This window comes from Microvirga sp. M2, from assembly GCF_047497095.1.
Classification (GTDB): Bacteria; Pseudomonadota; Alphaproteobacteria; order Rhizobiales; family Beijerinckiaceae; genus Microvirga.
On the sequence record NZ_CP134063.1, the window covers coordinates 3,135,372 to 3,191,904 of the forward strand.

The following is a 56,533-nucleotide window of genomic DNA, read 5'->3' on the forward strand; positions in this document are numbered from 1 at the left end:
TACATTCCCCAAGCTGCTCGCGCGGAATGCGCGCATTCGTCCTCAACGGACCGCGTTCCGCCACAAGGATCTCGGCATCTGGCAATCCTGGACCTGGGCCGAGGTTCACGGCATCGTCCGCGCCTACGCTTCCGGTCTTCAGGCGCTCGGCCTCCGGCGGGGCGGCAAGATCGCCGTCATCGGCTATAACCGCCCTCACCTCTACTGGACCATCGCGGCCGCCCAGTGGCTCGGCGCGATTCCGATCCCGGTCTACGCGGATTCCGTCGCCGACGAGATGGCCTATGTGCTCGCTCACGCGGAGGTGACCCATGCGGCGGTGCAGGACCAGGAGCAGGTCGACAAGCTTCTCGCGGTCTCGGACCAGCTGCCGTGCCTGGAGCGCGTGCTCTACGACGAGGAAAAGGGCCTGCGCGACTACGACCACGGCCGCTTGCATGCGATCGCATCCGTGATCGAGGAAGGCCGGGCGCGGCTCGACGATGCGGGTGAAGCGGCGAAGCTCGAGGATGCGCTGCAGGAAGGCAAGGGTTCGGACCTCGCCATCATTCTCTACACCTCCGGCACCACCGGCCGCCCGAAGGGCGTGATGCTTACCTCCGACGCGGTCATCGCTGCGGCCCGGATCGGCTGCGAGTTCGACCGTCTCGACGAGACCGACGAGATCCTGGCCTATCTGCCGATCGCCTGGGTGGGCGACCACATCTTCTCCTACGCGCAGGCTTTCCTGGCGGGACTGTGCGTGAACTGCCCCGAGGGCCCCGAGACCGTGGCCGAGGACCGGCGCGAGGTCGGCGCCACCTACATCTTCGCTCCGCCGCGCGTGTTCGAGAGCATCCTCACGCTCACCATGGTGCGCATCGAGGATGCAGGCGCACTCAAGCGGCGCATGTTCCACTTCTTCATCAGGCACGCCGACAAGGTGGGCGAGCGCATTCTCAACAAGGAACCCGGCGTGAGCGCGTGGGACCGCCTGCTCTGGCGGATCGGCGACGTGCTCGTCTACGCCCCCCTGCGCAACCGCTTCGGCATGACGCGCGTGAAGGTGGGCTACACGGCGGGCGAGGCCATCGGCCCGGAGATCTTCCGCTTCTACCGCTCCATCGGGGTGAACCTGAAGCAGCTTTACGGACAGACGGAAGCATCCGTCTACATCACCATGCAGCCCGACGGCGAGATCCGCGCCGACACGGTCGGCCGCCCGGCCCCGCAGGTGGAAATCCGCATCGACGACAGCGGCGAGGTGCTCTACCGCTCCCCCGGCGTGTTCCTGGGCTATTACAAGGACGAGGAGAAGACCGCCGAGACCAAGACGCCCGACGGCTTCGTTCATTCGGGTGATGCCGGCTTCTTCGACGCCAGCGGACATCTCAAGATCATCGACCGCGCCAAGGACGTCGGAAAGATGAGCGACGGCTCGCTCTTTCCGCCGAAATACGTCGAGAACAAGCTCAAATTCTATCCCAACATCAAGGAAGCGGTCTGTTTCGGCGACGGCAGGGACTACGTTTGCGCCTTCGTCAACATCGACCTCGTGGCGGTGAGCAACTGGGCCGAGCGCAACGGCGTCACCTACGCGTCCTACCAGGAACTGGCGGGCCACCCCCGGGTCTATGAGATGATCGAGAAGCACGTGGGCGAGGTGAACCGCTCGCTGGCCTCCGAGCCGCACATGGGCGGCGCGCAGATCCAGCGCTTCCTCATCCTGCACAAGGAGCTCGATGCCGACGACGGCGAGCTGACCCGCACGCAGAAAGTGCGCCGGGGCTTCATCGCCGAGCGCTATGCACCGCTGATCCAGGCGCTCTACGACGGCTCGCCCGAGGCCGACATCTCCACCGAGGTCACTTTCGAGGACGGGCGCAAGGGTGTGATCTCCGCCCGCGTGAAGATCAGGGACATGGAGCGATATCCTGCGCCGCAATCGGCGACGATGCCGGAGGCCGCGGAATGAGGGCGCCCGACCATTCGGTCCTGAGCGAAGGGGATGTGCTGCTCGCAGTCGAGAACGTGTCTCTCGGCTTCGGCGGCGTAAAGGCCCTGACGGACGTCTCCTTCGATATCCGCAAGAGCGAGATCCGCGCGATCATCGGCCCGAACGGGGCCGGCAAGACCTCGATGCTCAACTGCATCAACGGATTCTATTATCCCACGCAAGGCCAGATCACCTTCAAGGGCGTGAAACGTCCGAAGATGCGGCCCCACGAGGCCGCGCGCAGCGGCATCGCCCGCACCTTCCAGAACGTCGCGCTCTTCAAGAGCATGTCGACCCTCGACAACATCATGGCGGGGCGCTCCATCAAGATGCGGTCGAGCTTCTTCTGGCAGCTCTTCCGCCACGGCCCGGCCATGGCCGAGGAGATCGAGCACCGCCGCTTCGTGGAGGAGATCATCGATTTCCTCGAAATCCAGCACATCCGCCGAACCCCCGTGGGGCGCCTTCCCTACGGCCTGCAGAAGCGCGTGGAGCTCGGCCGCGCGCTCGCCATGGAGCCGGACCTTTTGCTGCTCGACGAACCCATGGCCGGCATGAACCTCGAGGAGAAGGAGGACATGTCGCGCTTCATCCTGGAGGTGAACCAGCAATACGGCACCACCATCGCCCTGATCGAGCACGATATGGGTGTGGTGATGGACCTCTCCGACCGGGTCGTGGTGCTGGAATACGGCCGCAAGATCGCGGACGGAACGCCCGGCGAGGTCAAGCGCGACCAGCGTGTGATCGACGCCTATCTCGGCGTGGCGCATTGAGGGGAAGCGGATGGACATCCTCTACAAGGTCTTCGTCGAGCCCTTCGTGTTCATGGGAGAAGCGCCGGACCTCCTGCTTCAGACCCTCTGGGAAGGCCTCGTCTCGGGCGTGCTCTACGCCCTCATCGCGCTCGGCTTCGTGCTGATCTTCAAGGCCTCGGGCGTGTTCAACTTCGCGCAAGGCATCATGGTGGTGTTCGCCGCCCTGATCCTCGTAGGCCTTTACGAGAAGGGCGTCCCGGCACTCCTGGCGCTGGTCCTGGCCGCCTTGGCGATGCTCGTCCTCGCCATGGCGGTCGAGCGCGTGGTGCTGCGCCCGCTCGTGAACCAGCCCGACATCATCCTCTTCATGGCCACCTTCGGCCTCACCTATTTCCTCATCGGCTTCGGCGAGCTCATCTTCGGCGGCAGTCCGCGGGAGATGATCACGGACGCGCTCTTCCTGCCGCAGGGCACGACGGAGATCGGGATTCTGGGCGGCTCCATCCGGCTTCAGCATCTCGATATCGCCGCCGCCGTGATCGCCTCCCTCATGATCGGCCTCCTCGCGGTGTTTTTCTCCAAGACCCGCATCGGCCGGGCGCTGCGCGCGGTGGCAGGCAGCCACAAGGCCGCGCTGTCCGTCGGCATCTCGCTCAATCAGATCTGGGTGATCGTGTGGTTCGCGGCCGGGCTCGTCGCCCTCGTGGCGGGCATCATGTGGGGCGCGCGCTCGGGCGTGTCCTTCTCGCTGCAGATCATCGCCCTGAAGGCCCTGCCGGTGCTCATCCTGGGCGGCTTCACGTCCATTCCGGGAGCGATCGTCGGCGGACTCATCATCGGCGTCGGCGAGAAGCTCGGCGAGTTCTACTGGGGGCCGCTGGTCGGCGGCGGCATCGAGACCTGGCTCGCCTATGTCATCGCCCTCCTCTTCCTGCTCTACAGGCCGCAAGGGCTGTTCGGCGAGAAGATCATCGAACGCATTTAGGGAGACGCCGACGTGTTCTATCGCGAGGCAGGCCAGTTCAAGACGACCTATGTCAGCGATTCCGCGATCTTCCCCCTGCGCCAGGACAGGATCGGGCTCGGCCTCATCGTCGCGGCGGCCTATGCCCTCGCGTTCCTGGGGAGCGACTTCCTGCTCCAGGCGGTGATGATCCCGTTCCTGGTGTTCTCGCTCGCCGCCATCGGCCTCAACATCCTCACGGGCTATACGGGCCTGCTCTCGCTGGGCACCGGCGCCTTCATGGGCGTGGGGGCCTATGCCTGCTACAAGCTGATGACGGCGTTTCCGGGCGTGAACGTGATCGTCTGGATCTTCGTGTCGGGCTTCTTCTCCGCCGCCGTCGGCGCGCTCTTCGGCCTGCCGTCCTTGCGCATCAAAGGCTTTTATCTCGCGGTTGCGACCCTTGCGGCGCAGTTCTTCCTGCAATGGTGCTTCATCCGCATTCCGTGGCTGGTGAACTACAACGTCTCGGGCGCGCTCGACGCGCCCCTGCGCACCCTTTTCGGCACGCCCATCATGGGGCCGAACGCCACGTCGCAGACACGCTACCTCCTGGTCCTCACCATCGTGATCCTGCTCACCTGGATCGCCTCCAACCTGGTCCATGGCCGCATCGGGCGCATGTGGATCGCGATCCGCGACATGGACCTCGCGGCGGAGCTCATGGGCATCCGGCCGCTCCAGACCAAGCTCCTCGCCTTCGCGGTCTCGTCCTATTACTGCGGCGTCGCGGGCGCGCTCCTCGTGTTCCTCTGGTACGGCGGCGCGGAATACGACGTGTTCAACATCAACCAGTCCTTCTTCATCCTCTTCATGGTGATCATCGGGGGCTTAGGCAGCCTCATCGGCTCGTTCTTCGGCGCAGCGCTCATCTTCATCATGCCGATCGCGCTCGGCATGACGCTGCCGGCCCTCATGTCGCCCTTCGGCCTCTCGGTGGGCTCCGACACCATCGAGCACCTGCGCTTCATGATCACGGGCGCGCTCATCATCTTTTTCCTGATCGTCGAACCGCACGGTCTCGCGCGGCTCTGGCAGATCGGCAAGCAGAAGCTCCTCGTCTGGCCGTTCCCCTACTGACGGCCCGTTCGAAAAGGAGACGGGATCATCAATCCGGCGCAGCCGGACCAACAACGGGAGGAAACGAGAATGTCGTTTCGCACATTGAGCCTGGGACTGGCCGCCGCGACGATGCTCGCCGGCACGGCACTGCCTGCCTTCGCGCAGGATTCGATCTACGTCCCCCTCTTCACCTACCGCACGGGCGCCTTCGCGGGCTCCGGCACCTTCATCGCGGACGGCATGCACGATTACCTCGAGATGCTGAACCAGCGCGACGGCGGCATCGGCGGCGTGAAGCTCGTCCTGGAGGAATGCGAGACCGGCTACGACACCAAGAAGGGCGTCGAGTGCTACGAAGCGGTGAAGGGCAAGAACCCGGTCATCGTCAATCCCTGGTCCACGGGCATCACCCTGCCGCTGATCCCGCGCGCCTCGGTCGACAAGATCCCGATTCTGTCCATGGCCTACGGCCTCTCGGCCTCGGCGCGCGGCGACATCTTCCCTTGGGTCTTCAACCCGCCGAGCACCTATTGGGACGGTCTCTCGATGATCATCAAGTACATCGGCGAGAAGGAAGGCGGGCTCGAGAAGCTGAAGGGCAAGAAGATCGGCTTCATTCATCTCGACGCCGCCTTCGGCAAGGAGCCGATCCCCCTCCTGCAGGAACTCGCCAAGGATATCGGCTTCGAGGTCGCCCTCTATCCGGTGGCCGCGCAGGACATGCAGAACCAATCCTCGCAATGGCTCAGCGCCCGCCGCGACCGTCCCGACTACATGATCATGTGGGGCTGGGGCTCGATGAACGGCGCAGCCGTGAAGGAAGCGGTCCGCTCCGGCTATCCGATGGACAAGTTCTACTCGGTCTGGTGGCCGAGCGAGGACGACGCGAAGAGCGGCGGCGCCGGCGCGAAAGGCTTCAAGGAGCTGAACTGGCACGCGGTGGGCGCGAATTTCCCCGCCCTGCAGGACATCCAGAAGCACGTGATCGACAAGGGCCTGTCCAAGGCCTCGAAGGACAAGGTCGGCGAGGTTCTCTACAACCGCGGCGTCTACAATTCCCTGCTGATCGCCGAAGGCATCGCCATGGCCCAGAAGCTCACGGGCAAGAAGGCCGTGACCGGCGAGGACGTGCGCCGCGGCATGGAGAACATCAAGCTCGATCCCGCCCGGCTGAAGGAACTCGGCCTCGAGGGCTTCACCGAGACGCTCGCTCTGTCCTGCACGGACCACAACGGCCATCGTCCCGCCTTCATGCAGGAATGGGACGGCGCGAAATGGGTGAAGATCTCCGATCCCATCGAGCCGATGACCGATCGCGTGAAGTCCCAGCTCGATGGCGCCGCGAAGGACTATGCCGAGAAAAACGCCGGGTGGCCCAAGCGCACGGAAGCCTGCGACAAGGCAAGCTAGTTCAAGCTCCTCATCTCCTCCCTCCCCGCAATGGGGAGGGAATTTCCCGAGGACCGCACGAGGCCAGCATGTCCAACGCCGCTCGCGACCAAGCCAACGAGACGCCCGCCCCCCCGGAAACCGTTCTGGTGGTGAACAATATCGAGGTCGTCTACGACCACGTGATCCTCGTGCTCAAAGGCGTGTCCCTCACCGTGTCCAAGGGCGGCATCGTCGCCCTCCTCGGAGCCAACGGCGCGGGAAAGACGACGACCCTGAAGGCGATCTCCAACCTGCTTCACGCGGAGCGCGGCGAGGTCACGAAGGGCAGCATCGCGTTCAAGGGCGAGCGCGTCGACCGGCTCTCGCCCAACGAGCTGGTGCGGCGCGGCTGCATCCAGGTCCTCGAAGGTCGCCACTGCTTCGGACATCTCACCATCGAGGAAAACCTCCTGACCGGGGCTTTCACGCGCAGGGACGGCAATGCCGCCATCCGGCGCGACCTGGAGGCCATCTACGAATACTTCCCGCGCCTGAAGCAGAGGCGCGGCTCCATGGCGGGCTACACGTCCGGCGGCGAACAGCAGATGTGCGCCATCGGACGGGCGATGATGTCGAAGCCCTCCATGATCCTGCTCGACGAGCCCTCCATGGGGCTCGCGCCGCAGATCGTGGAGGAGATCTTCGAGATCGTGCGAATCCTGAACACGTCGGAGGGCGTATCCTTCCTGCTCGCCGAGCAGAACACCAACATGGCGCTGAAATACGCGACCTACGGCTACATCCTGGAGACGGGCCGCGTGGTCATGGACGGCCCCGCGCAGGTCCTGCGCGAGAACGAGGACGTGAAGGAGTTCTATCTCGGCGTCTCCGAGGGAGATCGAAAATCGTTCCGCAATGTCAAAAGCTACAAGCGCCGCAAGAGGTGGCTCGCCTAGCCGGGAGGTCCGGCCGGCAAGAGCTTGACGCAATGCCATAACATTCTTAGCACAAAGAAGACGGAGTCGGAGGCGACTCGCGTGAAACCTGGAAAACGAGGGGCAACAATGAATATCGAAATCCTGAAGAAGAATGTGGAGCAGGCCGTCAGAATCGCCATCGGCAAGTTCGCGGAATTTTCCGGCCGCTCATCCCGCCCGGAATATTGGTATTTCATGCTGCCGGTCATCGTGCTCATGATCCTGGCGAATGTGCTGGATTCCCTCCTGCTCAACGGCATGTCCGTCCTCGGCCTGATCGTGGCCCTGGCGACCCTCGTCCCCACCCTGTCGGCGGGTGCGCGGCGCCTTCACGATACGGACCGCTCGGGCTGGTGGCTTCTCATCGGGCTTGTTCCCTTCATCGGCGCCTTCGGCCTCATCTATCTCTGCTGCCAGCCGGGAAGCCCTGAGGCGAACCGCTTCGGCCCCGCGCCTTCGTCCGGAGCCTTCGGCGCCCTGGCGCAAGCCTGACCTGCCTGGCTAGAGCCATTTCCATGACCTTCGGTTCATGGAAAAGGCTCCTGTTGTTTGAGAAAGACGCCTTTTATTCGCAAAACCGGCATCCACTTTTGCGGAAAAGGCTCTAGGCTCCGACGGCTTATCCACCCTTGCCTGCGTGCCGCCGGTCGAGCATCCTGCGACCGGTGGCGTCGCGTGAATCGTCCGCTTTTCCATCGGATGATCCGGGGGGTCGCGGCGAAGCGGAGGGAAGCCTTGGCAGATCATTACGACGATCTTGAAACCCGCGATCCGGCCTTACGCGAAGCCGCTCTCTTCGAACGGCTCCCCGATATCCTGAGAGGCGCCCTCACAGCGCCCGCCTACGCGGCACGGCTCAAGGGCATCGATGTCGAGAGCATCAGAGACCGCAAGGCTCTGGCCGGAATCCCCGTCCTGCGGAAAGCCGAACTCGCGGCGCTGCAGAAGGCGTCCCTCCCCTTCGGCGGCCTCGTCGCGGAGGCTCCAGGCTCTTTCAGCCGCCTCTTCACGTCGCCCGGCCCCATCTTCGAGCCTGAGGCCGCCCGACCCGACCCTTGGCGCGCGGCGCGGGGCCTCTTCGCGGCGGGCCTCCGCGCGGGCGACATCGTTCTCAACACCTTCAGCTATCATCTGACACCTGGCGGCTTCATCATGGATTCCGGCGCACGGGCGCTGGGCTGCGCGGTCATCCCCGCAGGGCCCGGCAACACCGAGCAGCAACTGGACCTGATCGAAGCCTATCGTCCGGACGCCTATTGCGGCACGCCTGACTTCCTGAAGATCCTGCTCGATGCGGGGGCCGAATCCGGACGGGACACGTCGTCCATCAAGCGCGCCCTCGTGTCCGGAGCGGCCTTTCCGAAGTCGCTGCAGGAGGCGTTCTTCGAGAAGGGCATCGATGCCTACCAGGCCTATGCCACGGCCGATCTCGGCTTCATCGCCTACGAAACCTCCGCACGCGAAGGGCTCGTGGTCAACGAGGATCTCATCGTGGAGATCGTGCGCCCCGGCACCGGCGATCCGGTTGCGGAGGGTGAAGCCGGCGAGATCGTCGTCACCAGTCTCGACCCGTGCCATCCCTTCATCCGTCTGGCGCTCGGCGATCTGACCGCCGAGCTGCCGGGACGCAGCCCCTGCGGGCGGACCAACGCACGCATCAAGGGGTGGATGGGCCGGGCCGATCAGGCCGCCAAGGTCAAGGGCATGTTCGTGCGCCCCGAGCAGGTGGCCGAGATCGGCCGCCGGCATCCCGAACTCGGACGCCTCCGCCTTCTGATCGAGCGGCAGCATGAAACCGACGTGATGACCCTGGCAGCCGAATGCGAAGCGGCCTCGCGCATTCTGGCGGAGGCGGTGGAGAACACCCTGCGGTCCGTCACGAAGCTCAAGGGCATCGTCATGCTGGTCGCGCCGGGTAGCCTCCCGGCTGACGGCAAGGTCATCGCGGACGAGCGCGGTTAAAGCATCGAACGCAAAAGTGGAATCCGGTTTTGCGTGAAAAGGTGCTCAAGATCATGGACTGACAGCATTGGCCGGGGACGCGACGGCACGCCCGACGCTACGGCGTTGTCTTGAGTGTGAGCCTGTCCTGACGGAAAAAGAAAAAAGCACCCGAGGGTGCTCTAAGGTGTCCGGCCGTAGGGGCAAAAAGGACCGGAGGCTCTACCAACGCGCGGTCTGAGGGTTTGTTCCAAACTTTCTTAAAAATTTTTATTCCCAGGCCTGCGCCTCATTCAGGTCACGTTTTCGGGGTCTAGGGCTTAGCTTCCCGTGGGGGCAAACACGGGCCGAGGCCGCGGCCAGGATCCGACAACCGGACCGGTCGCGGCCGATCTCTCCCGCTGTCCGAAAGGGACAAAGCATAAGGGCCCGGGAATTGCCCGGGCCCATTCTTTGACAACAAGGCGTCTCAGTAAGTGCCGAACTTGAAGTTGAGCTTGGCACGCGCGACGAAAAAGTCGTTGTCGTTGTTGTTCCGGAATTCCGGCGCAAAGACATTGACCGTCGGGCCACCGACGGGTGTGAAGGTCCCGACGAAGCCGTTGAAGTCGTTGTTGTTGTTATTGTCGAAGCCGAGCCACAGGCCTTCGACGCCGAAGGTGACCGCAGACGAACCGAACCAGTTGACCGGAAGCGCCCATTCGGCGCCGCCGCCGACGACCCACCCGGTGTTGTTGTCCGTATAGGCCAGACCGCCGGTGGCATAGATCAGGACGCGATCGAACGCGACACCGACGCGGCCGCGGACGGTGCCGAACCAATCCGACAGGTCGTTCCGGAACTCGCCGGGGATGAAGGTCCCCCCGGGAGCCCCGAGCGGCACGAAGGTGACCCGCATGTTCTGATTGGTGTCGGCCCACTGGATGTCCGTCTCGAGACCGATCACGAACGAGCCCATCTGGTAGTTGTAGCCGATCTGACCGCCGCCGGTGAACCCGCCGTCATTGTTGTTGTCGAAGAACAACGTGCCTGGCACCCCGCCCGCGCCGTCGATGACCACGGACTGGCTGTTATCGTTGCGCCAACCCCAACCCGCGTTCACACCGGCGTAGAAGCCGGTCCAGGTGAAGATCGGAGGGGCTGCGATGATCGGTGCCGGAGGAGCGGGACGGGCGAGATCTGCAGCAGAGGCAGTCGCTGCAGCCAAGGTGACACCTGCAACTCCTGCAATAAGGCTCAATACGCATTTTTTCATAACCGTAACCCCTGTTTGAGGATCCACGGCAAGAACTTATGCGATTTCAACCAAAAATTACTATTGCGCGAAAGCAACACCGATTTACAAGCACACGAATATCTTACATGCAAAAGTAGTAGCACTTTTGTATAGCAGTCCCCATTAGAGGTATAAATTCTAATACTAAGAGAAACTGTGCCATATTAATTTGACATTAACTTTTCAGCATGCCCTAATGATCGCGTTTTCGGGTTAGCAACCGAAGGCGAGGAGACAACTATCCACCCTGCCCACCGGGCAGGGTTTTTTCTGGGCGAATCACTTTACAGCTTGGGACGTCAAATCGAACCCGCATCCGATGCTGTCGGTCGCCGGTCTCGAGCATCTTTTCACGCAAAACCGGTTCCCACTTTTCGCGTCCGATGCTCCAGCCCTACAGGTCTCCGAGGTTCAGCTGAGCCTGAGGAACGGGCTTGCGCTTCGGCCGCTTCTCGGAAGCGGCGCTCCTGGCTGAACGATTGCGGCCGCCTTCGCCCTTCATCCGGGCCTTGGCCTTGTCCCGCGCCGCCGCCTCGGGCGAGGTCGGGTCATCCTCCAGCCACTTGCCGCGCTTGATGACCTCGTTGACGCGTCCCTGATTGACGCCCAGCTCGAAGGCGATTTCCTGCTGGGTCATCTCCGTCGTCGCGTGGAGCTCGAGGATGCGCCGGGCGAGTTCGGGCGTCATCTTGCGGCCCGCGATCCGGCGCGCAGGGGCGGCCGAGCGTTTCCCGCGATCCCTCTCGCGCAGCTTCTCCAGAATCGCGAGTGCCATGTGCATGCCCTGCTCGCGTAGTGCGTCCTCGAACTCCTTGAGTGTCGTCACCTGGATCTGCTCCTGGGAACTGCCGGTTCGGGCCGATGAACCTCAATGAATAAGTCTCAACGAAAACAACGGTCAAGCTGGCGTTTGGTTGCAAAGGCGCGGCGTCTCAATCCTCGTTTCCCGTGCAGGGCCAGGCTTGCGGCACCGTCAGTCCGGGGGGAAGCCTGGTCTGCGCGTCGCCGCAGGCGATATCGATCTGCGCCTGAGTGAGCCCCTTCACGGAAGACAGGTCCGCGCCGCCAAGCTGCGTCAGATACAGATAGCTCCCGGCCATGGAGACGTTCTGAAGCACGGCTCCCTGCAGCTGCGCCCGTGAGAGATTGGAATAACTGAAATCGACGCCCGTGAGCTTGGTCTGCTGAAAGATCACCCGCGAGAGTTCGGCCTTCGTCATGTTTGCGCGTTCCAGATTGGCGCCGCTGAAATCCGACCGGTTCAGCTCCGCCTTCTGGAAATTGGCCCCCGAGGCCTGGACCTGCGCGAAGTTGGAGCGGTTCATGTCCGCGGACGCGAACTCGGCATCGGACAGGATGGCTTCGGCGAAATTCGCCCGCCACCCGAGAGCCTTCGTGAAATTGGCCCTCGTCAGGTTCGCCTTCTCGAATCGCGTCCGGCTGATCTCGGTCTCGCTGAGATCGGCCTCGATCAGCTTCGAGCCCGCGAAATCGCTCAAGGTCAGGAGGGATCGCTGAAACCTGGTGCCCGACAGATCCTCTCCGTTCAACATGAGACGCGCCTTGGAGCACCCGGCCCAATCGACACCTGGGCCGGGCGAATCCTGACATCTCGCCTCGGCCGCGCCACTCCAGACGACCAGCATCAGTGCGGCGCCGGCAATCCGGATGCCTCCGCCGCCAAGCGGCCATGCACACACCTTCAACCAAACGGGTTCCATGATCTCCTCTTCGACCGGCAGCAACGAACCTCTTCATAAAGCTAGGTCTCAACATTGGCGAGAGGAGCCCTGCCCTAGGAATTTAGGCGATTGATCACTCGACTTGCGGCCGGTATGGCCTAGCTCTAGAGCGTCGAATTGATCCCAAATGTGGAATCCACTTTTCACGTCCGATGCTCCCCCTCTAGAACGGCGCATCGTTCCTGCGAAGAACCGGGTCCGCTTTTTCGAACGATGCGCTCGCGACGGATATCGAGGACTTAAGCATGCGTCAGACACTTATCTTTTTCCTTCTTGCGGTGACGGGGCTGACCCTCGGCGGGTGCTCGGCCTCGCCGAAGCCCGAAGGCGTGCTGCCGCGCATGGATCTTCCCCCGCCGCCATCAGCCGCCGGCAGCGTGCCGGGACGCGCCGCCGTCCGTGCCCCCGCAGGCCCACAGCCGCAGCGTCGCGGCCTGAGCGTGCCCGACAGGCTCGTTCCGCCCACTCCCGCGGCGCAGCCCTGAATGCGGCCCGGAATCATGGGGCCGGCGATCATGCCTCCCGATCTTGCCTCCACGATCAAGGCCCCATCCGGGGCCTTTTTCATGCGCTCGCGGATCAACTGAGCTACTACGAGATGCGGATAGGCTCGGCTGTGGTATTTGCGTCGTGGAATGGTAGGTATATGACGTTACGGAACAAAGAGGGGAAAGAATTCCGATGGCTTGGCTTCACGGCTTGACCTGGCTCGACGCACTGGCATGGCTGGCGGCCGTTCTCGCCATCACCGGCAGCGCGATGCGGACGATCATTCCCCTGCGCTGCATCGGGATCGCAACGAATGCCGTGTCGCTCACCTATGCGTCGGCGATGCGTCTTTACCCCAGCATGACGGTCAATCTGATCCTTCTCCCGCTCAATGCGGTGCGCCTCTATCAGATGATCCGTCTGATCCGCCAGGTGAAACAGGCCTCGAAGAGCGATCTCTCGATGGAATGGCTCAAGCCCTTCATGACCCGTCGCACGGTGAAGGCGGGCGAGATCCTGTTCGCCAAGGGGGATAGCGCCGCCTGCATGTTCTACACTCTTTCCGGACGCTATCGTCTGAAGGAACTCGACATCGAGCTGCGGCAGGGACAGGTCGTCGGCGAAATGGGCTTCATGTCGCCCGAGAACCGGCGCACGCAGACACTCGAATGCATGGAGGACGGCGATGTGCTGAACATCTCCTACGACGAGGTGCGCCAGCTCTATTTCCAGAACCCCGAATTCGGCTTCTATTTCCTGCGCCTGACCAGCGAGCGCATGTTCAAGAACATGGAGCGGCTGGAGGCCGAACTCGCGCGCCTGAAGGCCGCTGCCCCGGATCACGCGCCTGTTCGTCAGGCCGCCTCAGCTTAGAATCCCTCTAATCGACACCCAGTTTAGAAACCCTATAAGCTATTGTTCTAACTGACATTTTCCTTGACCGAACGTCACGATCCGTGATTGTTGCATCATCTTCGGGTTGGGCTTGCACCTGCTCGACGCTGCCGGTGAAGGAACTTCTATCATGCTGACGACGACATTCACGCGCACTCTCCTGCTGGGCGCCGCCGCTCTTTGCACCATGGCCGGATCCGCCGTCGCGGCGGAATCCCTGAACATCTACACCACCCGCGAGCCCGGCCTCATCAAGCCAGTCCTCGACGAGTTCACCAAAGAGACGGGCATCAAGGTCAACACCATCTTCATCAGCAACGGCCTTGAGGAGCGCATCCGCACCGAGGGCGAGAACAGCCCTGCGGACCTGATCCTCACCGTCGATATCGGTCGCCTGCAGGCCGCCAAGGATTACGGCGTGACGCAGCCCGTGAAATCGGAGGCGCTGGAGAACGTCATTCCCGCCGCCTACCGCGATCCGGAAGGCCACTGGTTCGGCATGGCCCTGCGCGCCCGCGTCGTCTATGCGTCCAAGGACCGCGTGAAGCAGGACAAGTTCACTTACGAAGAGCTCGCCGATCCCAAGTGGAAGGGCAAGATCTGCAGCCGCTCGGGCCAGGCCCTGTACAATATCAGCCTCTTTGCCGCCGCCATCGCCCACATGGGCGAGGACAAGGCCGAGCAATGGCTGAAGGGCGTCAAGGCGAACCTCGCCAGGAAGCCCTCCGGCGGCGACCGCGAACAGGCCAAGGACATCCTGGCGGGCGTTTGCGACATCGGCATCGGCAACACCTACTACGTCTCGCTCATGCGCAACGGCAGCGACGCGGAGCAGAAGAAGTGGGGCGAGGCGATCAACGTGATCCTTCCGACCTTCGAAGGCGGCGGGACCCATGTGAACGTCTCCGGCCTCGCGCTCGCCAAATATGCGCCGCACAAGGCGAATGCCGTGAAATTCATGGAGTACATGGTTTCCGACGAGTCGCAGCGCATTCATGCCGAAGCCAATTCCGAATATCCGATCAAGGCCGGCATCGCGATCCACCCGACCATCGCCTCCTTCGGCGAGCTCAAGGCGGACAACGTGCCGATTGCCGAAATTGCGAAATTGCGCAAGAAGGCCAGCGAAATGGTCGACACGGTCGGCTTCGATCAGTAACCGAAGAGCAGTCCTTGAAGCCGCTCTCCTAGCAGGAGGCGCTGCCGGCGACGGCAGCGCCATTTCACATTGAAAGCGACCGCCGAATCCCGCCTCCTGTTTCGCCCGGCCACCTGGCGGGCGGTCAAGCGCATCCCGTGGTGGCTCTCCGCCGCCGTGGCCGCGGTGGGGCTGCTCGTGCTCATGCCGATCGCTGCGCTCGTCGGAATCGCCGCGCAGGGCGACGCGGAGATCTGGCCTCATCTCATTCGGAACGTGCTGCCGTCGAGCATCGTCGACACGCTCGCCCTTCTGGCCGGCATCGGTCTCGTCGCGGGCTCCATGGGCATCACCTCCGCCTGGCTCGTCACGGCGCATCGTTTTCCCGGCCGCAATATCCTCGTATGGCTCCTGCCCCTGCCCCTCGCGGTGCCCACCTACATCACGGCCTACATTTATGTGGAGCTTTTCGACTCCGCCGGCCTCGTGCAGATGGCCCTGCGCGACGTGATGGGCTGGAAGTCCCGCTCCGATTACTGGTTTCCCGAGGTCCGCTCCCTCTACGGCTGCATCATCGTGATGTCCGCCGTGCTTTACCCTTATGTCTACATCGCCGCTCGCGCGATGTTCCTGACGCAGAGCGCGAGCATGCTGGAAGTCGCGCGGGTTCTCGGGGCAAGCCGCCTGAAGCTGTTTCGCGTCATCGCGCTGCCGCTTGCCCGCCCGGCCCTCGCGGTCGGCCTGTCTCTCGCGCTCCTCGAAGCCCTCAACGACATCGGCGCCAGCGAGTATCTCGGGGTCCGCACCCTCACCGTTTCGGTCTACAACACCTGGCTCAATCGCGGCAGCCTCCCGGGCGCGGCGCAGATCGCCTGCGTGATGCTGGCCATCGTCGTCGGGCTGATCCTGATCGAGCGCTATGGGCGCAGGGACCGGCGCTATGCCACGTCCGCGAAGCGCTCGCGCGTCGTGCACCCGGCGCCTCTCTCGGGCGGACGCGCATGGCTGGCGAGCGTCCTCTGCGCCATTCCGGTTTTCCTCGGCTTCGTCCTTCCCCTCGCCTTCCTGGTGCGGGAGATCCTGCGCGGCAGCCTCGTCTCGCAATTCGACGAGGAGTTTCTCCAGCACCTCCTCACGACGGTCGGCCTGTCGGTGACCGCGACGCTCGCGGTCCTGGCGCTCGCCACCCTGCTCGTTTCCGCCGCGCGTATCTCGAAATCCTTCCTGACGACGAGCACGCTGTTCGTGGCCGGATTGGGCTATACGGTGCCCGGCACGGTGCTCGCGCTCGGGCTCATGACGCCGCTGGTGAAGATCGACGGCGTGATCGGCATGGTGTGGCGCAGCTTCACCGGCGAGCGTCTGGGGCTGCTTCTCATGGGCACCGCGGGCGGCATCATCATCGCCTATGTGCTGCGGTTCCTGTCGATTGCGACGGGCTCGCTCTCGGCCGGCCTCGATCGCGTCTCGCCGAGCCTCGAGGATGCCGCCCGCACGCTCGGCTCGTCGCGCCGGGAAATGGTCTGGCGGATTCAGGTTCCGCTCATGCGTCCGGCTCTCGCGAGCGCGGCCCTGCTGATCTTCGTGGATTGCATCAAGGAATTGCCGGCCACCCTGCTGCTCCGCCCGCTCAACACGGAAACTCTCGCCACCCAGGTCTATACCTATGCGTCGCGCGGACGCTTCGAAGACGGATCGCTCGCAGCGCTCGTCATCGTCCTCATCGGCCTGCTGCCCGTGATCCAGCTGGTGCGCAGCGCGGAAGCGCGCCCGAAGGCGCCGGAGACCTCGGGCTCCTGAAAAAAAGAAGCGGCCGAAAGGCCGCTTCGCGATAGGCGCATGGAGCATCGGACGAGATGAGCGCATCGTGCGGACCTCAAGGGCCGCACGATGCGCCAGCCCGCCGGTTCCGGCGGGCTTCGGTTCTCATGCGAGGGCGATCTTGAACTCGGCCTGGGTCTTGGCCTTGATCTCGTCGACGGTGACGCCGTCGGCGAGCTCGATCAGGCTCATGCCGGTGCCGCCCTTCTTGTCGATGGAAAACACGCCGAGATCGGTGATCACCAGATCGACGACGCCCGCGCCCGTCAGCGGCAGCGTGCAGTCCCGCAGGAGCTTCGGCTCCTCCGTCCCGTCCTTGGCCTTGGCGACGTGCTCCATCACCACGACGACGCGCTTGACGCCCGCCACCAGGTCCATGGCCCCGCCCATGCCCTTGACCATCTTGCCCGGGATCATCCAGTTCGCGAGATCGCCGTTCTCCGCCACCTGCATGGCCCCTAGGATCGACAGGTCGATATGGCCGCCGCGGATCATCCCGAAGGAATCGGCCGAGGAGAAATAGCTCGTCGTCGGCAGCTCGGTGATCGTCTGCTTGCCGGCATTGATCAGGTCGGCATCCTCCTCGCCCTCATACGGGAACGGGCCCATGCCGAGCATGCCGTTCTCCGACTGGAGCTGCACGTGGACCCCTGCAGGGATGTAGTTCGACACCAGCGTCGGAATGCCGATGCCGAGATTGACGTAAAAGCCGTCGCGCAGCTCCTTCGCGGCGCGGGCCGCCATCTGGTCACGGGTCCAAGGCATCAGACGGTCTCCTCGCGCTTGCGGGTGGTGCGTTGCTCGATGTGTTTGACCGGATTTTGCACATGCACCAGGCGTTTGACGAAGATGCCCGGCGTGTGGATGCAATCCGGATCGATCTCGCCGGCGGGCACGAGATGCTCCACCTCGGCGACGGTCATGCGCGAGGCGGTGGCCATCATCGGATTGAAGTTGCGGGCGGTCTTGCGATAGACGAGGTTGCCTTCCGTGTCGCCCTTGAAGGCATGAACCACGGAGATGTCGGCGAACAACCCCGTCTCCATGACGTATGTCTCGCCGTTGAACTCGCGCACTTCCTTGCCCTCGGCGATCAGGGTGCCGACGCCGGTCCGGGTGTAGAAGGCCGGGATGCCCGCGCCGCCGGCCCGGATGCGCTCGGCGAGCGTGCCTTGCGGGTTGAACTCGAGCTCGAGTTCGCCGGACAGGAACTGTTGGGCGAAGAGCTTGTTCTCGCCCACATAGGAACTGATCATCTTGCGGATCTGGCGGGTCTCCAGGAGGCGTCCCAGTCCGACCCCGTCGATGCCGGCATTGTTGGAAATGAAGGTGAGGTCCTTGGCCCCCGAGTCCCGGATCGCCTCGATGAGGGTCTCCGGAATGCCGCACAGGCCGAAGCCGCCGGCCATGATGGTCATCCCATCCTTCACCAGACCAGCCAGCGCGGCACGCGCATCGCTGTAAACCTTGTTCATGAACGCTTCCTCCCGGGCATATCCCTATCCCCTCGCATCATTGCAACGATATAAGCCGATACGGTGCAATCTGGCCTCAATTTAGACAATCCCTTCCTATGGATATATGAGATCAATTGCTTATTCGCCCCGCCGCCCACAGAACGGGTATTTCTCAGCCCTTGCGGGACGGAGCACAAGGTTAAACACTACAAAGCCATGTCCCGCCGCGTCACCCTCCTCATCGCGCTGTTCGCCCTTGCCCTCGTCGGAGCAGCGGCCGCTCCCTGGACCCTGAGGGAGAACGGCCTGTCGTCCGCCCTCTCCGAGCATATGAGGGAGCGCTACGGACTGGACCTGACGGCGAACGGCCGCAGCACCTTCGCGATCCTGCCGATCCCGCGGGTCAAGTTCGAGGACGTGACGCTGCGTTTCCCCGATCAGGCGCTGAAGGCCGAAGGCGGAACCCTGCGCGGCGAGATCCGGATTCTCCCTCTCCTGTTCGGCCGGGTCGAACTGTCCGACTTCGACCTGAGCGACAGCAGGATCACGGCCTCCGCCCAGGCGCTTCAGGGTCTGAATTGGGGCGATGCGTTCAAAAGCCGCTCTCGTGCGCTGCATGCCCGGCGCCTGGTCCTCAATCACACCAAGATCCAGTGGACCGACCTGAGGAACGCCGATCTCGACGTTGCGGAGCTCGTGATCCGCTGGGTGGGCGAGAACGAGCCGCTGACGGCTTACGGCAACGCCACATGGCGTGGGGAGCGGGTGATCCTCTCGGAAGCCTCCATTCATCCCGACCGCCTCGCCTCCGGCGGCATCAGCCCGGTCAGGTTGGCGATCGCCGCTCAATCCGCCCGCCTGAACCTGCAAGGCGACGCTCAGCTCGGCATCAATCCGGGGATGACCGGCGAAGGCGGCATCGAAGCACGATCCGTGCGGGACTTCGCCCGCTGGAGCGGCGTAAAGTTGCCCTTCGGGCCACTCGTCCGGGCCTTTTCCGTCAGAGGGGACTTCTCCTTCGACCGCCGCCGCCTCTCCTGGCCCTCCGCCACGGTGAAACTCGGCGATGACAAGCTGGAAGGGACCATGGCGGTTCATTTCGACACGGAGCGCCCCGTGATCACGGGAACCCTGGCGGCGGACGACCTGGATCTGACCGACCTCTTCGCGCCCTTCGCGCAGGCCCGCACCTCGTCGGGAAGCTGGAGCGAGGACCCCCTCGACCTCGCCGGCGTGACCGGCAGCGATCTCGATCTGCGCCTGTCGGCATCCTCCGCCCATCTGGGCAAGCTGCGCGTCGAGGACATGGCGGCCAGCGTTCTCGTCCGCCCCGGGGAAATCGAAGCCTCGATCAGTCGCGCGGGCTTTCACGACGGCAGCCTGAAGGGCCGCCTTTCGCTCGCCTCCGCCGACGGGGTCACCGAGTTCAAGAGCCAGGGCACCTTCACGGGAATCGAGATCGCTCCGTTCCTGAGCAGCATCGGGGAACCGCGCTGGATCACCGGGCAGGCGCAGGGGCAATTCGCCTTCGAGGGCCGGGGCAAGAACCCGGTCGACGTAGTCCGGCAGGCTCAGGGGCGCTCCACGATCACCGTGCGCGACGGCGAACTCGTCGGCATCGCCCTGGGCGACGCCCTGAAGCGCGTGGAGAAGCATCCCCTTCTCGCGTCCCTCAACTGGAAGGGCGGCCGGACTCCGTTCAAGGAGGCCCAGGCGCAGATCGTCGTGCAGGACGGCATCGGCGAAGTCATGGAAGGCAAGCTCAAATCCGCCGACCTGACCGCCGAGCTCAAGGGCGAGGTGCTGATGGTGGACCGCACGCTCAACCTGAAGGCGGAGGTTTCATCCACCGCCTCCCCATCCTCCGCCCTCGCATTCGACATCGATGGCGGATGGGACGATATCAACGTCATGCCCGACGCCCGTTCCCTCATCGAGAGATCGGGCGCCGCGAAGCCCCTGCTCCCGATCCACGCGCCCGCCGACCGGCTGGCGCCGGAGGCCGCCGCTCACTGAGCACCTTTCGCGCGAAAGCGGCTCCCACTTTTCACGTCCGATGCTTTCTTTGCCTGAGCATCTTTCCACGCGAAAGCGGCTCCCACTTTTCACGTCCGATGCTCTCTTTGCTTGAGCAGCTTTCCACGTAAAACCGGTTCCCACTTTTCACGTCCGATGCTCTCTTTGCTTGAGCATCTTTCCACGCAAAACCGGTTCCCACTTTTGCGTACGATGCTCTAAGCCTCGCGCCGGGAGCGCAAGGCCGAGCGCTTGCTGATCAGGGTCGCCGAGATCACGCCGAGCGTCACAAGGCCGATCAGGATCGTCGAGGCCGCATTGATCTCCGGAGAGAGACCGAGACGGACCTGGCTGTAGATCTTGATCGGAAGCGTCGTCGCGCCCGGCCCCGTGTTGAAGCTCGCGATCACGAGATCGTCGAGCGACAGGGTGAAGGCGAGCAGGAAGCCCGCCACGATGGAGGGAGCGATCAACGGCAGCGTCACGGCGAAGAAGGTGCGCAGCGGAGGCGCGCCGAGATCCATCGCGGCCTCTTCCAGCGAGCGGTCGAAGGTCGCAAGACGCGCCTGAACCACAACCGTGACGAAGCACATGGTGAGCGTGGTGTGGGCGAGCGTGACGGTCCAGAAACCGCGGTCGAGATCGACGGCCACGAAGAACAGCAACAGCGACAGGCCGGTGATGACCTCCGGCATGACCATGGGCGCGTAGATCATGCCCGTGAACAGCGTTCGCCCCGGAAAGCGTCCGTAACGCGTCAGCGCCAGCGCCGCGAGGGTGCCGAGCACCGTCGCCATGCTGGCTGACAACAGCCCGATCCGGAGTGTGACCCAGGCCGCCCCCATGAGGGCTTCGTTGCGGAACAGCGCCCCGTACCATTGCGTCGAGAAGCCGCCCCACACGGTCACGAGCCGCGACCCGTTGAACGAGTAGATGACGAGCAGCAGGATCGGCAGGTAAAGGAACGCGAAGCCCAGAACCAGCGACGTGACGTTGAAGACGCTCAGGCGCCGGGTCATGGCCGCGCCTCCATGCGCCGCGCCTCGACATCGCGATAGATCACGATGGGCACGACGAGAATGATGAGGAGCAGGATGGCGACGGAAGAGGCCAGCGGCCAGTCGCGATTCGAGAAGAATTCGCTCCAGAGCTGGCGTCCGATCATGAGCGTTTCGGAACCGCCGAGCAGATCCGGGATCACGAACTCGCCCACTGCCGGAATGAAGCAGAGAAGAGATCCGGCGATGATGCCCGGCATGGCGAGCGGCACCGTGATCGTCCAGAAGGAACGCCATGGAGGCGAGCCGAGATCGAGCGCCGCCTCCAGCAGCGTGTCGTCCATCTTCTCCAGCGTGGCGTAGAGCGGCAGCACCATGAAGGGCAGATAGGCATAGACGATGCCGATATAGACCGCCCATTCCGTGTTGAGGATCTCGAGGGGCTCGGAGATGAGCCCGATGCCCGTGAGCGCCTGCGTGAGCAGGCCCTCGGGCTTCAGGATCGCGATCCAGGCATAGATGCGGATCAGGAAGCTCGTCCAGAACGGCAGAATGACGAGGGCCACCAGAAGCGAGCGATGCCGCTCCGGAGCCCGCGCCATCCCATAGGCGATGGGAAACCCGACGAGCAGCAAAAGAACCGTCGAGATCGCGGCGATGCGGACGGACGACAGCGTCGCCCGGAAATAGAGATCGTCCTGCGTCAGCATCTCGAAATTCTCGAGATCGAGCGCGCTGAAGAAGCCCGTGATGTCGCTCCATTCGAAGATCGGTTTGTAGGGAGGCTGGGCGACGGCCGGATCCGACAGGCTGATCTTGAACACGATCAGGAAGGGCACGAGGAAGAACACGCCGAGCCAGAGATAGGGCACGGCGGGCACCAGGCCTGCGGTCAGCCGCTTGGTGAGGGAACGCTCATTCATGGCTATTCCGCCAGAATGACCGCCGCAGCCGGCGCGAACGTGACATAGACCTGCTCGTCCCAATCGATGGGGTTCTCCACGAAGCGGGAGACGTTCGCGCAGGAGACGCGCAGGATCTCGCCGGTCGCGAGACGGATCCGGTAGACGGTCCAGTCTCCGAGATAGCCGATATCCCAGATTTCGCCGGTGAGCACGTTCACGGCCTCGGGGCCCGGCTTCTCGCGCCGGACGGTCATTTTCTCGGGCCGCACCGCGATGGCGACCGCCTGACCGGCATGCAGCACCTCGTCGGGATCGTCGATGGTCAGCGGCATGTCCGCGGAAGGCGATTTCACGCGCCAGAGGCCATTCTCGTGCCCCTGCACATGGCCTTCCAGAATGTTCACGTCGCCGACGAATTCCGCGATGAAGCGCGTCTTGGGCTGTTCGTAGATCTCTCCCGGCGTCGCCACCTGAACGATGCGGCCATGGTCCATGACCGCGATGCGGTCGGCCATGGTCATCGCCTCCTCCTGATCGTGGGTCACCACCACGAAGGTCATGCCGAGCTCGTGCTGGATGTCCATCAGCTCGAACTGCGTCTCCTCACGCAGCTTCTTGTCGAGAGCGCCGAGCGGCTCGTCGAGCAGGAGAACCTTCGGCCGTTTCGCGAGCGCGCGGGCGAGCGCGACGCGCTGACGCTGGCCGCCGGACAGCTGGCTCGGGTAGCGCCGGGCGAGCTTTTCCAGCTGCACGAGGCGCAGCATCTCGCCCACCCGGTCGGCGATCTCGGATTTGGACAATCCGTCCTGCTTCAGGCCGAAGGCGATGTTCTTCTCAACGCTCATGTGGGGAAAGAGCGCATAGGACTGGAACATCATGTTCACGGGACGGCGATAGGGAGGCACGCCTTCCAGGCTCTGACCCGCCAGGGTGATGACGCCCTCGGTCGGGAACTCGAAACCCGCGAGCATTCGCATCAGGGTCGTCTTGCCGCAGCCCGAGGGGCCGAGCAGGCAGAAGAACTCGCCTTCGAAGATGTTCAGCGTCAGGTGATCCACCGCCACGGCGTCGCCGAAGCGCTTCGTCACGTTCTCGAAGCGGATCAGCGGCTTGGCATCGGGATCGGCCCAGGGAGCGAAGGTGCGGCGCACGGCGCCGACGGAAGCGGATTGGCGGACTGGAGGAGGCAAGATGTTTGTACTTCGGCCTTTGGTTGGAAAGATCCGCGCAAGCTATGATGTTCGGCGCGCAAGAACAACAACTTAAACACCGGATTTTCACCACTCGGACCCGCGCCGGGCGGTGCGCCGCCGGCCGCAAAGCCGCACCCGGGAGCTTGAAATCGAACCGACGAAGGTTTATAGAGTGTACATATTATTAGCACCCTATCAATATGCCCCCTAACGAAGCGCAGCCATGACGGCGAAGATGACGTTTTCAGAGGAACTGTGGAAGGTCAGCCGGAAGATGCGGACCCTGTTCGACGCCCGGGTCCGCGCCGAGGGACTGACCCTGCCCCGTGCCCGCACGCTGATGTTCCTCGGCAAGAAAGACTGCATGACCCAGACGGAGCTTGCGGACGCCCTGGAGATCGAGGGACCGACCCTGGTTCCCCTTCTCGACGGGCTGGAAAAGCAAGGCCTGATCGAGCGCCAGCCCGTCGATGGAGACCGGCGGGCAAAGCAGATCGCCCTGACCCCGGCGGGCCAGGAGCAGGCCGCTCACGTCGATGGCCTTGTCAGAGACTTCCGCAGCGACGTCCTGAAGGATGTCAGCGATGCCGACCTGAAGGCGGCCATCCGCGTGTTCCACGCCATGTCTCGGAACATCGAAGCCGCGAGCTGATGGTGGTGCAACTCCCATGACAGCGGTTCCCAGCGATCGCAGGTTCGATCCTTCGTTGCCTGACGCCAAGGACTCCGAGGCCGTGCCCCCGCCGGATCCTGCCGAGCGTCAGGAGCCGCAGGCACCGCCCTCCCCACCGGCGGCGCCTGCTCCCATGCCGGCCCATCGGGCTGCCCTCTACTTCATCACGTCGGTGCTCCTGTCTCTGACACAGGGCCTGGGAATGAACCTGATCACGGCCAACTTGCCGCAGATCCAGGGCAGCCTCGGTGCGACGACGAACGAATCCATGTGGCTGGTCGCCGCGTATCTGGCGCCCAATGTCAGCCTCTCCGTCATCCTCATCAAGGTGCGCAACCAGTACGGACTGCGCCGCTTCGCCGAGCTCGGCATCCTGGGCTTCGTGCTCGTGGCCGCGATGCATCTTTTCGTCAGCGACATGCAATCGGCGCTGATCGTCCGCTTCTTCAGCGGCATCGTCGCCTCCCCGATGTCGTCGCTCGCATTCTTCTACATGCTCGAGCCCCTGCCCCCGGCGAAGAAGCTCGGCCTCGGCCTCAGCCTCGCGCTGACGAACACGACCCTCGGCGCTCCCATCGCGCGCCTGGTCGCCCCGGGCCTGCTCGAAATCGGCCAGTGGCACGGCCTCTATCTGCTGGAGGCCGGACTGGCCATGATGGCCTTCGCGGGAGTGTATACGCTGCCGCTGACGGCTCCTCCCCGCGCCAAGGTGCTGCATTGGCTCGACTTCGTCAGCTACATCTTCCTGGCCCTCGGATTCGGTCTGGCGGCCATGGGCCTGACAGTCGGGCGGTTCTACTGGTGGGTCGAGGTTCCCTGGCTCGGCGTCATGTTCGCATGCGCGATCGCGGCCCTGACCATCGCCGTTCTCATCGAACTCAACCGGGAAAGCCCGTTCCTCGACATCCGCTGGCTCACCAGCAAGCAGACGCTCCACCTCGCGGGCGTCCTTCTGCTGTTCCGGTTCGCCCTGTCGGAGCAGACCAGCGGCGCCTACGCATTCTTCCAGGCTCTGGGCCTGCAGAACGAGCAGCTGGGTACCCTCGCCTGGGTCATCCTGGCCGGCGGCATAGCCGGCGGCGTCGCCTGCGCGGCGTTCCTCAAGCCGGGGCGCGAACCCCTGTTCCACATGGTCGCTCTCTGCTTCCTGGTGATCGGCGCCTACATGGACAGCCAGGCCACCAATCTGACCCGACCGGAGGAGATGTATGTCAGCCAGGCGCTCATCGCGGCGGCCGGCACGCTCTTTCTGCCGCCCGCCATGGCCGCCGGAATGGTGTCGGCGCTGCAGAAAGGGCCGAACTACATCCTAAGCTTCATCGTCGTCTTTCTGGCGACCCAAAGCCTCGGCGGCGCGCTCGGCTCGGCGGTGCTCGGCACCTTCGTGACCTGGCGCGAGAAGTTCCACTCCGCGGCCCTGGTCGAGCACATCACGCTGACCAATCCCGTCGTCGCCCAGCGCATCAGCCAGCTCTCCGGAGCCTATGGCCGGGTCCTGACCGACAAGTCGCTTCTGAATGCAGAAGGCTTGGCGCTGCTGAGCCAGCAGGCGACGAAGGAGGCCTATGTCCTGGCCTACAACGACGTCTTCCTGGTGATCTCCGTCCTGTCCAGCGTCGCCCTGGCGATCCTGGCGCTCCACATCGCGATCCTCTCCATCGGCAGGCGGCTTTCTCCTCCTGCCCCTCAACCCTCTGCCGGCTAACGGCCGTCCCGATTGACACCTATGCTCAAACTGTTTCGATCCGCCGCCTCCATTGCCGCCCTGATCCTTGGCATCGCCGGGGTCTTTCTGGTTCTCTACGCGTGGCGCCTCCCGCCCTTCACGGGCACGGTGCAGACCACCGACAATGCCTATGTGCGCGGGCAGGTCACGATCATCAGTCCCCAGCTCGCGGGTTATCTCGCCGAGGTGGCCGTGCAGGATTTCCAGCATGTGAAGGCCGGACAGGTGCTGGTGACGATCGACGACCGGATCTTTGAGCAGAAGCTGCAGCAGGCGAAAGCGACGCTCGCCAGCCAGCAGGCGGCGCTCGCCAATTCGGAGCAGAAGCGCCGGTCGGACGAAGCCCGCATTGCCTCGAGCAAAGCCCAGGTCGACAGCACGCGGGCCGCCCTGACGGCGGCGGACGCGAACTGGAAGCGCATCGAGCCGCTGCTGGAACGCGGCGTGACGACCCAGAGCCAGGCCGATCAGGCGCGCGCCTCTCTCGATCAGGCGACGGCGGCCCTGCATCAGGCCGATGCAGCCGAGGAGGTGGCGCGCCAGGATCTGGCCTCGACCCTCGTCAACCGCCAGGCCCTCGAAGCGGCCGTCCAGAGCGCGGAGGCCGCGGTTCATCTGGCCGAGATCGATCTTCAGAACACCCGCATCGTCGCTCCGCAGGACGGCCGTCTCGGCGAAGTCGGCGCGCGCGTGGGCCAGTACGTGGCGGCCGGAACGCAGCTCATGGCTCTCGTGCCGGAGAAGACCTGGGTCATCGCCAATTTCAAGGAAACGCAGCTTGCCGGGATGACCGTCGGCCAGCCCGTCACCTTCACGGTGGACGCCCTCCAGCATGCCGAGCTCACCGGCCATATCGAGCGCTTCTCGCCGGCGGCCGGCTCGGAATTCAGCGTGCTCAGGGCCGACAATGCCACCGGCAACTTCACGAAGGTGGCCCAGCGCGTACCGGTTCGCATCGCCATCGATCCGAATCAGCCCCTCGCCGGGAGCCTCGCGCCCGGCATGTCGGTGATCGTGAGCGCCGACACCTCGGCCGCAGCCTCCGATGTGTCCTCCACCGGGACTGCTCCGACAGCCGCGCCGCCGGCCCAGGTTTCGGAACAGTAAGGCGGTTCACGGGGGCGAACCGCCACGCAAGAGATCAGGGCATCGGGCCGAGTTTTTGGTGCCTTTCAAGGCGATCGCCCGGGAACAACCCTTTGCCTGCATCGTTCCGGGATCATCGGCGGAAGGAGTTTCCAGATGCCCGGCAGCCCCGACACCAGGCGCGACCCGATCGCCGGCGGCGATCCTGCTCGAAGAGCCGAGCAACGGGGCGGCGGCTCGAAGGAACCACAGGGTCCGGCGCCCTCCGCCGAAAAGAAGAACCCCAACTCCAGCGCCACACCTTAAGTCCAGCGCGGGTTGACGCCGGCGGGCGCCGGGGCCTGTCGGCGATTGCGACGACGGAGGTTCGCCATGAGCGCGACTGGTCTCGAAGTTTTCGACAAAACCCTTCACACGACGAATTCCTGGCTCAAGGAAATCATGGAGGCGCTCGGTACGGACCGGCATGTCGCCTGGCATGTCCTGGGCTCCGTTCTGCGGGCGCTCCGCGACCGGATTCCCCTCGAGCTCACGGCCCATCTCGGCGCGGAATTGCCGCTTCTCGTACGTGGGCTGCTCTATGACCGGTGGCATCCGGCCTCCGCACCGGAGCATTACCGGACGCTCGACGAGTTTCTCCAGCGCGTCGGGGAAGACCTGCGCTCCACCCGCCCGGTCGAGCCGGAACAGGCGTGCCGTGCCGTCTTCACCGTCCTGACGCGACATCTTCCGGAGGGACAGGTGGAAAAGGTGCGGCATGCCCTGCCGGAGGATGTTCGCGCTCTCTGGCCCGAGAGGGCGTCGCTCGGCGACCGCACCCGCGTCGAGATCGAAATCGACGAGGCGCGCCTTTCCCGCGAAGCGTAGACGACATGGCCGGAACAGCATTCCGCCGAGAAGAGCCTTTACGGGCAATGCCTCGGGCCGAAAAAAAGCCCGGCTCAAAGGCCGGGCTGGAGGTTTGGAGGTCTGGACGGCTGCCCCGGACGTGACATCGCCCCCATCCGATGCAGTCAGTCCATGGTCTTCATCTTCTCACGCAGAACCGGTCCCCACTCTTGCGCTCGATGCGCTAATGCCCCCCGCCCCCTGAGGCCGCCGCGCGCGGCTTCTTGATGAAGGGCAAGGCAAGGATCAAGGCCAGGAACAGCACCGTCAGCAGCAGGAAGACATCCGCGAAGGACATGACCATCGCCTCGCGCCGGACCATGTTGGACAGGTTCTTGATCGCCGCCGTGCTGGCATCGGCGCCGAGGGCCTGGAATTTCCGGGTCATGGCGTCCATCGTCTCGACCGCCGTCGAGCGGCCCCAGTTCACGTTCTCGCGCAGCCGCTGGAGATGCAGGTCCAGGCGGTTGTTGAGAACCGTGTTGATGAGCGCCAGACCGACCGCGCCGCCCAGATTGCGGGTGAGGTTGTAGAGGCCCGATGCATTCTTGATGCGCTCCGGCGGCAGCGTGCCGAGCGCGATGTTGTTGATGGGCACCATGCAGATCATGAGGCCCACGCCCCGGAAGATCTGAGGCACGAACAGCTCCCAGAAATCCCAGTCCTTGGTGAGCCCGCTCATCATCCAAGTCCCGAAGGCGAAGGCCGCAAAGCCGATGCCCATCATGACGCGGGGATCCATCCTGCGCGACAGGATGCCCGCGACCGGCGCCATGAAGAACATGGTCGCGCCCGACACGAACATGGTCTCGCCGATCTGCAGGGAGGAATAGCCGCGCACGCGGCCGAGATAGACCGGGTAGAGATAGGTCAGGCCGTAGAGGCCGATGCCCATGACGAAGCTGAAGGAGGAACCCGCCAGGAAGTTGCGGTCGGCGAAGGCGCGCAGATCCACGATCGGCTGCTTGGCCGTGAACGCCCGGTAGAAGAAGCCCACCGCGCCGACGACGCACACGATGGTGAGGACGAGCACCAGCTCGTCCTGGAACCAGTCGTTGGTCGGCCCTTCCTCCAGCACGTATTCGAGGCTGCCGAGAAACGCCGCCATGAAGCCGAGGCCCGCCCAGTCGAAGCTCTTGAAGAGATCGAGATTGGGCTCGTCGAAATCGACCAGGATGAAGGTGGAGATCGTCACCAGGATGCCGGGCACGATGTTCACGAGGAACAGCCAGTGCCACGAGAACAGGTCCGTCAGATAGCCGCCCAGGGTCGGGCCGATGGTGGGCGCGAGCGTCGCCACGAGGCCGATGATCGGCGAGATCACGGGCCGCTTTTCCGGCGGGAAGACCGTGAACGCCGAGGCGAACACGGTCGGGATCATGCCGCCGCCGATGAAGCCCTGCAGCGCACGGTAGACGATCATCTGGTCGATGTTGCCGGCGGTCGCGCACAGGAAGCTCATGAGCGTGAAGCCGCCGGCCGAGATGACGAACATCCAGCGCGTGGAGAGCACCCGTGAGAGCGTGCCCGAGAGCGGGATCATGATCACTTCGGCGATCAGATAGCTCGTCTGGACCCAGGAGATCTCGTCGGAGGATGCGGAGAGACCCGCCTGGATCTCCGACAGCGATGCCGAGACGATCTGAATGTCCAGGATCGCCATGAACATGCCGAAGACCATGCAGAAGAATGCAAAGGTCCTGCGCGCGCTCACGGGCGCGGGCTTTGCGGCCGGGATGCCCGGCTTCATGGTCGTGACGGCGGCGGAAGCGGCCATGTCGGCTTGCTCTGATCCTATCGGGTCGCGTTGGCCGTCTTCTGCGGCCCGGCGGATGTGCGCGTATCCACGTCGACGACGACCGAAAGGCCGGGGCGCAGCAGACCCTGCTGGGCGACCTCGGGGCTCACGGCCACCCGAACGGGCACGCGCTGGACGATCTTCGTGAAGTTGCCGGTGGCGTTCTCCGGCGGCAGCAGGCTGAACACGGCGCCGGACGCGGGAGACACGCTCTCCACCGTGCCGACGATATTGGCGTTCGGGAAGGCGTCGACCTCGATCTTCACCTTCTGGCCGGGCTGCAGATAGGACAGCTGGGTTTCCTTGAAGTTGGCGTCCACATGCACGCTGGTGAGGGGCACCAGGGCGGCCAGGCGCGCGCCCGGCTGGACGAAGGTGCCGACCTCGACCGCCTTGTTGCCGACCACGCCGTCGGCCGGCGCGCGGATTTCCGTGAAGGAAAGGTCGCGCTGGGCCTTGTCGACCGAAGTCTGCAGCTCGGCGGCGACGCGCCGGGCCTCGTTCTGCTGGGCGGCGAGAACGTCGACATTCGCCTTGGCGGCCGCGAGCGCCGCCTCGGCGCTCTTGACCTTCGCCTGGGCGCTGTCACGGGCGGCCTTGGCGTTTTCGAGCGAGGCGCGGCTGGTGTAGTCGGAACGGGCGAGCTGCTGCTGGCGCGCATAATCGCTCTCGGCGCGCTCGAGCTCCGCCTGCTCCGCCAGGATCTGTGCCTCGGCCTGAGTCGCGGAGGCGCGGCCCGCCTCGATCTGGCGGCCGATGCGCTCGATGGCGCTCTCCTGCGTGGCGAGCTTGTCCTTGGCCCCCTGCAGGGCGAAGCGATAATCGCCGTCGTCGATCTTGGCGATCAGATCGCCTGCCTTGACGCCCTGGTTGTTCGTGACGGCCACGGAGGAGACGTAGCCGGAGACCTTGGCCGACAGGATGGTGATATCGGCCTGAACATAAGCGTCGTCGGTCGAAACCATGAAGCGGCCGTCCGTCCACCAGTGATAGCCCTCGTAGCCGCCGAACGCCAAGGCGCCCAGCAGCACGACCGCGATCACCGGCTTCTTGCGGGACCTTTTCCTTGCGGGCGCAGCCGAATCCTGGGCCGGAGCGCCCTGCCCCGCCTTAATCGCCTGTTCCGCTTCCCGAGCTTGGGCGGGCTGTCGATCCATGACGGGACCGGACATGCCCTGCCCGCCCTTCTCGAACTCATCCCGATAAGCCATCGAACCCTCTTTTCGACAACGCAAACCGCTCCGACCGAAAGTTTCGATCCGTTCTTGCGGCATTAACCTATAATGACTAAGTGAGCCACATATGATTTGACCGAACCGTTCGGTCAATAGCCTGGAGGTGACAAAACGCACATGAGCGACCTGAAAGATTTCGCTCGCGCCGAAGCGGCCGTCCCCGGCGTCTCCCCGTCAACGGAGGATGGACCGGAGAGTGCCAAGCGTCGCCAAATTCTGGAGGGTGCGCGGCGGGTCTTCCTGGCGAGCGGCTTCGATGGCGCCAGCATGGGCGAAATCGCGAAGGCGGCAGGCGTCTCCAAGGGCACGCTCTATGTCTACTTCGACAGCAAGGAAAGTCTCTTCGCTGCCCTGACGCTCGAGGAGAAGCAGGGCTTGGCGGAAGTTCTCTTCAAGCTGGACGCGGAGGATCCCGACGTGCGCTCCGTGCTCACGCGGCTCGGCCATACCTACCTGAGCCTCGTCGGCAACCCGGAACATATTTCCTCCATCCGGATGGTCATCGGGGCCGCCGACAAGTTCCCGGCCCTCGGCCAGGCCTTCTATGAAGCCGGCCCCTGCCGGGGCGCGGCCCGCCTCGCAGCCTATTTCGACCGCCAGGTTCGGGCCGAGCGCCTGTCGATCGAGGATACCGGCATCGCCGCGCAGCATTTCCTCGACCTTTGCGTTTCCGGCATCCTGCGGCGCCTGCTCTTTGCCGTCAGCGGCCCGCCGACGCAGGACGAGATCACAACCAATGTGGAGAACGCCGTGCGCGTGTTCTTCGCGGCCTATGGACCGGACGCGGGCAAGAGAGGCTAGGGTACAAGAGAGGCTAGGGTATCGGACGCGGGAAGTGGATTGGCACTTTTGGGCTTCCCTCCGATGCTCCCTTCATCGATGAGCGCATCGTTGCGAGCGGACCCGGCGGGCCGCGCGATGCGCTAGTGATCGGCCCTCAGTGATCGGCCCTCATGGCCTCGGCGACGCGGGCCTTCAGAACGTCCGGCTGGCGCAGGATCAGGGCCCCCCTCGTCCGCTCGATCAGCCCTTCCTGGGTCAGCATCGAGAATTCCCGGGTGATCTGCTCGCGGCGGCAGCCGATGCGGGCCGCGACGATATGGTGGAAGGGCGGCGGGGTGATGACCCGTTCGACGCCCTTGTCGCCGCGCGGCACCGAAAGACGCAGCAACTCCGAGTAGAGCCGGTGCCTGAGGTCGAGCACCGTCTGCTCCATGAACTTGGCGTTGAGCTCGCGCAGGCGGGACGCCATGAGGCAGAAGAGACGTTCCGCGATGGGGCGGTTCGCGAAGAGCAGTTCCTTGAACACCGTCGCGGGCATCACGCAGGCCTCGCCCCGCGTGAGCGCCGTCACATTCGCCGAGCGCTTGATGCCATCGAGGGCAGCCAGCTCGCCGAAGACCTCGCCCGGCTTCATCTCGTTGAGGATGACCTCCTTGCCCGAGGCCGTGCGCATGAGGACGCGCACCTCGCCCGACAGGAGGAAGTAGACGTCGGTCGAAAGTTCGTCGAAATCGACCAGAACCTCGTCCGGATCGAAGCGACGCCAGTTGGAACGCGCCTCGAAGGGCGCCAGATCGAGATCCAGCCCCTTGAACAGATGAACATTGGCAAGCCGCGCCATGCCTTTTCCCCGACAGCGAACCCTGGCTATAACTATGTCACATTTTCGGACCGTCCAGGCCTGACGCTCAGCTTATCAGGCTTTGACGGTCCGGTCATTCGCAAGCGCAGCTTTTGCAAGGCAATTGCGCGTATCGACGACGAGACGGGCATGGTCGGCAATCAGGCGGTCCTCCACGTCCTCGTAGTCGGCGGCGAGCGCCTGGGCGGCCATGGCGGCCGCGAAGCCGCGTCACCGGACCCGCCGCATCCGGCCCTCGCTCATTCACCCGGCCGCAAAGCCCAAGCTCGCTTTCCCGGCCGCAAGCACCTTGCCAGCGCCATCGTCACGGGCCAAAAGGCGGCATGCTCCACGTCAACGACCTGACCTATCGCATCGGCGACCGCCTGATCCTCGACCATGCCACGTTCAACCTGCCTACGGGCAGCAAGGTGGGGCTCGTCGGCCGCAACGGCGCGGGCAAGACCACCCTGTTCAAGATCATTCAGGGCGACCTGCCCACCGAAAGCGGCATCATCACCCTGCCCCGCGGAATGCGCATCGGCGCCGTGGCCCAGGAGGCTCCGGGCGGGCCCGAACGCCTGATCGACGTGGTGCTGGCCGCCGACAGGGAGCGCAGCGCCCTTATCGCCGAGGCCCAGACGGCCGAGGGGGTCCGCCGCGCCGAGATCGAGATGCGGCTCACCGATATCGGGGCGCATTCCGCCCCCGCCCGCGCCGCCGCGATCCTCCACGGCCTCGGCTTCGACGCGGAGGCCCAGGAGCGGCCCTGCTCGGATTTTTCCGGCGGATGGCGCATGCGCGTGGCGCTCGCCGCCGTGCTGTTCACCGAGCCGGACCTGCTGCTCCTCGACGAGCCGACGAACTATCTCGATCTCGAAGGCACGCTGTGGCTCTACGACTATCTGGGGCGCTATCCGCACACCGTTCTCGTCATCAGCCACGACCGTGAGCTGCTCGACACCTGCGTCAATCACATCCTGCATCTCGACCGCGGCAAGCTCGCCATCTATCGCGGCGGCTATACGTCGTTCGCCAGGCAATATGCCGAAAAGCGCGAGCTCACCGCGAAGGCGGCGGCCAAGCAGGAGGCCGAGCGCAAGCACCTCCAGGCCTTCGTGGACCGCTTCAAGGCCAAGGCCTCGAAGGCGCGCCAGGCCCAGTCGCGCGTGAAGCGCCTCGCCAAGCTCGAACCCATCGCCACCATCATCGAAGACGATGTGCTGCCCTTCAACCTTCCAGGCCCCGAGCGCCCCGCGGCGCCCCCGCTGATCACCGTGGAGGGCGGCGCGGTCGGCTATGGCGAACGCATCGTGCTCGACCGCCTGAACCTCACGATCTCGCCCGACGACCGGATCGCGCTGCTCGGCTCCAACGGCAACGGCAAATCCACCTTCTGCAAGCTCATCGGCGGGCGGCTCGAGCCGATGAAGGGCGACATGCGCACACCCTCGCGCATGGATGTCGCCTATTTCGCCCAGCATCAGCTCGACGAGCTGAATCCCAAGGCGACTGCCTACGACCATGTGGCCGAGCGCATGCCGGAGACGCCCGTCGCCAAGATCCGCGCCCGCACCGCCCAGATCGGTTTTCCGGGCGCGAAGGCCGACACGCCCGTCTCGGCCCTGTCGGGCGGCGAAAAGGCACGCCTTCTCATGGGTTTGGCAGCCTTCAACGGCCCTCACCTTCTCATCCTCGACGAGCCGACGAACCACCTCGATATCGACAGCCGCACCGCGCTGATGGAAGCCATCAACGACTACACCGGCGCCGTGATCCTCGTCAGCCACGACCGGTTCCTGATCGAAGCCTGCGCCGAACGTCTCTGGATCGTCGGCAACGGCTCCGTGAAGCCCTTCGAGGGCGACATGGACGATTACCGTCAGCTCGTGCTGTCGGGAGATCTCGATCCGCAGAAGCAGAGCGACAGGGCGCCGGCTCCCGCCGCATCGAAAGTCGACGAGCGCCGCGCCGCCGCGGAACGGCGCGCCGCGCTCGCGCCCCTGCGCAAGAAGCTGGAAGCCATCGAGGCGCGCATGGCGAAGCTCACCGAGGCCATCGGGAAAGTCGATACGGCGCTCGGCGACGGCACGGCCTTCCTGAAGGATCCCGCGAAGGCCACTGAGCTTTCGAAAATGCGCGCCGAGGCGGCCGAAACGCTCGCCTCTCTGGAAGAGGAATGGCTGAGCGTGAGCGGGGACATCGAAGAAGCGAGCGCCTGATCATGCCGAACGAGGCGAAGCCCGAAACCGGGGCCGGGCGGAAGGCTCCGTGGCGAGAGATTCCCAGCGGCGTCTGGGCTCTCGGCTTCGTCTCGCTGCTCATGGACATCTCGTCCGAGATGATCCATGCCCTCCTGCCGGTCTACCTCGTGACGGTGCTCGGCACGTCCGCCCTGACGGTCGGAATCATCGAAGGCATCGCGGAAGCGACGGCCTCCATCACAAAGGTCTTTTCCGGCGCCCTCAGCGATTGGCTCGGCAAGCGCAAGCTTCTGGCGGCCCTCGGCTACGGTCTCGCGGCTTTCACGAAGCCCGTCTTTCCCCTCGCGCCGTCCGTCGGCTGGCTCATCGGCGCGCGCTTCGTCGACCGCGTCGGCAAAGGCATCCGAGGTGCGCCGCGCGACGCGCTGATCGCCGATATCAGCCCCGCGAATCTGCGCGGCGCGAGCTTCGGACTTCGCCAATCCCTGGACACGGTCGGCGCCTTCATCGGCCCGTTCCTGGCCATCGCGCTCATGTGGCTGACGGCCGATCACTTCACGGCCGTGTTCTGGGTCGCGGTGATTCCCGCTTTCCTGTCGCTCGCCCTGATTCTGTTCGCGGTCCGGGAACCCGAGCGTCCGGAAGGTCTGCGGCGCGTGCGCGTGCCGCTGCACCCGTCCGAACTCGCACGACTCGGCGCGACCTATTGGTGGGTGGTGGCGATCGCGACCGTCTTCACCCTCGCGCGCTTCAGCGAGGCCTTCCTCATCCTGCGGGCACAATCCTCGGGCGTGCCGATGGCGCTGGTGCCGATCGTGCTCGTCATCATGAACGTGGTCTATGCCCTCTCGGCCTATCCGGCGGGGGCCCTCTCCGACCGGATGGATCGCATCGCGATCCTCGCCATCGGGCTGGGCCTCCTCGTCGCGGCCGACCTCGTTCTTGCCTTCGCGCCGGGTCTCGGCGGCATCGCCCTCGGCGTGATGCTCTGGGGCGCGCATATGGGCTTCACCCAGGGTCTCCTGTCGACGCTCATCGCCGACAGCGCCCCGCCGGAACTGCGCGGCACGGCCTTCGGCATGTTCAACCTCGTGACGGGCCTCGCGCTTCTCGCAGCCAGCGTGATCGCCGGGATTTTGTGGGACAAGGTCGGTCCGCAGGGCACATTCCTGGCCGGCGCCGCCTTCGCCGTGCTGACGCTGGCCGGCCTGCTGCCGATTCGAGGGCGGCTGAGGACGCAGAAAAGCCCTTAAGGCTTCACCATGCGCTCGAGCTTGTTGTTGACGAACATGTACAGTTCACGTCCGCCGGGCTCCGCATAGAGTACCTGCACCTCGCGCTGTCCCTTGCCGCTCTCGCCGACGAGCACGTCCGTGGCGGGCTTGCCCTTGAGACGCACGAGATCGCATTCGCCGATGCCGGGTTCGATGGCGGCGGCCGTGCCGGTCGACGGACCGGTGCAGCGGCCGTCAGGGCCCAGCAGGGGCCCGTCGAAGGTGGGGCCCGACGGGGCCATGGCCACAGGAGCAGGTGCGGCGGACGCTGCGACCCGGGGTGCGGAACTCGTGCCATTGCAGGCCGACAGCCCCAGGGCGGCGAGAGCCGCGCATGCCAAAACCTTCAGACGCATCGATCACTCCCCATTGGCGGCCCGGGCCTGCAGGGCTTCATCGAAGAGCCGCTGCACGTCCGTGCGCAACGCCTGCCGCGACGCCTGTCGCGAATAGAACATGTGGCCGCCCTCGTAAACACTCAAAGCCACTCGCTTCTGGGGACCGAGAACGGGGAGCTGATCGAGGAGAAGCTGCGAAGCATAATAGGGGGTCACGAGATCCGTGAAGCCGTGCGTGACGAGCACGCGCATCTTGCCGTCGAGGGCCAGAGCCTGCCGCAGTTCCTGGAGGTTTTCCGGACCCGTCCGCCCATTGCCCCAGCGCCAGGACCCGCTGAGCGCGCCGTTCAGCAGATTGTAGCGTCCTTCCGCCTTGTAATTCAGCGTATCGGTCAGAAGATGGATGATGGCGCTCGACAGGGGGGCGGTCATCGCATCGAGCACGGGATCCGCGAAACGGGGATACTGGCTGGTCGGGTTCGGGTCGGCGGCGGCCACATTCGTGTCGTAGGCGCTGACGATCTCCGATGTGCCGCGCCGCATTTCCCTCTGGATCGTGCGCATGTCGATGCGGCCCGCCAGACGCCGGACCAGGTCCGGATCGAGGCCGCTCAGCTCCGCCACCCGGCGACTGATGCGCTCGACGGCCGCCTTGTCCTGCAGGCCGCGCACGAGATCCGTCAGGTACTCGCCGGACGCGTAGGCCTCGGCCTCCTGGAGCATCTGCCTGGAGACCGGACCCTTTCGCGACAGCGCGGCCGCCGCGAGCGACGGCAGACGCGACGCGTCCGTCCACGGCGCGCCGGGACCGCCTTCGAGCCAGTCGAAATCGAGAACCGGCGAGATGAGGACCAGCCCGCTGAAGCCGACGCCCTGGTCGTTCTGCAGCTTATGCGCCAGCAACGGCCCTCGAAAGCCGCCATAGCTCTCGCCGACGAAGAACTTCGGCGAGGTGAGCCGGTTCTTCTCTTTCAGCCAGCGCATGACGAACGCCGCCAGCCCGTCGATGTCGCCCTGCACGGAATAGAACCGTTCCTGCACCTGATCGCCCCCGACCACGCGGCTGTAGCCGGTGCCCGGGGGATCGATGAAGACGAGATCCGTGAAGTCGAGCCAGGTTTCCGCGTTGGGCACGAGCGACGGCGACGCGGATGGGCTGATGGTCGGCCCGTCGAGCGGGAGAAGCCACGGCCCGATGGCGAGAAGGTGCAGATAGGCCGAGGATGCGCCAGGTCCTCCATTGATCGCGAAGGTGACGGGCCGGGTCGCGGCATCGGCGCCGTCCTTCGCATAGGCGACGAACGCGATCTCGGCCTGCGGCGCACCCTGCTGGTCCGTGAGCGTCAGGTGTCCCGCCGTGGCGGTGAACTGGAGCGTCCGCCCCGGAAGCTCGAGCGTGTGACGTGTCACCGAGTCCGGCGGCAGGCTCTGGGCCTGACCGTCGGGGCGCGACCTGCGCCCGTCCTGCTGGCCTGCCTGTTGCTGTTGCTGTTGCTGCGGCTGGCGCTGCTGCTCCTGGGCCGTAGCGGCGAGAGGCACGGCAAACGACAGGCAAAGGGCGGCTGCGGCGGGCAGGCGAAAGGCTCGAAGCATGGCGGTCATCCTTGTGGCCTTCGGGAAACTGGAGACTGGGCCGGCAGTTGCAAGCCGCCGGACGATGAACATGTCGTGTTCTCCGTCACGCCTTGCGCTCCCAGCGGCCGCGATCGTCCTGCTGCCAGTAGGTGGCATCGTGGCCGCCCTCCTTCACGGCCCGCCACTGGTCGCGTGCGAGGGCAAGCGCCTGCCGATCGTTACCGTCGAACAGGATCGCGAGACGCTGATAGGAGGCGATATCGCCCGGCAGGCCCGCCCCCTCCGCCAGGAAGCGGATCGCCGCCCCGTTGGGATTGTCGCCGCTCAGGGTGATCAGGATCGGCTGATCCGCCGCATGGGCCTCGCGGTCCGTGCCATGCGGCAGGAAGCTCTCGTCGGAAAAGGTCCAGAGATGATCGTCGAGCGCGGCCATGCGCTCTTCGGTCGTCACCTGCACCACGGCGCGCCAGCCCCGCTCCAGGGTCTTCATGAGCAGCGTGGGCAGCACCGCTTCGAGGGGCTGCTGCTGGAGATGATAGAAAAGGACCTCGGCCATCGGCGCCTACATTCCGTTGCAGATCAAAATGTTTGCGGGAAGCGCGGGACCCTTGAGCACCATCAACCCTCGTAATGGTCGCGCACGAGACGGTCGAGCAGGCGCACGCCCCAGCCCGAGGCCCATCCGCGGCTGATCTCGGTCTGCGGCGAACCCATGGCCGTGCCCGCAATGTCGAGATGGGCCCAAGGCACATCGTTGACGAAGCGCTGGAGCAGAGCGGCCGCCGAGCTCGAACCGCCGAAACGGCCGCCCGCGTTCTTCATGTCGGCGAATTTGGACTCGATCAGCTTGTCGAATTCCGGGCCGACGGGCATGCGCCACACGCGCTCGCCCGTCGCCTTGCCGGCCGCGGTCAGGCGTTCGGCCAATTCGTCGTTGTTGGAGAACAGACCCGCGTATTCCTGCCCGAGCGCGACGAGGATCGCCCCGGTCAGGGTCGCAAGATCGATCATGAATTTGGGCTTGAACCGGTCCTGCACGTACCAGAGCACGTCCGCCAGCACGAGACGGCCCTCCGCATCCGTATTGATGATCTCGATGGTCTGCCCCGACAGGGTGGTGACGATATCGCCGGGACGCTGGGCGTTGCCGTCGGGCATGTTCTCCACGAGGCCGATGGCCCCGACCACGTTCGCCTTCGCCTTGCGGCTCGCCAGCGCATGCATGAGGCCGACGACGCAGGCCGCGCCGGCCATGTCGCCCTTCATGTCCTCCATGCCGGCCGCAGGCTTGATCGAGATGCCGCCGGTGTCGAAGACCACTCCCTTGCCGATGAAGGCGATGGGCTTGTCGCCGGCCTTGCCGCCGTTCCAGCGCATGACGGCGACGCGCCCGCCGCGCGCCGAGCCCTGCGCCACGCCGAGAAGGGCCCCCATGCCGAGCTTTCTCATGGCCTTGTCGTCGAGAACGTCGACCTCGACGCCGAGCTTCGTGAGCTCCTGGGCCCGGGCCGCGAACTCCTGGGGGCCGAGCACGTTCGGCGGCTCGTTGACGAGATCGCGCGCCAGCGTGATCCCCTGCAGGGCGCCCTCACGGGACTTGTAGACCTTCTTGACGGCGGCGGGATCGGCGACGCTCAGGACGAGGCGGGCCGCGCCCTTTCGCTCATTGTCGTCCTTCTTCGTCTTGTAGCGGTCGAAGCTGTAGCGGCGCAGCTGGATGCCCAGAGCGATATCGGCCACCGCCTCGGGTGAAACCTCGATCCCGGGCAGATCGACCATGACGGTCGCGGCCTTGCCGTTGACCTTCCCGGAGATCAGGCCGCCCAGCTGGACGAAATCCGCATCCGCCCGGTCCTTTTCGCCCCCGACGCCGATCACGATCAACCGGTCGACCGAGAGGCCGTTCGGCATCACGATCGTCATGGCGGATTTGGGCTTGCCCTTGAAATTCTCCGCGGCCGCGGCCTTGGCGATGAGATCGACAGCCTTGGAGCCGATCTGCTTGGCAACCGCCGGCATGGGCTGGAGGTCGTCCCCGACGAAGATGATGAGATCGCCGGACTCGACCTTACCGAACGGCTGAAAGTCGATCTTGAAGCTGTCGGCCATGAAACCCTCTTGCTTTGACATGAGCGCCGGATTCGGAACGGCTCGCTCTTGGTGACCGCCATCATATAGGGCATGCCGGGCCCCGCCGTGAAATAGGCGCAATCTCAGGCTGTTGAAAACGGCCGTCTTGCCTTAAGACGAAGCGGCAGGGTAACCCAGGACCTTCCCGCCGGGGGGCTGAAGGGCTTCATGACACTTCTCGAACGTTACATCCTGAAAATCGCGTTCAGCGCCTTCACGGCCTGCCTGATCGCCCTCACGGGCGTCATCTGGATCACGCAGGCCCTGCGCGAACTCGATCTTCTGACGGGCAAGGGCCAGACGATCGTCATCTTCCTGACGGTCACGGGCCTGTCGCTGCCGGCCCTCATCAGCGTCATCGCCCCGGTCGCCCTGTTCATGGCGACGATCTATACCCTGAACAAGCTGAACGGCGATTCCGAGCTGATCGTCATGAGCGCGGGCGGCATGGCTCCTCAGCGCCTGCTGCGTCCGTTCATCGCGCTCTCGGTCTTCATCAGCCTGGTGGTGGGAATGATCTCCCTCTACCTCATGCCCGCGAGCCTCCAGGAGCTTCGCCTGCTGTTCACGCGGATCAGGGCGGACTTCGTGGCCACCATGGCCAAGGAAGGGCAGTTCATCTCCTTGGACAACGGCATCACCTTCCATTACCGCGAGCGGTCGGGGGACGCCCTGCTCGGCATCTTCATGGAAGACCAGCGCGACAAGACCAAGCCCATCGTCTATCTGGCCGAGCGCGGCCAGACCGTCGAGCAGAACGGGCAGGCTTATCTCGTGCTCGAGAAGGGCAGCGTGCAGCGCAAGGACCCGAACCCGAAGAGCAGGGATTCCTCCATTGTCGCCTTCGAGCGCTACGCGGTGGATCTGGCCGCCTTCAACCAGGAGGGCGGCGAGGTCGTCTACAAGCCGCGCGAGCGCAGCACCACGCAGCTCCTCTTCCCCGACGAGGGCGACTCCCTCTATCAGGCCCAGACGGGTCGTTTCAGGGCCGAGCTGCACGACCGGCTTTCCGCCTGGCTCTATCCCATGGCCATGATGATGGTGGCCTTCGCCGCCCTGGGCGAAGCCCGGACCACGAGGCAGGGACGCGGTCTGGCCATAGCGATGGCCATCGCCGGGATCGTCCTGCTCAGGGTGCTGGGCTTTGCCGCGTCCAGTGCCGTGGTCCGCTCGCCCACGGCGATCGCGGCCGTTTACGGGACGCCGCTGGGAGCGATCGCCGCCTCCCTGCTGCTGATCTTCCAGGGGCCGAGAGTGCGAGCCGCCTACGCGAGGATCCGCTCGGCCCTCGGCGGTCTGCGCCCGGCGCGCAAACCGGCCACCCAAGGAACTTGAGCATGCTGATCGGCCGGACGCTCGGACTTTACTTCGCTCGACAGTTCATCAAGACGATCTTCATCGTCTTCGCCACTGTGTTCGCCCTCGTCTATACCATCGACTTCGTGGAGCTGATGCGCCGCGCGGGCGATGCCGAGCACGCGACGCCGGGCCTCATCGCCCGGCTGACCCTGTTTCGCACGCCGGCCATCGCCGAGCAGGTCATGCCCTTCGCGGTGCTCTTCGGCAGCATGGCGGCGCTCCTGCAGCTCAGCCGCAAGCTCGAACTGGTGGTGGCCCGCGCCGCCGGGATCTCGGCCTGGCAGTTCCTCCAGCCGGGGCTTCTCGTGGCCCTGCTCATCGGCGTCGGGTCGGTCACGGTCTACAATCCGGTTTCCGCCAGCCTGAAGCAGCGGGCCGCGAACCTGGAGACCAGGATCTTCTCACGCACGACCCAGACTTCGGGTAAAATCATCTGGCTGCGGCAAAAGAGCCAGGACGGGCACGCCATCTTCCGCGCGGACGGCTCGCGCACGGATACCGCGACTCTGGTCGGCGTCACCGTCTATACGTTTGACCTGGATGGCCGCTTCACCCATCGAATCGAGGCCAAGGAGGCCACTCTCCACGAAGGCTTCTGGGAGCTGAAAGGCGCCCGCGTCCTCTCGGCCACCGAAGAGCCGGAGAATCACGACCGATACCTGATCGCGTCCCTTCTTCAGCCGTCGCAGCTGAAGCAGAGCTTCATCGCCCCTGATTCCGTGCCGTTCTGGGACCTTCGGCAGACCATCGACCGGATGGAGCGGGCGGCGATCAACACCACCGCCTACAGGCTCCACTACGACATTCTCCTGGCCCGCCCCCTGCTGTTCATCGCCATGGTCTTCGTGGCCGCGTCGGTGTCGTTAAGATTCTTTCGATTTGGCGGTGTAGCGATGATGGTTCTGGGTGGCGTCGCCGCCGGGTTCATGCTTTATGTCGCCACTGAGCTAATGGCGGAGCTTGGGGCCTCCGGGATCATCAGCTCGGCTGTTGCAGCCTGGCTCCCTGCTGTAGTAGGCAGTCTTTTAGGAACCTTGGCGTTATTGTACCAAGAGGATGGCTGAGCCTGTCCTCATATAAGAACCGAGTTGAGGAGTGGGGATGCAGAGGCTCAAGGCATCGATCGCAATGTCTGCGGTCGCAACGGCACTTTTCTTCGCCGTTGGAACAACGCCTGTGCTGGCCCAGTCGCTCAACGACGCCATCGGCTCGCGCCTGCAGTCCAACCCGAACCAGGACCGGCTGTTCGTCGACGCCAAGGAAATCGTCTACAACAACGACAAGAACACCATTTCGGCCACCGGCGACGTCCAGATGAACTATCAGGGCAAGACGCTTCAGGCCGACCGGGTCACCTATGACCGGAACACCGGCCGGGTCTATGCCGAGGGCAATGCCCGCCTCACCGATACCAGCGGCGCGGTCGTGACGGGCGACCGTTTCGAGCTGACGGACGACTTCAAGAACGGCTTCATCGATTCGCTGCGGGTGGTTCAGACCACGGTCGACAACGGCCGGCCGGTCACGACCCGCTTCTCCTCGCCGCGGGCCGAGCGCGCGGAGGGCGAGACGACGGTCTTCGAGCGCGGCACCTACACGGCCTGCGAACCCTGCAAGGAGCATCCGGAACGGCCGCCCCTCTGGCAGGTCAAGGCCGCGAAGATCATCCACAACAACAGCGAGCAGACGATCTACTACGAGGACGCGACCCTCGAGCTCCTCGGCCTGCCCGTCGCCTACCTGCCCTATTTCTGGACTCCGGATCCGACCGTCAAGCGCAAGACCGGCTTCCTCGCGCCCCGCTATGTGGTGTCGAACACCCTCGGCTTCGGCGGCTCGATTCCGTTTTTCTGGGCGATTGCGCCGAACTACGACCTGACAATTGCCCCCACCTTCCTGTCCCGCCAGGGCCTTCTCGGTGAGGCGGAGTGGCGGCATCGCCTCGAGACAGGTGCCTACAACCTCCGCGTGGCCGGCATCTCGCAGCAGGATCCGGGCGTCTTCCTTCCCGGTCCCCGCGGCGGCGGCGATCGCGACTGGCGCGGCTCGCTCGAAACGGCGGGCCAGTTCAATCTGAACGAGCGCTGGAAATGGGGCTGGGACATCACTCTCGTCTCGGACAAGTGGTTCCTCGACAACTACAACATCCGCAACGAGAACCTCACCTCGCTCTATCTGAAAGAGGCGGTCTCGACCCTTTATCTGCAGGGGCAGGGAGACCGGTCCTTCTTCGACGTGCGCGGATACTACTTCCAGGGCCTGTCCACGAAGGACTGGCAGAAGCAGCAGCCCGTCGTTCACCCGGTCCTCGATTATGACAAGCGGACCACGCCGTCGAGCATCGGCGGCGAATTCGACCTCAACGTGAACGTGACCAGCCTCTCGCGACAGGCTGCGCAGTTCGAGCCGCTGTCCAAACTGAACAAGGCCTTGGTGGACCGCATCTACCAGACCTGCCGGATCTTCGAGCAGGAGGAGTGCCTGGTTCGCGGCACCAGCGGGACCATGTCCCGTGCGTCGGTCCTCGCCTCCTGGCGCCGGGAATTCGTCGATCCCGTCGGCCAGGTCTGGACGCCCTTCGTTTATTTCCGCGCCGACAATTTCTGGATCGCGCCCGATTTCGAGGGCTACCAGAACCCCTATCTGCGCAACTATCTTGACGGCAACAACGACTATCTCTTCCGCGCCATGCCGGCGGTGGGAATCGATTACCGGTATCCCTTCGTGGCCGATATCGGCACCTCGGGCCGCCAGGTGCTCGAACCGATCGCGCAGATCATCGCCCGTCCCAACGAGACCCGGATCGGCAACCTTCCCAACGAGGATGCGCAGAGCCTCATCTTCGACGACACGTCGCTGTTCGATTGGGACAAGTTCTCGGGCTACGATCGCGTGGAAGGCGGCGTTCGCGCCAATCTCGGTGTTCAGTACACCGTCACCGGCGCCGACAATTTCTACGCCAACGTGCTCTTCGGCCAGTCCTATCAGGTCGCCGGCCGCAACTCGTTCCGCCAGCCCGACTTGGCCAATGTGGGCCTGGATTCCGGCCTCGACACGCGCGCTTCGGACTATGTGGGCCGCATCCAGATCGCGCCGAACAAGAACTTCTCCTTCGTAACCCGTGCCCGGTTCGATCAGGAGGACTTCGGCGTCAACAGCATCGAAGCCGGCTTCCGCGCCACTTTCGACCCGTATCTGCCGGTCTCGACCTCGCTGACCTATGCGCGGTACGGGAAGCAGCCGCAGATCGGCTTCCTGAACCCCCGCGAGGGCTTCCTTGGGACTGCGACCTGGAACGTTACCCCGAACTGGCGCATTTCAGGGTCGGTCCTCCTCGATCTCGACCGGTACCTGTCGGAGCCGGTGGAACGGGCCTATGTGAGCTCCATGTCGCTTGGTGTCGGTTATATCGACGAGTGCACGACCTTCTCGGTCCGGTACATCATGAGGCCGCGGTCTCTGACCACCAGTTCGGGCGAGAGAGAACAGAACCATACGGTGATGCTGAGCCTGGAACTGAGGACCCTCGGCGCCGCCTCGCTTACCCAACGCCTCGACGGCGCTTCCTCCGAAGAAGGTGTAGCGAGATAGTGAACGGGCTGGCGCGCCCTCTCCTTCTGACCCAAGGCGACCCGGCCGGAATCGGGCCCGAGCTGACCCTGCGGGCCTGGCTCCAGCGCGAGCGGGACGCGCTGCCGCCCTTCGCCGTCCTGGCGGATTCCGGCTATCTCGAACGCCTGGCGAGGGCTCTGGGCTGGACCGTACCGGTGGCGGTCGTGGACGCCGCGCAGGCCGCATCGGTCTTTCCGCACGCTCTGCCCGTCATCCCGCTGAAGGCGGCGGTATCGGCCGAGGCGGGCAAGCCCGATCCCACATCCGCCGGATCCGTCATCGAGGCGATCGAAACGGCGGTGGAGCTCGTCCGCAACGGCGAGGCCGGTGCCGTGGTCACCAATCCGATCGCGAAGCACGTGCTTTACGATGCCGGGTTCCGGCACCCCGGGCATACGGAATTCCTGGCCGCCCTCGCGGGCCGGGACGGACAGTCCTATCACCCGGTGATGATGCTCTGGAGCCAAGACCTCGCCGTGGTCCCGGTGACCGTCCATATTCCCCTCTCGTCCGTGCCTGCGGCCCTGACGAGCGAGCTGATCGTCGCCACGGGACGCATCGTGGCCCGGGAACTGAGGGAGCGGTTCGGGATTGCCGATCCGCGCCTTGCTCTTGCAGGCCTCAACCCTCACGCAGGGGAAAGCGGCGCCATGGGCAAGGAAGACGGCGCCGTCATCGCACCCGCCGTCGCAACCCTGCGGGCCGAGGGCATTGCGGCCTCAGGGCCCTTCCCGGCCGACACCATGTTCCACCCGCGCGCCCGGAAGGGCTATGATGCGGCGCTCGCCATGTATCACGATCAGGCCCTCATCCCGATCAAGACCATCGCCTTCGACGAGGCCGTGAACGTAACGCTCGGCCTGCCCTTCGTGCGCACGTCGCCCGATCACGGAACCGCCTTCGACATCGCCGGCAAGGGCATCGCACGCCCGGACAGCCTGATCGCCGCGATCAAGCTCGCGGCGCGCCTCGGTGCGCGGACGAAGTCTCCATGAGCCAGATCGACACCCTTCCTCCCCTGCGCGAGGTCGTCCGGACCCACGGGCTCATGGCCAAGAAGTCGCTCGGCCAGAACTTCCTGTTCGATCTCAATCTGACGAGCCGCATCGCCCGATCCGCCGGGGCCCTGGAGGATGCGACGGTGATCGAGGTCGGGCCCGGCCCGGGCGGGCTCACCCGCGCCATCCTGGCCGCCGGAGCCAAGAAGGTCGTCGCGATCGAACGGGACAGCCGCTGCCTGCCCGCATTGGCCGAGATCGCGGATCATTACCCGGGGCGCCTGGAAGTCATCGAAGCCGACGCGCTCGAATTCGATCCCCGGCCGATGGCCGGCGAAGGGCTCGTGCGCATCATCTCGAACCTGCCCTACAACGTCGGCACGGCGCTTCTCACCGGCTGGCTGACCGGGGAGGCATGGCCGCCCTGGTGGGCCTCCCTGACGCTCATGTTCCAGCGCGAAGTCGCCGAGCGGATCGTCGCCACGCCGGACGATCCGAAGGATTACGGACGTCTCGGCGTGCTCTGCGGCTGGCGGACCGATGCCCGTATCCTCTTCGACGTCCCCCCCTCGGCCTTCGTGCCGCCGCCGAAGATCACCTCGAGCATCGTGCACCTCACGCCGAAACCGTCGCCTCTGCCTTGCCGCATCGGTGCGCTGGAGGCGGTCACGCGCGCGGCGTTCGGACAGCGGCGGAAGATGCTGCGCCAGAGCCTGAAGGCGATCGCCCCCGATCCGGCTGCACTGATTGCCGCCGCGAGCCTTAATGAGACGACTCGCGCCGAGAACGTGCCCGTGGAAGGTTATGTCGCCCTGGCCAATGCCTTCGACGCCAAGCACGGCAGGAGCTGAGCACGGCAGGAGCTGAGCACGGCAGGAGCTGAGGCATTCTTCGGCGAAGGGGGTCCGGTTCGCCGTCGACAATGCGGCGGACGAAAGAAAAGAGCTGATCTCCCGTAAGGGAAATCAGCTCCGTTCTTGGTTGAGCCGCATCGTTTGACCGGGCGCCGGGCCCACTTTTCCGCACGATGCGCTAATCGATCTTCTCGGACAGCAGGCCTTCGACGAACTCCTGAAGTCCCACGAGCCGGTCCCGCTTGAGGCGCTCCGCCGTCTGGATGGCCTTGAGCTTCTCGAAAGACTCGCCCAGATCCTCGTTGACGATCACGTAGTCGTATTCGACCCAGCGCTCCATCTCGATACGGGCATTGGCGAGACGCTTGGCGATCACCTCGGGGGCATCCTCCGCCCGGCGCTCAAGGCGAGCCTTCAGCTCCCTGAAGCTCGGGGGAAGGACGAAGACGGTCACCACATCGTCCGGCAGCTTCTGCCGGACCTGACGGGTGCCCTGGTAGTCGATGTCGAAGATCATGTCCTGGCCGCCCGCGAGGGTCTTCTCGACGAGCTTGCGCGGCGTGCCGTAGAAATTCCCGTGCACCTCGGCCCATTCCAGCAGTTCGTCGCGCTCGCGCATCGCCTGGAACTCGTCCACGCCGATGAAGTAATAGTGCTTTCCCTCGATCTCCGACGGCCGCTTGGGGCGCGTGGTGACGGAGATGGAAAGCGCGCCCGCGCGATCCTCCACGAGGCTGCGGGTGAGCGTTGTCTTTCCGGCGCCGGACGGCGAGGACAGAATGAGGATGAGGCCGCGACGTCCGACCATGGGCTTCGAATCTTGGCTCACCACATTACTCCACGTTCTGAACCTGCTCGCGGAATTGCTCGATTACGGCCTTCAATTCAAGACCAATCCTGGACAGAGACACATCATTGGCTTTGGCGCAGAGCGTGTTGGCCTCGCGGCCGAACTCCTGCGCCAGGAAATCGAGCCGGCGTCCGACCGGGCCGCCCTCCTCCAACAGGCCGCGGGCGGAATCCACATGGGCGCGCAGGCGGTCGATCTCCTCGCGGATATCGGCGCGGGCGGCAATGAGCACCGCCTCCTGGTGCAGACGAGCCGGGTCGAGGGCAGCCTTGCCGTCGAGGAGCTCTGCGATCTGCGCTTCGAGGCGCGCACGAATGGCATCCGGCTGGCGTGCCGGGCATGCTTCCGCGTCGCTCACGAGCCCGGCGATCGCGTCGAGCTGCCGGTTCAGGACGGAGGCGAGCGCCTGGCCTTCGTTCAGCCGGGCGGCTTTCAGCGCCTGGATCAGATGGGTGATGCCGCCCTTGAGCGCTTCGGTCAGCGCCTCGTCCTGCCCGGGATCCACGGCGTCCTCGTCGAGTTCCACGACGCCGCGGACGGCGAGAAGACCGTCGAGGGAGGCCGGTTTCACATTGTCCGGGAGGGACAGCCCGCCGACGGCGGAGAGAAGGGACTGCAGCACCTCCTGATTGACCCGGAGCCTGGGCGCGGTCGATGCCCTGGACATCGAAAGGTTGAGTTGCCCCTGCCCGCGGGTGAGCGCCTTGAGGATCAGGCCGCGAGCCTCCTCGCCCACGGCGTCGAGCCCGGACGGCGTCCTCACGCGCACTTCGAGACCCCGTCCATTGACGGTCTTGAGCTCCCAGGCCCATTGGTAAGGACCGGTCACACCGGCTTCGCGGGCAAAGCCGGTCATGCTTGCAATCGACATGCACTGAACCTCAGGCGTCATTCATCACGAAAATCGGCGCGACCATAGCGCATCGCGCAAAAATGTGGATCCGATTATTGGCGGGTCAGGGCCTTCGAAGCGCGACCCGACGGATGCGCGGCCTGAAAAGCGGCACGAATGCCGAAGCCTGCGGCCGGCCCGGTCGCGCAGGATCAGGGCTGGGTGAGGACCGGAACGTTCTTCGGGTTCGTCAGATCGAAGGTCTTGTTCTTGAGCGGATCCTTGTCCGTGCCCTCGCTCGCATCGAAGCCCCGGGCCCGCTTGCCGCCGGCGCCGGTCGCGGTCCGAACCCCGGACGGCAGGGCGCTGGCCGTCCCGCGCAGCTCGGACAGCCCATCGTCGAGCGCACCGGATTGCCCCGGAGCGGCAGGCTGGACGGGTGCATCGGGATCCACGATCCGGTCGACCGCATCGCTGTCGGTCGCAGGCTTGTTCTTTTCGATCTGGCGCCAGCGGCTCACGTTGCGCTGGTGCTGCTCGTAGGTCTCGGCGAAGGCATGGCCGCCCGAACCGTCGGCGACGAAATAGAGGTCCTTGGTTCGCGACGGATTGGCCACGGCTTCGAGCGCCGCCCGTCCGGGGTTGGCGATGGGCCCGGGAGGCAGGCCCTCGATCACGTAGGTGTTGTAGGGCGTTGCCGTCTCGATCTCCGTGCGCAGGATTCCGCGCCCCAGAGTGCCTTTGCCCCCGACCAGCCCATAGACGATGGTGGGGTCCGACTGGAGCTTCATGCGTTTCAGGAGGCGGTTGATGAACACGCCCGCGACGCGGGTGCGCTCGTCCGCCCGGCCGGTTTCCTTTTCCACGATGGAGGCGAGGATCACGAGTTCCTGCGGCGACCTGATCGGCAGGTCCGAGGACCGGCGCTGCCAGATCTGGTTGAGCATCTGCCGCTGGGCGGCCTGCATGGTGTTGATGATCTGCTGGCGGGTCGTGCCGCGCTCGAACTTGTAGGTGTCCGGAAGCAGGGTTCCCTCGCGCGGGGTCTCGGCGATGTCGCCGCTCAGGATCTCGTTCTCGTAGAGCCGGGCGACGATCTGATCGCTCGTGAGGCCCTCGGGAACGGTGACCGCGTGAAGGATCGCCTTGCCCTGGACGAGGGTATCGATGGCGTCCTGGATGCTCGCGCCCGCCTTGAACTGGAATTCGCCGGCCTTGAGCTGACCGCGCTGGCGGTTGATGAGCGCATAGGTTTCGAACAGCAGCGGCTGATTGATGACGCCTTCCTCCTTCAGGATCGAGGCGATGTCGCTCGTGCCGGTATTGCGTGGGATCAGCACCACCTTGTCGTTCTGAAGCGGCCCCTGGGCGGTGATCTCCCGCTCCAGCATCGTGAAGCCGAACACGCCCGCCAGGGCCAGGGCCACGATCAGCGTCAGCAGGCCGCTCATGAGTGCCAGCATGCCCCCGCGGCGCCGGCGGATCCGCGGCGGCGGCGGCGGCGCGAGCGACGGCTTCAGCGCCTCGCTCGGGGAGCGGGGCGCCAGGCGCGGCTGTTCCTGTCCCTGAAGCTCGGCCTCATGGTCAGAAATCAGGGTGCGTCTCTTTTTACGTCCGAACATCACGATGCTTTTCTGGTGCCGGCCGGGCCTCCCCCGACTCGTCCGACACCCTAGTGGTGATTATGGCGAAAAGCCGTAACGCAGAAGCGTTGTCCTCAGGCAACGCGTCGGAAGATCAGGGAAGCATTGGTTCCGCCGAAGCCGAAGGAGTTCGACAAGGCTACATCGACTTGCTTGCGCTTGGCCACCTTCGGCACGAGGTCGATCGCGGTTTCCACGGACGGATTGTCGAGGTTGATGGTCGGGGGAACGATGCCGTCGCGCATGGCGAGGAGCGAGAAGATCGCCTCCACGGCCCCCGCCGCGCCCAGCAGGTGCCCGATGGCCGACTTGGTGGACGACATGGTGAGCTTGCCCGCCGCATCGCCCATGATGCGCTCGATGGCCTTGAGCTCGATCTCGTCGCCGAGGGGCGTCGAGGTGCCGTGGGCGTTGACGTAGTCGATCTCGGAAACCTTGATGCCGGCGCGCTTGACGGCGGCCGACATGCAGCGATAGGCGCCGTCGCCGTCCTCCGACGGGGAGGTGATGTGGTAGGCGTCGCCCGACAGGCCGTAGCCGATGACCTCGCCGTAGATCTTCGCGCCGCGGGCCTTGGCGTGCTCGTACTCCTCCAGCACGACGACGCCTGCGCCCTCGCCCATGACGAAGCCGTCACGGTCCTTGTCGTAGGGGCGGGACCCCTTCTCGGGGCTGTCGTTGAAATTGGTCGAGAGCGCCCGGCAGGCGGCGAAGCCCGCGAGGGAGAGGCGGTTGACGGGCGATTCCGTTCCGCCGGCCACCATCACGTCGGCATCGCCGAGGGCGATCAGGCGGGCCGCGTCGCCGATGGCGTGGGCGCCCGTGGAGCAGGCCGTGACCACGGCATGGTTCGGTCCCTTGAGACCGTGCTCGATGGACACGTAACCGCCCGCGAGGTTGATCAGGCGGCCGGGAATGAAGAAGGGCGAGATGCGGCGCGGGCCGCGCTCGATCAGGGTTGCCGAGGCCTCGTAGATGCCGCCGATGCCCCCGATGCCGGAGCCGATCAGGACGCCCGTGGCGCATTGCTCCTCATAGGTCTTCGGGGCCCAGCCGGCATCGCGCAGAGCCTGCGTCGAGGCCGCCATCGCATAGACGATGAAGGGATCGACCTTGCGCTGCTCCTTGGGCTCCATCCACTCATCGGCATTGAACGTGCCGTTGCTGCCGTCCCCGACCGGAATCCGGCAGGCGATCTGGCAGGCGAGATCATCGACCTGGAAGTCCGTGATCTTCTTCGCGCCGCTTTGCCCCTCCACGAGGCGGGACCACGTGGCATCGACACCGCTGCCCAGCGGCGTGACCATGCCAAGACCTGTAACAACAACCCGGCGCATAACGTTCTACCCTATCGTTAAATAAAAATCGGGCGTCGGGTGGTTCACCCGACGCCCGCCGAAAGTTTAGGCTGCGTTCTTCTCGAGGAAGCGGATCGCGTCGCCGACCGTGACGATGGTTTCGGCGGCATCGTCCGGGATCTCGACGTTGAACTCTTCCTCGAACGCCATCACCAGCTCGACCGTGTCGAGGCTGTCCGCGCCCAGGTCGTCGATGAAGTTCGCGTTGTCCGTCACCTTGTCGGCCTCAACGCCCAGATGCTCGACAACAATCTTCTTCACGCGATCAGCGACGTCACTCATCGTTTTCTTCCTCAGTGGCTGCCGCCTCAGTAACGGGCGGATTAAAAAATCGAAATCGGATCAGCTGCTCAGCTGACAACGCTGAAACGGCTACCTTGCGCCGTGCAAAGCCGTATTTTTGTGCGCCGGTCAACCCCTTTGGCGTGATCGGGCTCATGCTTAACACAAGCTTATCATGTCTGGCGAGAGGCGAGCGGCACCTGCGAACAGATTCCGCCGGCCCCGCTAAGTGCCTTTAGAACATCGCCATTCCACCGTTCACGTGCAGGGTGTGCCCGGTCACATAGCCGGCTTCGCTCGACGCGAGATAGACCACCGAGGACGCGATTTCATCGCCCTGGCCCAGCCGTCCCATGGGAATGGTGCCCAGGATGCCTTCGCGCTGCTTTTCGTTGAGCACATCCGTCATCGGGGACTCGATGAAGCCCGGAGCGACCAGGTTCACGGTGATGTTGCGGCTCGCGACCTCGGCGGCGAGCGCCTTGGTCATGCCGATGAGGCCAGCCTTCGAGGCGGCGTAGTTGCCCTGCCCCGGATTGCCGGTCGAGCCCACCACGGAGCCGATATTGACGATGCGGCCGTAGCGGCGGCGCATCATGCCCTTCACGGCGGCGCGGGAGAGGCGGAACGCGGCCGTCAGGTTCACGGCGATCACCGTGTCCCATTCCTCGTCCTTCATGCGCATGAACAGATTGTCCCTGGTCACGCCCGCGTTGTTCACGAGGATGTCGAGCCCCTCCATCGCCGCTTCCGCGGCGGGAACGAGCGCTTCGACGGAATCCTTGTCGCCAAGGTTGGCCTCGACCACATGGACCCGCTCGCCGAGCGAGGCGGCGAGCTCGTCGAGGGCGGCGCGGCGGGTGCCGGAGAGAGTCACGGTGGCGCCCCGGGCATGCAGCGCGCGGGCGATGGCGCCGCCGATTCCGCCGGTGGCTCCGGTGACGAGAGCCTTGCGGCCGGTCAGATCGAACATGGAGGCTCTCCTCTATTAGCCTTGCAGGGTAGCTTTGAAGGCGGCGACATCCTCGGGCGTGCCGATGGCGCTGGCGGTCGCGCCCGCGGCGATGCGCTTCACGAGACCGGTCAGGACCTTGCCCGACCCGACCTCATGAAAGGCCTCGACGCCCTGAGAGGCCATGAAGGCCACGCATTCGCGCCAGCGGACCGTGCCGGTGACCTGGCGGACCAGGGCGTCGCGGATCGCATCCGGGTCCGTGATCGGCGCGGCCTCCACATTGGCCACCACGGGGATTGCGGGAGCCTTTACGGCCACTCCGGCCAGCGCCTCGCGCATGGCGTCGGCGGCAGGCTGCATGAGGGCGCAATGGAAGGGGGCGGACACGGCCAGCATCACGGCGCGCTTGGCGCCCTTCTGCTGGGCGATCGTCACCGCGCGCTCGACGGCCGCCTTATGGCCGGAAACCACTACCTGGGCGCCGCCATTGTCGTTGGCCGCATCGCAGACCTCACCCTGAGCCGCCTCACGGGCGACCTCGAGGGCCGTGTCGTATTCGAGGCCGAGAAGAGCCGCCATGGCGCCCTGCCCCACCGGCACGGCATTCTGCATGGCGTTTCCGCGAATCCGCAGGAGGCGGGCCGTATCGGCGATCGAGAGGCTGCCGGCGGCGGCGAGCGCCGAATATTCGCCGAGCGAGTGCCCGGCGACATAGGCGGCATGCTCCCTGAGCCCGAGCCCGGCTTCGGCCTCCAGCACGCGCATGGCGGCGAGGCTCACGGCCATCAGAGCGGGCTGCGTGTTCGCGGTCAGGGTCAGCTCCTCGGCGGGTCCCTCCCACATGAGGGTGGACAGCTTCTGCGAGAGAGCCTCGTCCACCTCGTCGAATACGGCTTTGGCCGTGCGGAAGTTGTCGGCGAGGGCTTTGCCCATGCCCACGGCCTGGCTTCCCTGGCCCGGGAAAATGAATGCGCGCTTCATCGGGAGCGGAACCTTTATTGCGTCGAATCCGCGCGGAACTGGCACCCGCAAGCCCTGGAGTCAAGGCACAGAGGTCGTTTGAAGGTCTCAGGCGGCCTCAGATGTGCCGCCTCCATCCCCTGAGAAGATTGCGGTCGATCTTCGACCGGATGACGAAAAACCGGCTCCAGAGGAGCCTGCCCCGGCGCATAACCCCTTGCAGACAATCATTCAAATAATGCATTCGCCCCTCGCAATTCATATGTTACAACATACTATAAACAAACTCGCGAAAACGTGCGACTCCGCACGTGGCGGGCGGTTTCGGGTTTAAGTCCCTGTTTCGGAACGCATCCTCTTGAGTTCTTGCTCTTGTGTTCTTGGAGCATCCGTTGTATCCGGTCACCCTTCCGATATTCCTTTGAACCTGAAGAAGGAGCCCCTGCATGGCTCGCGTGACCGTCGAAGACTGCATCGACAAGGTCGACAACCGGTTTGAGCTCGTGCTGCTGGCCAGCCACCGCGCCCGCCTGATTTCCTCGGGCTCGCCGCTCACCATCGACCGCGACCGTGACAAGAACCCCGTCGTGGCTCTCCGCGAGATCGCGGACGAGACCATCGCTCCCGACGACCTCAAGGAGCAGCTCATCCACTCCATGCAGAAATATGTCGAGGTGGACGAGCCGGAGGCCGAGGCCGTTCCCATGCTGGGCAACACCGCAGCCGCCACCGGCAGCGACAATGATGCCGACGTCCAGTTCGACCGCATGAGCGAGGAAGACCTGCTCCGCGGCCTGGAGGGCCTCGTGCCCCCGAGCAACAACAGCTCGGACGACGACGAGCGTGAATAACGGTTCGAACCTGTGATTTTTCGAAAAGCCCGGCCCTCAGCCGGGCTTTTTTCATGCCTCTTAACCACGGCGTGGATTTGCCGCCTGCGGCAAGGTATTCCGCTTGCGGTCAGAAGTCCTGGTACAATATTCTTTAGTATTGCCCAATTTTAGCCTGACAGACCGATTTGAGGAGATGGCGGCCGCATGATGCGCCAGTACGAACTTGTCGAGCGGGTGAAGCGCTACAACCCCTCGGCTGACGAGGCGCTTCTCAACCGCGCATACGTTTATGCCATGATGGCGCATGGCAACCAGAAGCGCGCATCCGGCGACCTGTTCTTCGGCCATCCCCTCGAAGTCGCCGCGATCCTCACCGACATGAAGCTCGACGAGGCGACCATCGCGGCGGCCGTGCTCCACGACACGGTGGAAGATACCGAAGCGACCCTGGAGGAGATCAACAAGACCTTCGGCACGCAGATCGGGGCGCTCGTCGACGGCCTGACGAAGATCAAGCGCCTGGACCTCGTCTCCAAGCGCGCCGCCCAGGGCGAGAATTTCCGCAAGCTTCTGCTGGCCATCGCGGACGATGTGCGCGTGCTTCTGGTCAAGCTCGCCGACCGCCTGCACAATATGCGCACCCTCGGCTTCATGCCCCCGGAGAAGCGCCAGCGCATCGCGCAGGAAACCCTGGAGATCTACGCCCCTCTCGCCGGACGCATGGGCATCCAGGAGATGCGCGAGGAGCTGGAGGAACTGGCCTTCCAGAACCTCGACCCGGAAGCCTATGAGGCCATCAACAGGCACCTGCACGAACTGACGGCCAAGAGCGAGAAGCTCGTCGAGGAGATCGAGCGGACGCTCACCACCAAGCTGAGGGCCCAGGGCATCGACGCGCAGGTGACGGGACGTCAGAAGCGCCCCTATTCGATCTGGCGCAAGATGGAGCGCAAATCCGTCTCCTTCGAGCAATTGTCCGATATCTTCGCCTTCCGGATCATCGTCGGCACCGTCGACGAATGCTACCGCGCGCTCGGCATCGTCCATACCAGCTGGCCCATGGTTCCGGGTCGCTACAAGGACTACATCTCGACGCCCAAGCAGAACGACTACCGCTCGATCCACACCACGGTGATCGGCCCCGGCAGCCAGCGCGTCGAGCTTCAGATCCGCACGGAGGTGATGGACCAGGTCGCCGAATACGGCATCGCGGCCCATGCCCTGTACAAGGAGGGCGTGAACGACAATTCCCGCCTCGCCACGGAAAGCCGCGCCTATCAGTGGCTGCGGCGCACGATCGACCTCCTTGCGGAAGGCGACAATCCGGAAGAGTTCCTCGAGCATACGAAGCTCGAACTCTTCCATGACCAGGTCTTCTGCTTCACGCCGAAGGGCCGCCTCATCGCCCTTCCGCGCGGTGCGACGCCGATCGATTTCGCCTATGCGGTGCACACGGATGTCGGCAACACGGCGGTCGGCTGCAAGATCAACGGGCGCATGTCGCCGCTGCTCACCGAGCTTCAGAACGGCGACGAGGTGGAGATCGTCCGCGCCGAAGGGCAGACACCGCCCGCGGCCTGGGAATCCCTCGTGGTCACCGGCAAGGCCCGCGCCTCGATCAGGCGCGCCACGCGCGCAGCCGTCCGGCGCCAGTATACGGGCCTCGGCCATCAGATCCTCGAGCGCGCCTTCGAGCGCGCGGGCAAGAGCTTCTCGGACGAGAAGCTCAAGGGCGCCCTGCCCCGGCTGGCGCGCGTTTCCGTGGAGGACGTGCTGGCGGCGGTGGGCCGGGGCGAGATGTTCTCCGGCGACGTGGTGCGCGCCGTCTATCCCGACTACAAGGAAGAGCGCCGCACCGGAACGGACGGCAGGGCGATGGGCCAGCCGGACGGCGTGGGCGCGCGCCCGACCGGCGAACAGACGGACGGCATCCCGATTCGGGGCCTCAACAGGGACATGCCGATCCGCTTCGCCCCGGAAGGCGGGGCCGTGCCGGGCGACCGGATCGTCGGCATTCTGACTCCCGGCCAGGGCGTCACCATCTATCCCATTCAGTCCCCTTCGCTCGCCGATTTCGACAACGAGCCGGACCGCTGGATCGACGTGCGCTGGGATCTCGAAACCGGCTCGACCCAGCGCTTTCCGGCGCGCATCAAGCTGCAATCGATCAACGAACCGGGGTCGCTCGCGCAGATCGCGCAGGTCATCGCGGATCATGACGGCAACATCGACAACGTGAACATGAAGCGGCGCACGCAGGACTTCACCGATGTCACCATCGACTTGACCGTCTGGGACCTGAAGCATCTCAATGCGATCATCGCGGAACTGCGCGCCAAGCGCGTCGTCAGCCGCGTCGACCGCGTGACCGGATAATCGCCCATGCCGGCCAAGCCGCTCATCGCCGTCATCATGGACGAGAACACTAGC

51 protein-coding genes (1 of these 51 running past the window's edge) are annotated in these 56,533 nt (G+C 64.9%); 27 read left to right on the plus strand and 24 right to left on the minus strand.

Translation table 11 applies throughout. The features are described 5' to 3' along the window. From RE429_RS14900 to RE429_RS14935, 8 genes are all read left to right on the plus strand, one after another. Positions 1-1,954, plus strand: partial view of an AMP-dependent synthetase/ligase gene (locus RE429_RS14900; RefSeq protein ID WP_414471514.1) — the 3' portion only. The gene continues 29 nt to the left of window position 1, outside the view; only the last 1,954 of its 1,983 coding nucleotides appear in the window; the start codon falls outside the window, past its left edge; the stop codon is at positions 1,952-1,954. Then, complete coding sequence (locus tag RE429_RS14905) at positions 1,951-2,751, plus strand: ABC transporter ATP-binding protein (protein WP_414471515.1); 801 nt, start codon at positions 1,951-1,953, stop codon at positions 2,749-2,751. The genes RE429_RS14900 and RE429_RS14905 overlap by 4 nt, the downstream gene beginning before the upstream one ends. Positions 2,752-2,761: 10 nt before the next feature. Further along, the gene (locus RE429_RS14910; protein ID WP_414471516.1) at positions 2,762-3,718 is read left to right on the plus strand and encodes a branched-chain amino acid ABC transporter permease; all 957 of its coding nucleotides are present in this window, start codon (positions 2,762-2,764) and stop codon (positions 3,716-3,718) included. A 12-nt stretch (positions 3,719-3,730) separates the two neighbouring features. Next, positions 3,731-4,816 carry a branched-chain amino acid ABC transporter permease gene (locus tag RE429_RS14915; protein ID WP_414471517.1) on the plus strand — a complete coding sequence of 362 codons (1,086 nt, stop codon included), beginning with the start codon at positions 3,731-3,733 and terminating at the stop codon, positions 4,814-4,816. 69 nt (positions 4,817-4,885) lie between these two features. Further along, a complete protein-coding gene (locus tag RE429_RS14920) occupies positions 4,886-6,208 on the plus strand; it encodes an ABC transporter substrate-binding protein (RefSeq protein WP_414471518.1) in 1,323 nt (440 codons plus the stop codon). 68 nt (positions 6,209-6,276) lie between these two features. Beyond that, positions 6,277-7,125 carry an ABC transporter ATP-binding protein gene (locus RE429_RS14925; RefSeq protein WP_414471519.1) on the plus strand — a complete coding sequence of 283 codons (849 nt, stop codon included), beginning with the start codon at positions 6,277-6,279 and terminating at the stop codon, positions 7,123-7,125. A gap of 108 nt (positions 7,126-7,233) precedes the next feature. After that, positions 7,234-7,638, plus strand: a complete 405-nt coding sequence (locus tag RE429_RS14930; RefSeq protein ID WP_414471520.1) for a DUF805 domain-containing protein — start codon at positions 7,234-7,236, stop codon at positions 7,636-7,638. A 243-nt stretch (positions 7,639-7,881) separates the two neighbouring features. Further along, positions 7,882-9,108 carry a phenylacetate--CoA ligase family protein gene (locus tag RE429_RS14935; RefSeq protein WP_414471521.1) on the plus strand — a complete coding sequence of 409 codons (1,227 nt, stop codon included), beginning with the start codon at positions 7,882-7,884 and terminating at the stop codon, positions 9,106-9,108. 448 nt (positions 9,109-9,556) lie between these two features. Here RE429_RS14935 and RE429_RS14940 read toward each other — a convergent pair whose 3' ends face one another. From RE429_RS14940 to RE429_RS14950, 3 genes are all read right to left on the minus strand, one after another. Then, positions 9,557-10,294, minus strand: coding sequence for an outer membrane protein (locus RE429_RS14940; protein WP_414471522.1), 738 nt, complete (start codon positions 10,292-10,294; stop codon positions 9,557-9,559). Positions 10,295-10,757: 463 nt separating this feature from the next. Further along, positions 10,758-11,189, minus strand: coding sequence for a sigma factor-like helix-turn-helix DNA-binding protein (locus tag RE429_RS14945; RefSeq protein WP_414471523.1), 432 nt, complete (start codon positions 11,187-11,189; stop codon positions 10,758-10,760). Positions 11,190-11,295: 106 nt separating this feature from the next. Next, a complete protein-coding gene (locus RE429_RS14950) occupies positions 11,296-12,084 on the minus strand; it encodes a pentapeptide repeat-containing protein (RefSeq protein WP_414471524.1) in 789 nt (262 codons plus the stop codon). 266 nt (positions 12,085-12,350) lie between these two features. On the opposite strand from RE429_RS14950, the gene RE429_RS14955 reads away from it, so the two are divergent. The 4 genes from RE429_RS14955 (at position 12,351) to RE429_RS14970 (ending at position 16,426) form a co-directional block, all read left to right on the plus strand. Further along, a complete protein-coding gene (locus RE429_RS14955; RefSeq protein ID WP_414471525.1) occupies positions 12,351-12,590 on the plus strand; it encodes a hypothetical protein in 240 nt (79 codons plus the stop codon). A 196-nt stretch (positions 12,591-12,786) separates the two neighbouring features. Next, positions 12,787-13,467: a Crp/Fnr family transcriptional regulator gene (locus tag RE429_RS14960; RefSeq protein ID WP_414471526.1), complete on the plus strand. Its 681-nt coding sequence runs from the start codon at positions 12,787-12,789 to the stop codon at positions 13,465-13,467. Positions 13,468-13,618: 151 nt separating this feature from the next. Then, positions 13,619-14,647 carry a Fe(3+) ABC transporter substrate-binding protein gene (locus RE429_RS14965; protein ID WP_414471527.1) on the plus strand — a complete coding sequence of 343 codons (1,029 nt, stop codon included), beginning with the start codon at positions 13,619-13,621 and terminating at the stop codon, positions 14,645-14,647. Between the two features lie 69 nt (positions 14,648-14,716). Continuing rightward, the gene (locus RE429_RS14970) at positions 14,717-16,426 is read left to right on the plus strand and encodes an ABC transporter permease (protein ID WP_414471528.1); all 1,710 of its coding nucleotides are present in this window, start codon (positions 14,717-14,719) and stop codon (positions 16,424-16,426) included. A 126-nt stretch (positions 16,427-16,552) separates the two neighbouring features. On the opposite strand, the gene RE429_RS14975 is transcribed toward RE429_RS14970, so the two are convergent. Beyond that, positions 16,553-17,212 carry a 3-oxoacid CoA-transferase subunit B gene (locus RE429_RS14975; protein ID WP_414471529.1) on the minus strand — a complete coding sequence of 220 codons (660 nt, stop codon included), beginning with the start codon at positions 17,210-17,212 and terminating at the stop codon, positions 16,553-16,555. Next, positions 17,212-17,922 (minus strand): CoA transferase subunit A, encoded by a 711-nt coding sequence (locus RE429_RS14980; protein WP_414471530.1) that lies wholly within the window; start codon positions 17,920-17,922, stop codon positions 17,212-17,214. Before RE429_RS14980 ends, RE429_RS14975 begins: the two co-directional genes overlap by 1 nt. Before the next feature lie 198 nt (positions 17,923-18,120). Between RE429_RS14980 and RE429_RS14985 the strand changes: the two genes are divergently transcribed. Then, positions 18,121-19,920 (plus strand): AsmA-like C-terminal region-containing protein, encoded by a 1,800-nt coding sequence (locus RE429_RS14985; protein WP_414471531.1) that lies wholly within the window; start codon positions 18,121-18,123, stop codon positions 19,918-19,920. Positions 19,921-20,138: 218 nt separating this feature from the next. On the opposite strand, the gene RE429_RS14990 is transcribed toward RE429_RS14985, so the two are convergent. The 3 genes from RE429_RS14990 to RE429_RS15000 are packed head-to-tail and all read right to left on the minus strand — an operon-like array spanning position 20,139 to position 23,013. Then, positions 20,139-20,939 (minus strand): ABC transporter permease, encoded by an 801-nt coding sequence (locus RE429_RS14990; protein WP_414471532.1) that lies wholly within the window; start codon positions 20,937-20,939, stop codon positions 20,139-20,141. After that, on the minus strand, positions 20,936-21,841 hold the full coding sequence (locus RE429_RS14995; protein ID WP_414471533.1) for an ABC transporter permease: 906 nt from the start codon (positions 21,839-21,841) through the stop codon (positions 20,936-20,938). The genes RE429_RS14990 and RE429_RS14995 overlap by 4 nt, the downstream gene beginning before the upstream one ends. Positions 21,842-21,843: 2 nt before the next feature. Continuing rightward, positions 21,844-23,013 (minus strand): ABC transporter ATP-binding protein, encoded by a 1,170-nt coding sequence (locus tag RE429_RS15000; protein WP_414471534.1) that lies wholly within the window; start codon positions 23,011-23,013, stop codon positions 21,844-21,846. 238 nt (positions 23,014-23,251) lie between these two features. On the opposite strand from RE429_RS15000, the gene RE429_RS15005 reads away from it, so the two are divergent. From RE429_RS15005 to RE429_RS15020, 4 genes are all read left to right on the plus strand, one after another. Then, positions 23,252-23,668, plus strand: coding sequence for a MarR family winged helix-turn-helix transcriptional regulator (locus RE429_RS15005; RefSeq protein WP_414471535.1), 417 nt, complete (start codon positions 23,252-23,254; stop codon positions 23,666-23,668). Between the two features lie 154 nt (positions 23,669-23,822). Then, positions 23,823-25,394: an MFS transporter gene (locus tag RE429_RS15010; protein WP_414474215.1), complete on the plus strand. Its 1,572-nt coding sequence runs from the start codon at positions 23,823-23,825 to the stop codon at positions 25,392-25,394. A 21-nt stretch (positions 25,395-25,415) separates the two neighbouring features. After that, positions 25,416-26,522, plus strand: coding sequence for an HlyD family secretion protein (locus RE429_RS15015; protein ID WP_414471536.1), 1,107 nt, complete (start codon positions 25,416-25,418; stop codon positions 26,520-26,522). A gap of 351 nt (positions 26,523-26,873) precedes the next feature. Beyond that, complete coding sequence (locus tag RE429_RS15020) at positions 26,874-27,368, plus strand: DUF2267 domain-containing protein (protein ID WP_414471537.1); 495 nt, start codon at positions 26,874-26,876, stop codon at positions 27,366-27,368. Positions 27,369-27,573: 205 nt separating this feature from the next. On the opposite strand, the gene RE429_RS15025 is transcribed toward RE429_RS15020, so the two are convergent. Together RE429_RS15025 and RE429_RS15030 are read right to left on the minus strand one after the other, a co-directional pair. Then, positions 27,574-29,166 carry a DHA2 family efflux MFS transporter permease subunit gene (locus RE429_RS15025; RefSeq protein WP_414471538.1) on the minus strand — a complete coding sequence of 531 codons (1,593 nt, stop codon included), beginning with the start codon at positions 29,164-29,166 and terminating at the stop codon, positions 27,574-27,576. A gap of 17 nt (positions 29,167-29,183) precedes the next feature. After that, complete coding sequence (locus RE429_RS15030; protein ID WP_414471539.1) at positions 29,184-30,398, minus strand: HlyD family secretion protein; 1,215 nt, start codon at positions 30,396-30,398, stop codon at positions 29,184-29,186. A 141-nt stretch (positions 30,399-30,539) separates the two neighbouring features. On the opposite strand from RE429_RS15030, the gene RE429_RS15035 reads away from it, so the two are divergent. Further along, positions 30,540-31,223 (plus strand): TetR/AcrR family transcriptional regulator, encoded by a 684-nt coding sequence (locus RE429_RS15035; protein ID WP_414471540.1) that lies wholly within the window; start codon positions 30,540-30,542, stop codon positions 31,221-31,223. Positions 31,224-31,359: 136 nt separating this feature from the next. Here the strand turns inward: RE429_RS15035 and RE429_RS15040 are convergent, their stop codons facing one another. Further along, positions 31,360-32,046, minus strand: a complete 687-nt coding sequence (locus tag RE429_RS15040; RefSeq protein ID WP_414471541.1) for a Crp/Fnr family transcriptional regulator — start codon at positions 32,044-32,046, stop codon at positions 31,360-31,362. Between the two features lie 75 nt (positions 32,047-32,121). Continuing rightward, entirely contained in the window at positions 32,122-32,259 is a 138-nt protein-coding gene (locus RE429_RS15045) for a hypothetical protein (RefSeq protein WP_414471542.1), read from the minus strand. Positions 32,260-32,390: 131 nt separating this feature from the next. Here RE429_RS15045 and RE429_RS15050 point away from each other — a divergent pair, with 131 nt between their 5' ends. Both RE429_RS15050 and RE429_RS15055 read left to right on the plus strand, forming a co-directional pair. Continuing rightward, positions 32,391-34,268 (plus strand): ABC-F family ATP-binding cassette domain-containing protein, encoded by a 1,878-nt coding sequence (locus RE429_RS15050; protein ID WP_414471543.1) that lies wholly within the window; start codon positions 32,391-32,393, stop codon positions 34,266-34,268. Positions 34,269-34,270: 2 nt separating this feature from the next. After that, on the plus strand, positions 34,271-35,503 hold the full coding sequence (locus RE429_RS15055; protein ID WP_414474216.1) for an MFS transporter: 1,233 nt from the start codon (positions 34,271-34,273) through the stop codon (positions 35,501-35,503). On the opposite strand, the gene RE429_RS15060 is transcribed toward RE429_RS15055, so the two are convergent. From RE429_RS15060 to RE429_RS15075, 4 genes are all read right to left on the minus strand, one after another. Then, positions 35,500-35,880: a hypothetical protein gene (locus RE429_RS15060; protein WP_414471544.1), complete on the minus strand. Its 381-nt coding sequence runs from the start codon at positions 35,878-35,880 to the stop codon at positions 35,500-35,502. The genes RE429_RS15055 and RE429_RS15060 overlap by 4 nt on opposite strands. 3 nt (positions 35,881-35,883) lie before the next feature. Next, the gene (locus RE429_RS15065; RefSeq protein ID WP_414471545.1) at positions 35,884-37,455 is read right to left on the minus strand and encodes a S10 family peptidase; all 1,572 of its coding nucleotides are present in this window, start codon (positions 37,453-37,455) and stop codon (positions 35,884-35,886) included. Between the two features lie 85 nt (positions 37,456-37,540). After that, entirely contained in the window at positions 37,541-37,993 is a 453-nt protein-coding gene (locus RE429_RS15070) for a DNA polymerase III subunit chi (protein ID WP_414471546.1), read from the minus strand. Positions 37,994-38,055: 62 nt separating this feature from the next. Then, positions 38,056-39,546, minus strand: coding sequence for a leucyl aminopeptidase (locus RE429_RS15075; RefSeq protein WP_414471547.1), 1,491 nt, complete (start codon positions 39,544-39,546; stop codon positions 38,056-38,058). Positions 39,547-39,735: 189 nt separating this feature from the next. On the opposite strand from RE429_RS15075, the gene lptF reads away from it, so the two are divergent. From lptF to rsmA, 5 genes are read left to right on the plus strand one after another with little or no spacing between them, the layout of a single operon-like run. Continuing rightward, positions 39,736-40,902 (plus strand): LPS export ABC transporter permease LptF, encoded by a 1,167-nt coding sequence (gene lptF, locus RE429_RS15080; protein WP_414471548.1) that lies wholly within the window; start codon positions 39,736-39,738, stop codon positions 40,900-40,902. A gap of 2 nt (positions 40,903-40,904) precedes the next feature. Next, positions 40,905-41,990: an LPS export ABC transporter permease LptG gene (gene lptG, locus RE429_RS15085; protein ID WP_414471549.1), complete on the plus strand. Its 1,086-nt coding sequence runs from the start codon at positions 40,905-40,907 to the stop codon at positions 41,988-41,990. A gap of 37 nt (positions 41,991-42,027) precedes the next feature. Beyond that, positions 42,028-44,517 (plus strand): LPS-assembly protein LptD, encoded by a 2,490-nt coding sequence (locus tag RE429_RS15090; RefSeq protein WP_414471550.1) that lies wholly within the window; start codon positions 42,028-42,030, stop codon positions 44,515-44,517. Beyond that, positions 44,517-45,533, plus strand: coding sequence for a 4-hydroxythreonine-4-phosphate dehydrogenase PdxA (pdxA, locus tag RE429_RS15095; RefSeq protein WP_414471551.1), 1,017 nt, complete (start codon positions 44,517-44,519; stop codon positions 45,531-45,533). The genes RE429_RS15090 and pdxA overlap by 1 nt, the downstream gene beginning before the upstream one ends. After that, entirely contained in the window at positions 45,530-46,387 is an 858-nt protein-coding gene (rsmA, locus tag RE429_RS15100) for a 16S rRNA (adenine(1518)-N(6)/adenine(1519)-N(6))-dimethyltransferase RsmA (RefSeq protein ID WP_414471552.1), read from the plus strand. Before pdxA ends, rsmA begins: the two co-directional genes overlap by 4 nt. A gap of 181 nt (positions 46,388-46,568) precedes the next feature. Here rsmA and gmk read toward each other — a convergent pair whose 3' ends face one another. The 8 genes from gmk to fabD all read right to left on the minus strand — a co-directional run bounded on the left by gmk (position 46,569) and on the right by fabD (position 53,291). After that, positions 46,569-47,198, minus strand: coding sequence for a guanylate kinase (gene gmk / locus RE429_RS15105; protein WP_414474217.1), 630 nt, complete (start codon positions 47,196-47,198; stop codon positions 46,569-46,571). A 25-nt stretch (positions 47,199-47,223) separates the two neighbouring features. Next, on the minus strand, positions 47,224-48,111 hold the full coding sequence (locus tag RE429_RS15110) for a YicC/YloC family endoribonuclease (RefSeq protein WP_414471553.1): 888 nt from the start codon (positions 48,109-48,111) through the stop codon (positions 47,224-47,226). 173 nt (positions 48,112-48,284) lie between these two features. Beyond that, complete coding sequence (mltG, locus tag RE429_RS15115; RefSeq protein ID WP_414471554.1) at positions 48,285-49,694, minus strand: endolytic transglycosylase MltG; 1,410 nt, start codon at positions 49,692-49,694, stop codon at positions 48,285-48,287. 95 nt (positions 49,695-49,789) lie between these two features. Then, positions 49,790-51,052, minus strand: a complete 1,263-nt coding sequence (fabF, locus tag RE429_RS15120) for a beta-ketoacyl-ACP synthase II (RefSeq protein ID WP_370438176.1) — start codon at positions 51,050-51,052, stop codon at positions 49,790-49,792. A 66-nt stretch (positions 51,053-51,118) separates the two neighbouring features. Then, positions 51,119-51,355 carry an acyl carrier protein gene (locus RE429_RS15125; RefSeq protein WP_009764365.1) on the minus strand — a complete coding sequence of 79 codons (237 nt, stop codon included), beginning with the start codon at positions 51,353-51,355 and terminating at the stop codon, positions 51,119-51,121. Beyond that, positions 51,348-51,512 carry a hypothetical protein gene (locus RE429_RS15130; protein ID WP_370438177.1) on the minus strand — a complete coding sequence of 55 codons (165 nt, stop codon included), beginning with the start codon at positions 51,510-51,512 and terminating at the stop codon, positions 51,348-51,350. Before RE429_RS15130 ends, RE429_RS15125 begins: the two co-directional genes overlap by 8 nt. Before the next feature lie 78 nt (positions 51,513-51,590). Beyond that, positions 51,591-52,328 (minus strand): 3-oxoacyl-[acyl-carrier-protein] reductase, encoded by a 738-nt coding sequence (gene fabG, locus RE429_RS15135; protein ID WP_414471555.1) that lies wholly within the window; start codon positions 52,326-52,328, stop codon positions 51,591-51,593. 15 nt (positions 52,329-52,343) lie between these two features. Then, positions 52,344-53,291, minus strand: coding sequence for an ACP S-malonyltransferase (gene fabD, locus RE429_RS15140; protein ID WP_414471556.1), 948 nt, complete (start codon positions 53,289-53,291; stop codon positions 52,344-52,346). A gap of 425 nt (positions 53,292-53,716) precedes the next feature. On the opposite strand from fabD, the gene rpoZ reads away from it, so the two are divergent. Both rpoZ and RE429_RS15150 read left to right on the plus strand, forming a co-directional pair. Next, entirely contained in the window at positions 53,717-54,121 is a 405-nt protein-coding gene (gene rpoZ, locus RE429_RS15145; RefSeq protein WP_370438180.1) for a DNA-directed RNA polymerase subunit omega, read from the plus strand. A gap of 186 nt (positions 54,122-54,307) precedes the next feature. Then, entirely contained in the window at positions 54,308-56,479 is a 2,172-nt protein-coding gene (locus RE429_RS15150; protein ID WP_414471557.1) for a RelA/SpoT family protein, read from the plus strand. Positions 56,480-56,533: the final 54 nt, after the last annotated feature.

What these genes read in the sequence shown, in the direction of transcription:
- RE429_RS14905 (WP_414471515.1), top strand. Translation starts at nt 1,951, where the DNA reads ATGAGGGCGCCCGACCATTCGGTCCTGAGCGAAGGGGATGTGCTGCTC.
- RE429_RS14910 (WP_414471516.1), top strand. Translation starts at nt 2,762, where the DNA reads ATGGACATCCTCTACAAGGTCTTCGTCGAGCCCTTCGTGTTCATGGGA.
- RE429_RS14920 (WP_414471518.1), top strand. Translation starts at nt 4,886, where the DNA reads ATGTCGTTTCGCACATTGAGCCTGGGACTGGCCGCCGCGACGATGCTC.
- RE429_RS14925 (WP_414471519.1), top strand. Translation starts at nt 6,277, where the DNA reads ATGTCCAACGCCGCTCGCGACCAAGCCAACGAGACGCCCGCCCCCCCG.
- RE429_RS14930 (WP_414471520.1), top strand. Translation starts at nt 7,234, where the DNA reads ATGAATATCGAAATCCTGAAGAAGAATGTGGAGCAGGCCGTCAGAATC.
- RE429_RS14950 (WP_414471524.1), bottom strand. Translation starts at nt 12,084, where the DNA reads ATGGAACCCGTTTGGTTGAAGGTGTGTGCATGGCCGCTTGGCGGCGGA.
- RE429_RS14955 (WP_414471525.1), top strand. Translation starts at nt 12,351, where the DNA reads ATGCGTCAGACACTTATCTTTTTCCTTCTTGCGGTGACGGGGCTGACC.
- RE429_RS14960 (WP_414471526.1), top strand. Translation starts at nt 12,787, where the DNA reads ATGGCTTGGCTTCACGGCTTGACCTGGCTCGACGCACTGGCATGGCTG.
- RE429_RS14965 (WP_414471527.1), top strand. Translation starts at nt 13,619, where the DNA reads ATGCTGACGACGACATTCACGCGCACTCTCCTGCTGGGCGCCGCCGCT.
- RE429_RS14975 (WP_414471529.1), bottom strand. Translation starts at nt 17,212, where the DNA reads ATGCCTTGGACCCGTGACCAGATGGCGGCCCGCGCCGCGAAGGAGCTG.
- RE429_RS14980 (WP_414471530.1), bottom strand. Translation starts at nt 17,922, where the DNA reads ATGAACAAGGTTTACAGCGATGCGCGTGCCGCGCTGGCTGGTCTGGTG.
- RE429_RS14985 (WP_414471531.1), top strand. Translation starts at nt 18,121, where the DNA reads ATGTCCCGCCGCGTCACCCTCCTCATCGCGCTGTTCGCCCTTGCCCTC.
- RE429_RS14990 (WP_414471532.1), bottom strand. Translation starts at nt 20,939, where the DNA reads ATGACCCGGCGCCTGAGCGTCTTCAACGTCACGTCGCTGGTTCTGGGC.
- RE429_RS14995 (WP_414471533.1), bottom strand. Translation starts at nt 21,841, where the DNA reads ATGAATGAGCGTTCCCTCACCAAGCGGCTGACCGCAGGCCTGGTGCCC.
- RE429_RS15005 (WP_414471535.1), top strand. Translation starts at nt 23,252, where the DNA reads ATGACGTTTTCAGAGGAACTGTGGAAGGTCAGCCGGAAGATGCGGACC.
- RE429_RS15010 (WP_414474215.1), top strand. Translation starts at nt 23,823, where the DNA reads ATGCCGGCCCATCGGGCTGCCCTCTACTTCATCACGTCGGTGCTCCTG.
- RE429_RS15015 (WP_414471536.1), top strand. Translation starts at nt 25,416, where the DNA reads ATGCTCAAACTGTTTCGATCCGCCGCCTCCATTGCCGCCCTGATCCTT.
- RE429_RS15020 (WP_414471537.1), top strand. Translation starts at nt 26,874, where the DNA reads ATGAGCGCGACTGGTCTCGAAGTTTTCGACAAAACCCTTCACACGACG.
- RE429_RS15025 (WP_414471538.1), bottom strand. Translation starts at nt 29,166, where the DNA reads ATGGCCGCTTCCGCCGCCGTCACGACCATGAAGCCGGGCATCCCGGCC.
- RE429_RS15030 (WP_414471539.1), bottom strand. Translation starts at nt 30,398, where the DNA reads ATGGCTTATCGGGATGAGTTCGAGAAGGGCGGGCAGGGCATGTCCGGT.
- RE429_RS15035 (WP_414471540.1), top strand. Translation starts at nt 30,540, where the DNA reads ATGAGCGACCTGAAAGATTTCGCTCGCGCCGAAGCGGCCGTCCCCGGC.
- RE429_RS15040 (WP_414471541.1), bottom strand. Translation starts at nt 32,046, where the DNA reads ATGGCGCGGCTTGCCAATGTTCATCTGTTCAAGGGGCTGGATCTCGAT.
- RE429_RS15045 (WP_414471542.1), bottom strand. Translation starts at nt 32,259, where the DNA reads ATGGCCGCCCAGGCGCTCGCCGCCGACTACGAGGACGTGGAGGACCGC.
- RE429_RS15050 (WP_414471543.1), top strand. Translation starts at nt 32,391, where the DNA reads ATGCTCCACGTCAACGACCTGACCTATCGCATCGGCGACCGCCTGATC.
- RE429_RS15055 (WP_414474216.1), top strand. Translation starts at nt 34,271, where the DNA reads ATGCCGAACGAGGCGAAGCCCGAAACCGGGGCCGGGCGGAAGGCTCCG.
- RE429_RS15060 (WP_414471544.1), bottom strand. Translation starts at nt 35,880, where the DNA reads ATGCGTCTGAAGGTTTTGGCATGCGCGGCTCTCGCCGCCCTGGGGCTG.
- RE429_RS15065 (WP_414471545.1), bottom strand. Translation starts at nt 37,455, where the DNA reads ATGCTTCGAGCCTTTCGCCTGCCCGCCGCAGCCGCCCTTTGCCTGTCG.
- RE429_RS15070 (WP_414471546.1), bottom strand. Translation starts at nt 37,993, where the DNA reads ATGGCCGAGGTCCTTTTCTATCATCTCCAGCAGCAGCCCCTCGAAGCG.
- RE429_RS15075 (WP_414471547.1), bottom strand. Translation starts at nt 39,546, where the DNA reads ATGGCCGACAGCTTCAAGATCGACTTTCAGCCGTTCGGTAAGGTCGAG.
- lptF (WP_414471548.1), top strand. Translation starts at nt 39,736, where the DNA reads ATGACACTTCTCGAACGTTACATCCTGAAAATCGCGTTCAGCGCCTTC.
- lptG (WP_414471549.1), top strand. Translation starts at nt 40,905, where the DNA reads ATGCTGATCGGCCGGACGCTCGGACTTTACTTCGCTCGACAGTTCATC.
- RE429_RS15090 (WP_414471550.1), top strand. Translation starts at nt 42,028, where the DNA reads ATGCAGAGGCTCAAGGCATCGATCGCAATGTCTGCGGTCGCAACGGCA.
- rsmA (WP_414471552.1), top strand. Translation starts at nt 45,530, where the DNA reads ATGAGCCAGATCGACACCCTTCCTCCCCTGCGCGAGGTCGTCCGGACC.
- gmk (WP_414474217.1), bottom strand. Translation starts at nt 47,198, where the DNA reads ATGGTCGGACGTCGCGGCCTCATCCTCATTCTGTCCTCGCCGTCCGGC.
- RE429_RS15110 (WP_414471553.1), bottom strand. Translation starts at nt 48,111, where the DNA reads ATGTCGATTGCAAGCATGACCGGCTTTGCCCGCGAAGCCGGTGTGACC.
- mltG (WP_414471554.1), bottom strand. Translation starts at nt 49,694, where the DNA reads ATGTTCGGACGTAAAAAGAGACGCACCCTGATTTCTGACCATGAGGCC.
- fabF (WP_370438176.1), bottom strand. Translation starts at nt 51,052, where the DNA reads ATGCGCCGGGTTGTTGTTACAGGTCTTGGCATGGTCACGCCGCTGGGC.
- RE429_RS15125 (WP_009764365.1), bottom strand. Translation starts at nt 51,355, where the DNA reads ATGAGTGACGTCGCTGATCGCGTGAAGAAGATTGTTGTCGAGCATCTG.
- RE429_RS15130 (WP_370438177.1), bottom strand. Translation starts at nt 51,512, where the DNA reads ATGAGCCCGATCACGCCAAAGGGGTTGACCGGCGCACAAAAATACGGC.
- fabG (WP_414471555.1), bottom strand. Translation starts at nt 52,328, where the DNA reads ATGTTCGATCTGACCGGCCGCAAGGCTCTCGTCACCGGAGCCACCGGC.
- fabD (WP_414471556.1), bottom strand. Translation starts at nt 53,291, where the DNA reads ATGAAGCGCGCATTCATTTTCCCGGGCCAGGGAAGCCAGGCCGTGGGC.
- rpoZ (WP_370438180.1), top strand. Translation starts at nt 53,717, where the DNA reads ATGGCTCGCGTGACCGTCGAAGACTGCATCGACAAGGTCGACAACCGG.
- RE429_RS15150 (WP_414471557.1), top strand. Translation starts at nt 54,308, where the DNA reads ATGATGCGCCAGTACGAACTTGTCGAGCGGGTGAAGCGCTACAACCCC.